This is a genomic window from Flavobacterium circumlabens (assembly GCF_004345565.1).
In the GTDB taxonomy this organism is placed as follows: domain Bacteria; phylum Bacteroidota; class Bacteroidia; order Flavobacteriales; family Flavobacteriaceae; genus Flavobacterium; species Flavobacterium circumlabens.
This window is the reverse complement of record NZ_SLWA01000006.1, coordinates 346,028-388,869: the sequence shown is the minus strand read 5'-3', so window position 1 is coordinate 388,869 and position 42,842 is coordinate 346,028. Positions and strand designations below refer to the sequence as shown.

Sequence of the window (42,842 nt, the reverse complement as noted above, 5' to 3'; positions counted from 1 at the left end):
CTGATCTCTTTTACAAGAATAGGGTGGTCACTTTAAACCGGAACAAATTGCTCTCTTTTACCGGAATGGGATGCTCACTTTTGCCAGAATTTGCAGCCAGGCCGTTATGGCAGCGCAGGGTAGCGTAGCGGCTTCTTCATAAGAAAGATAATCAGGAATTTTAATTACTGCATTCTCTTTTAAAACCACAAATTCCTGTAACATTCCGTCACTGGCACTTCCGCCAAGAGAATTTAATAATTTCTCAGCAGATAAATTTCCATCCATCCAGTTAGGAAAAAAGAGACCCGCAACACGATCATTTAAAGCTACTTCTGTTACCTGATTTCCAATTTCAACCACAATTCCTACACCATCAGAAACAGGTATCCTGCCCACCGGAGGTTTCCACTTATCTGTACCTTTAATAACAAGTAAATCCCTGTAATTTAAAGACACCGCTTTGATTTGGACTAAAATTTCGTTTGGCAACAGTTTAGTATAGCTTTTCTCAACTTGTTTTAAAGTTTCGATGCTATAATTTTCAGATATTTGATATGCTTTCATAGTACTACAAATGCATTGGGGAAAGACCAGGAGCAGTTATTTGACGCTCTTTTTTTAATAAAATTAAGACCAAGTGGCCCAATGACAGTACAAATGTATTACTTAATTATAGCAGTTAATGAGACGTGGTCCCATTGTGAGTTACTCATAAATTAAGGAGTATGTACCATTACAGTCTTTCCGGATGGCTATTTCATTTTTTTAGTGTAAGAAGTGGGCTGAATGCGAATTTCATAAGGAATATTTTCTTTACCCCAGTCACAGAGTTCGTGTAGTACTTTAACCAACGAAAGTCCGCTATCCGTAATCCGATATTCCACCCGAAGAGGCACTTCATTGAAAATTTCTTTCTCAATCAATTTGGCTGTTACCAATTCATTTAAAACATTAGAAAGTACATTGTCTGAAATACCGTTTAAAGATTCTTTTAAATTAGAAAACCTTGAAACGTCTAGTTTTACCAGTACTAAAATTTCCGATACCCATCTCTTTCCCACTATACGAAGCACCTTGTTTAGCGTACATCTTTCATCAAGATAATATTCATTTAGAGTATTAGTGGAGTTCAGTTTCTTTTTGCTCATATTTATTTAGTTAATAGCAGTCAAAATTTCTGCTGTCCGGGTAATGATTAAAGAGGCTAAAAATATAAACTAAATGTTGAGATGCCAAAAAAGCGACTGAATAAATCAATTACTTTTAGGCCTTACATTGATAGTTCAGTTTTTGAAACTACCTTGTTTTCCATTCACACAGCAGACCCGATTTTAAAAAGAATGCTACATAAAAAAAGGAAACAGAATAAACTTCTGTTTCCTTTTTTATTAATTTTTATGCGAAATACCCGGGATCTATTTACCGCTTGAGGCTGTAATTTTTCCTAATTGAAGTCTGTAATCCGGTCTTTTTACATTATTCAGGTCAACAAAAGTTTCTTTGTTCTCTGTGTGGGAATACACATTAAAAAACATGCTGTTACCGTACCAGTTTTCTAAATCTGTATTGTCAGCATTGTTTTCTGTAAAGATATTGCCGCTGCATTGATTGAAGAACATCTCTTCAAATTTGATCTTTTTCAGGTTAACCTCATTGATTTGAGTTTTGCTGTCTATTAGCACCGCAGGATTAAAACCGGAAACTACGCTTCTTTTTAATTCCAAAGAGGCATTTTCGGCAACATAAACAGCTTCTTTAACCAAACCTGCCTGAATGTCTGCTGTAATATTTTCACTGTCGTTTAGCATTGTCATGTTGGAAGCACTAACGAATGTGGCTTTTTTGGTGAAGTCAGTTTCGTTTTTCTTTTCATAACTTTTTACCTCCAGACATCTGGATCCATCTTTATTGCTCGATAAGTAAGAGGATCTCACCGCCAATGAATTAAATAATCGGCATTGGATTCCCTGTGTAAATTTAAAATCATCATTGATAGATTTGTAGGATACTAATTGAGCTGTGTTTACATCACCTCCGTAGAAAGCAAATGAATCACCGCCGGAGTAACTTACCATGATATTCTCTAAAACGGTTTTATTTCCCACTCCTGCAATAGTCAATCCATTAAAGGAATCCATTCCTTTAACTTTTTTACCGGCAAATTCAATTCGTACATATTTTAATACTCCTGAATTTGAAGCGGGGTTGTTCCCTCCATATACCGTAAGGGCAGGATCAAGATCCATACTGTAAGAACCGGCACTGCCGAATTTATTTATTGGAGCATCACCAAGAATTACTACGCCTCCCCAGTCACCTGCTTTTTTCATGCTTTGGTTTGAGGTAAAGATAATAGGGTCTGTTTCCATTCCTGCTGCCATAATTTGGGCTCCTTTTGTGATGACAAGAGTACCTTTTGTAACAGCGTCTCCAATAATTACGGTACCAGGCTCAATAGTGAGCACTGCATTATTGGTTACATATACATTTCCCTGAAGGATATATACATTTCTTTTCAGCAGTTTTGTGTTTTCAGTAATATTTCCGGCTAAAATTTGATTAGCATCTTTGGAATCGGACTTTTGAGGCTTAAATTCTGTCCAGTTATCCAGCCAGTTGCTGTATCCTATAATTCCTTTTTCCTGCTGTGCACTTGCGCCGGCAGCTGTAAGCAACAGGCAAATCATTAGAGTAATTTTTTTCATAGTTTGGGGCTATTAGGTATTATATGGTCTCTAGACATCCAGAAAACAAAGTATATAAATTAACAACATTTTTTTCAATCTTCAACAATAAATCTCAAAAATTATATAATTAAAAAAAGGATAGCACAAATTGCCCTGATGTCTGTTACAAATATAGATAAACAAGTTAGAGTCCGCAGTGGGTTTACTCCTATTTAACATCAGAAAGGGAAAACTTAACATTGCAGCTACTAATTACTTTCAACTTGTAATAAGTGCGGGTCCTGAAAACCTGCCAGCTTAAGGATGCGGAGTGTAATAAGTCCCTGCTATCGACATTAATATCTCGCTTTTACTGTACTAGATAACGGCTTATAATTCGAACTTTTGTAAGTGGCACCTCTAACAAAAACTTTAGAATTGAAAACCGAATTCGTATATTGCTTTGCTAAAATTAACTTGCCAGGGATATAGATTTTAAAATACCTGCTTTCAAACGTTTTTAAGTTCATTTGTATCGAAATCATTTAGATTATGAAAAACTCATTAGTACTCTTCATTACATTCTTAGCTTTTACAGCCTGTTCAAAACATCAGGAGAAAAAAAATATTGCTATCACTGGCATAGATTCCACATTGCGGCCTGGTGATGATTTTTTTAAATATGTAAATGGCAAATGGTATGATTCTGTATCAATACCTGCATCTCAGGCCGGAGTTGGTGCCTATATGTTTATGAATTACCCGCAACGAATGCGCCTGCAGGGAATATTGGACAGTCTTTCGCAAAGTACGAATTCAGCAGGGAGTATAGCACAAAAGGTAGGCGACTTTTATGCATCCGGTATGGATACGGTAACCATTGATAAACGCGGTTATGCACCTATTAAACCCTTACTTTCCAAAATTGAAGCCATTAGCGATTTACCGTCCTTAATGAACTTTGTAGTGAATGAAGTAAAAGTGAACAATTCTTCTATTATAGCTTTTGGAGTATCACCCGATGAAAAAAACAGCAGTATGAATATTGCCCAAATTTATCAAACAGGTATTGGTTTGCCGGACAGGGACTATTATTTCAAATCAGATTCATCAACGGTTGCTATACAGGAAGCGTACAAAAAATACCTTACTACTTTATTTCAACAAACAGGCAGCAATGCCATAGAGGCTAAAAAGAATGCTAATGTGGTTTACGATATTGACAAACAACTCGCCGTTTCGCATAAAACAAAAGTTGAACTTCGGGATGTACAGGCCAATTATAATAAAATGGCTGTGTCGGATCTTGCTAAAAGACATCCCAACATAGGCTGGACTACTTTTTTAAATAAGTTAGGTGCTCCAACCGATTCTATTAATACAGGCCAGACTGCCTATTATGATGCCCTGAATAAGCTTTTAAAAACCATTCCTATTCCTAATTGGAAAATTTACCTCAAGGCAAATTCTATAGAAAGATATGCAGATGATTTAAGTAAACCTTTTGGCGATGCCTTATTTGAGTATACTAAAGTGCTTTCCGGTCAGGCTGTTCAAAAATCACGTGGCGAAAAAATGGCTAATGTCGTTGACAATTATTTAGGCGAGGCGTTGGGTGAATTGTATGTAAAGAAATATTTTTCTGAAGATGCCAAAAAACGGATGTTAACCCTCGTGAATAATCTGCAAAAAGCGTATGCCACAAGAATTGACCAATTGGAATGGATGAGTCAAAGTACGAAACAAAAAGCGAAAGAAAAATTGGCAGCCATGACTAAGAAAATAGGATATCCGGATAAATGGAAAGACTATAGCAAGGTACAAATAGCCAGGAATACCTATTTTGAGAATATGGTATCGGCCGCTTCAGCTGCCTATCAATTTCAATTGGCAAAATTGGGCAAACCGGTCGATAAATCAGAATGGTATACAACAGTTCCAACAGTTACGGCATATAATAATCCTACTGCAAATGAAATTGTTTTTCCTGCAGGTATTTTACAACCCCCATATTTTGATAATAATGCCGATGATGCACTGAACTATGGAGGTATCGGAATGGTTATAGGTCACGAAATAACCCATACTTTTGATGATCAGGGGGCTCAGTATGACAAGGATGGCAACTTAAAAAACTGGTGGACCAAAGAGGATTATGCCAAGTTTAAGTCAAGAATACAACAGGTGATCAATTTGTACAGTACCTATACCGTTTTAGGCGATCTGCACATTAATGGCGCAATGACAGTTGGCGAAAATACGGCAGATATCGCCGGAATAGCAGTTGCTTATGATGCTTTTAAAATGACCCAGCAAGGACAAGGCAATACAAAAATTGGCGGTTTTACTCCGGACCAACGCTTTTTTATTTCTATAGCCAAAATATGGAGAGTAAAAATGAAAGACGAGTTCCTGCGTTTGTGGATTAACAATAATCCGCATTCTCCACCAAATTGGCGTGTTAATGGTCCTCTAATGAATACGACACCTTTTTACGAAGCTTTTAATATACAAGCTGGAGATAAAATGTTTTTGCCTAAGAAAGACAGGATAACAATTTGGTAATGTCGCTTTTCGAAGTGTGACCATGAAAAGCTGCGCAATCCCGAAAAGCCTTCGGGACTGACTTTGCGCAGTTTTTTTGTTCCTTAGAAATTATAAACCTGATAAAAGTCTCCCGACTTTTTACGTTTTAGCTTAAAACAAAAAAGCTTCAGATTTCTCTGAAGCTTTTTCTCTTAGCAGTGGGAACAGCACCCGAACCGGAATTAATCATTGCTATTTCCTATATACCTTTGATGGGGCTATTCCAAACTCTTTGCTAAATGAACGTGAAAAATGAGAGATATCTTCAAATCCCACCTCCAGGTAAACCTCAGATGGTTTTTGGCCCCTTTTAGTTATTAGATAGTAAGCTTCCTGCAACCTTTTTTGCAGAAGCCATCTTCCCGGTGCCATTTTAAAAATCTTTTTAAAATCACGTTTGAAAGTTGTTAAACTTCTGCCACTCATATATCCAAAACGTTCCATTGAGATATTAAATTGAAAATTCAGGTTCATAAAAGCTTCGAGATCTATTTTTCCGGGCTCGCTAAAATCAAACAGTACATTTTTGAGTTCAGGATTTGTTTTAAGCATCAGCAACACGGCTTCTTTTGTTTTGATAAGGAGCATCTGTTCGTTTTTACCATCCGTAGTAAGATCGAAGTAGGGAGTAAGCGACTGAATATAAGTAAGCAGAATTGGTTGAGATTGAATGTTTATAACGGCATCATTGGTAGCTGGCATGTCTGCAGTATACCCATATTCTTTACTGAAATTTTTTAAAAAGGTCTGATCAAGACGTACTGATATGGTTTTGTATTCTCCATTTTGTGGCGGAATTTTAATATACCTGGCGAGACGGTTTCTTCTGGCCAGACAGAATTCACCGGTCTGTACTGAATATTCTTTTTCAGCATCGTTGATAATCAGCGATCCTGAAAACTGATACAGAAAAATATGTTCGGGAATAAATTGCTCGTTTGATAAATTTCGTGTTACATAACAGGAATACAGAATGTTGGGACTTATCATTTTATAAATGTTTTTTTGTACAAAATAGAAGCAGAATTGAAAAATGCTAAAGTTTCAATTCTGCCCTGTTAAATTAAGCTCGATCTATTATTTATCGTTATTAAATAGATGAAATAATAGCTCTTCTTGTATTACAATGCAATCACTTTTGGTTCTACATATTCTTCAATACCGTATGCCCATGAAGTTCTGCCTATACCGGACTGTTTAAATCCTCCAAAGGGAGCTTTGGATTCCCTATTTACGGCCGTATTGATCAATACTCGTCCAGAGATAATTTGGCGTGCGATCTGTTTCGCTTTTTCAGCATTACCTGAGCTGATATAGGCTGAAAGACCATAAATTGTATCGTTGGCTATATTTATGGCTTCCTCTTCTGTTTTATAGGTAATAACACAAAGAACCGGGCCAAAAATTTCTTCTTTGGCAATGATCATATTGGACTCTACATTCACAAACACTGTTGGCTTAGCATAAAATCCTCCAAGACCTTCGGGATGACCCAGTCCTCCTACAAGAATTTCAGCACCCTGATCCCAGCCGGACTGAATATAGCGCTGTACAGTGTCATACTGTTTTTGACTTACCATCGGGCCAATGTAAGACTCCGCGCTCCATAAATCCCCAATCTTAATATTTTTCATATTTTCTACAATCAGCTTTTTGATTTCTTCCAATTTGCTTTCCGGAACAATAATCCGTGTTCCTGCATGGCAGGCCTGACCGCTGTTGCTGAAACCTATTGCTAATGCCAAAGGAATGGCTTTCTGAAGATCCGCATCCTCCAATATTATATTGGGTGATTTACCGCCCAGTTCCAGAGTAACTCTTTTCATAGTTTCTGCTGCCTTGCTGCCAATCAGCCTGCCAATTTGAGTAGATCCGGTAAAGGTTACAGCTGCAATGTCCGGGTGAGCAGTCATTACAGCTCCGACTACGGGACCGGTTCCGTTTACAATATTGATGACACCATTAGGAACACCAGCCTGATCAAAACACTCCGTAAGGATTTGCGTCTGAATGGCACTCAATTCACTGGGCTTAATCACAATCGTACATCCCGCTGCAATCGCCGGGGCAAGTTTTCCGCAGATGTGTGTATAATCTGCATTCCAGGGAGTGATTGCTGCTATTACACCCAAAGGTTCATTTACTATAGTGGCATATTCCAGTTGTTTTTCAAATTCAAATCCTTCCATGGCAGCTTTCGTATCGAGAAATATCTGCGCAGCATATCGTGTTCTTCCTTTGGTTGCTGAAATTGGAGATCCGTATTCTTCTACTGCCGCATTATTAAGGGCTTCTTCATTGGCAAGAATGGCATCGTGCAGACGCTGCAGTATTTCGCCACGTTCCTTCAGGGTTGATTTTGAAAAAGTCAGGAAAGCTGTTTTTGCGGACTCTATTGCCTGATCGGTATCAATTTGATCGCCTAAATGTACGATACCAATTTTCTCTCCTGTTGCAGGATTGTAAAGATCCTGAGTTTCTGTTCCGTGTGGTGCTGTAAATTGACCGTTAACGTAAATTTTATCTATTATTTTCATGTTGTATTATTTAATTTAACAATGCAAAATTAGAGTGAAAACAGAGGAGCGACTTGACTCAGAAGTTCAAATTTGTTGTCTCTAAAGCTCACTGTGATTTGATGTTTTGTAATTTATTTATTTGCAATTGGCATTGCTACTCCTGATTCTCGAACAAACGAAAGTAATTTTCTGGCGTGGCTGTAGGTCCACACATCAGTGCCTGAAAGTTTGTCTTTCCATTTTAATTCTACTTTTTCGGAAGTAAATTTTGCTACTGCATCAAAATAAGTTTCCATCAGCAGATTGATGTTGCCATGGTCTGTTTTTGCCACAGTACTTCCGAAATCTACTTTTGCAAAGGCTTCCTGCAGGCCGGAGATTATATCAGAGATGTAATTTTTATTATCCATAACATCTTGTCTGTTTCCAAGTTTTGACCAGTGACCGGCAACAAGCGTATCAAAATCAAGCTGCAGCAAATAATTGTGAAGATCCAGATATCCGTCAATATTTTGTGCGTATGCCACTTGTTCGAAAGGCACCCATCCGGGGAATACAATATCCACTGCCATAACTATCTTTTCCTTTGGGAGAAAGACAATCAGATCATCGGCACTGTGAGCCGTTTGCCCGGTATGAAGAATTTTAATAATTCGCTTGCCAACAGTCAGCGTCAGGCTTTCTTTAAATGTTTTAGTTGGTGCAGGGACCGGTTTTCCTCCAACAAAAACACCAAAAGGCAGCTGGTTTTTGGCTTCATTATGTTTTTTTAATTCATTGGCAGATTCTACGCTGGAAATATACTGGGCATCTGCCGGATAGAGACTTGCAGCTCCAATATGATCCGGATGGCTGTGAGAATATAGTACATATTTCACGGGCAGATCTGTGACTTCTTTAATGGCCCGAAGAATATTTGCGCCAATAGAAGGGGGAGCATCAACGGCGACAACGCCTTCACTGGTGACAATAAACATCATTTGGTAAATCCCATCGGTTACATAATACACTTTGTCTTTGATTTCTGAAACCAAATATCCCTTTGTTGGATCAATTGGTAAAGAGGAATTGGGTAGTGTGGGTAAAGCAGATTGGTTCGTTCTTACGTTGATCTGCGCTGCTGTGAAATTATAAATAAATAATACGGCAATAGTTAAAAATGGGAATACAGTACTACGTTTTGTTCTTAAAGGGAATATAGTTTTCATAGGAATTGGTTTTAGGAACTGAATGTTTTCCAGTCGGTTAATATTAAATGTAAAATTGCGACATGCCTTTACATTTAAGCTTAGCATCTTTTCCTGAATCGTTAACTATTCTTCCCATGGTGTAATAACCGGGTCCCTATCATTGAGATTTGTCAATTGATTTCTTATTATATGTCAATTTCGAAATCAATATCCCGGCCTAATTTTGTAACGCAATTAATGGTTAACTTTTTTACAGTTTAAAGTTAATTGCAAATAATAAAATAGAATTTTTAACCTATTTAAATTAGATAAAAATGAGTACTAAAACAGCTAAAGAACTGCTGGTCGGTTATCTTGAAAATATCAACAATCCAGATACAGTAATAGAATTATTTGCAGACGATGCCGCTATTGAACTTCCCTATCTTAAAAGTCTGGGGATGCCATGGCAAATGAAAGGTAAAGATGTCCTATTAGAATTTCTTCAAAATCTTCCCAATATGTTTCCTGGTTTTAAATTTGAAAATGTTCAAATTCTTATCGATACGCCAGACCAGGTATTCGGAGAATATGACGTTCATTGTATCAATGGAATAACGGGGCTTCCATATAATCAGTCTTATATGGGCAGGCTGGTGGCCGATAACGGAAAAATTAAACTGCTTCGCGAAGCTTTAAACATGGCTGAAGTTACGAAAAGCTTCTTCCCGGAAGCGGCAAATCATCTGCCTTTTCAATAATAGTGGCCTGTTACAGGATTGTAAATTTTCTGCTGTAAAATTAAATCGTAACACTTCTATAATATCTTAATTAAGGAGTTATGCTCTTTTTATAGTACCTCTCAAAACACAAATATTTTAACATACAAATACAGTACAATGGACAATAAATTATTTTCTGAATACAAATTGGGAGACCTTACTTTGAAAAATCGTATAGTGATGGCACCAATGACAAGAGGCCGTGCCACCAATCCCGAACTTATGGCGACTGACCTAATGGCTATCTATTATAAACAACGCGCATCAGCAGGTCTTATTATTACAGAAGGATGCTGGGTAAGCCCGGATGCTATTGGATATATAAATGTACCGGGTATCTACAGTGATAAACAAACCAAAGCCTGGAGTCATGTTGTTGATGCGGTACATGATGCAGGAGGTAAAATATTTCTTCAGATTTCGCATGTGGGTTCTGTTAGTCATCCGGATCATCTCAACGGGAAACTGCCTCTTGGACCATCTGCTATTAATCCGAATGAACAAACATTTACACCTGACGGGTTTAAAGATACTCTTGTACCGCGCGAAATGACCATTGAGGACATTAAAGGTATTATCGAAGATTTTCGCACCGCAAGCCTGAACGCAAAAAAGGCCGGTTTTGACGGAGTAGAAATTCACGGAGCTCATGTGTATCTTTTTCCTGAATTTTTGAGTTCAGAGACAAACAAGAGAACAGATTCTTATGGTGGTTCTGTAGCAAACAGAAGCCGTTTTGTAATCGAACTTCTGGAAGCCGTAACCAGCGTTTGGGGAAAAGGAAGAGTTGGATTGAAAATTAGCCCTGCGACAAGTTCAGGAACATTAAAACCTAATGTGGATACTGAGCCTACTTTCCGTTATTTAGCCCAGGCGCTAAATCAATTTGACCTGGCTTATCTTCATGTTTTGGGACTGGAATCGGTTGTGGGTACTCCGGCAGAAGCATTTCAGGATGTTGCTTCTTATTTTCGACCATTGTATAATGGTACTCTTATGATTGGCGGCGGACTTGATTCCGAAAAAGGAGAAGCACTTTTAAGCTCAAAAAATGCTGATCTTATTGCGTTTGGTTTGCCGTTTGTTGCTAACCCTGATTTGGTAGAAAGATATCGTACAGGAGCTGCATTGTCTCTTCCTAATACAGATCTTCTTTATACGGGTGGGGCTGAAGGTTATACTGATTACGAGACCTTCAGGGAAAATTAAGTAGTATTATATTTTTTAAAACGAAGTAAAACTCTTAAACTATTTAAGAGTTTTTTTATTTAGGAAAGTTAAGTAGCATTTATCATTGCCTGTTTCTACCAAAAGAAGATTAGGAAAAATGGTTAACATATCAGGAATATATGCCAAACATTTAATTGTGTAGGATTTGCAACTTTGTATCGTCAAAAATGACAATTAGAATTTAAAAAGTAAAAGATATGAAAATGTTTAAATTTAAATCGTTAAAAAGCTTAGCTGCGATTGCAGTTTTAGCTTTAAGTTTCCTTAGTGCTCAAACTACCTTTGCACAGGAACAAATCAGTAAAAATGTGGTTTTGGTACATGGCGCTTTTGCCGATGGATCAGGATACAAGCAGGTTTATGAAATACTGACCGCTAAAGGTTATAATGTACGCATAGTACAGCTTCCTTTAACGGGTCTTGCTGACGATGTTGCAGCGGTAAATAGAGTTTTAGACAAGTTAGAAGGGCCAACAGTATTAGTAGGACATTCCTGGGCGGGAGCAGTAATAGCTGAAGCTGGAACCGACCCAAAAGTAGCAAGTTTGGTTTTTATCGCCGCTTTTGTTCCGGACGCGGGAGAAACGGTAGCGCAATGGGCTTCGACTTATCCTGCAACTCCTGAAAATGGAATTACAGGCCCGGACCAATATGGCTACTTGTTTTACAGCAAAGCTAAATACCATATAGGTTTTGCAGCAGATATCAGTAAAAAAGAAAGTGATTTTATGGAGGCTTCGCAGGTTCCTATACTGGCAGCTTCATTCGGAACAAAACTTTCAAATGCAGCATGGAAAACTAAACCCAGTTTTGCTATTGTAACGCTGGAAGATAAAAATATTCATCCTGACCTGCAACGCAAAATGTATAAGCGTGCAAATGCGACAGTAATGGAGATTAAATCGAGTCATGTGGTTTATATATCGCATGCTGCAGAAGTAGCTGATTTAATTGTAAAAGCTTCAAATACAAAAAAATAAGATTGTGAATGATTTCAGGATTTACTGATGAGAAGCAGGATTTTTGTAATGATTTATTACTTAAAAACTAAGATTCATGTTATAAGTAATTCAAATTTTGACCCTATTTTTATCAGTAAATCCATTTGGTAATTGTTTTATCTTTACGCTTTAATTAACCTGTATTTTAATTAAGATTTATATGTTTGAGATTTTTGCTCAATACTTGCAAAGTAAAATAGAACTCAGCGATCAGGAACTAAAAATGATCGAGGAGGTTTGCGTGGTACGAAAACTCAGAAGAAATCAGTACCTGTTGCAAGAGGGGGATATTTGGCGTTATAACGCCTTTATAACCAAAGGATGTCTGAGGACTTATAGCGTAGACGATCGGTCAATGGAGCATGTTCTGAATTTTGCTATTGAAAATTATTGGATAGGTGACAGGGAAAGTCTTCTAAATGGCACGCCATCCCGCTTTAATATTGATGCCATAGAAGATAGTACTTTGTTATTAATCAGCAAGGAAAATTTTGCCGGACTTATGAAAAGCATACCTCAATTTCAGGATCTGGTTAATTTAATAATTGAGCGAAGTTTTGTGGCAATCCAGGATCGTATCAATAACAGTATCAGCCTTAATGCAGAAGAAAAGTATATTCGCTTTATTGAGAAACAGCCGCAGATTGCGTTAAGGGTCCCACAGCACATGATTGCTTCCTATTTAGGAATGACACCCGAAACGTTAAGCAGAATAAGAAAACAGAGTTCGAAAAAACAATAGGGAAATACAATTCCAACCATCAGGCACTTGATATATATCAAGTGCTTTTTTATTTTATATCAATTGTTTACGGCGTTATTGAAATTATTTTTGTGTACTGCTAATTTTAAAATTTCACTAATATAATAATTTGATGGAAGCGACAAAAATATCTGAAGGGAATATGGAAAGGAGCATTATTTATCAGGCATGGCTCTTACAGAACAGGAAGATTAGCGATCTTGTTCACAAACTTAATGATGAAGACTTAAAAAAGGATGTTGCTTTTGGCAGAAACAGCGGACTTTATCTTTTAGGACATTTAATTGCCAGTAATGATCTCTTGCTGCCTCTTTTTGGTTTTGGAGCAAAAATGTACCCCGAGTATGAGAAAATTTTCTTGTGCTGTCCTGACAAATGCGCTCAAAATTTTCCAGCTGTCAAAGCGGTAAAATCGCATTGGTTTGCCTTAAATGAACACCTGAATCTGAAATTTTCCTCGCTAAATGAAAAACAATGGAGTACAGAGGACGATAATTCTAATCACCAATTTAAAACCATGCTAAGTATTGTGAATCATCAGTGTTATCACCTGGGGCAGCTTGCTTTTCTCTTGTAGTACTATTGTTATACATAAATGATGAAGCCTTGATATTTTATCAGGGCTTTTTATTTTATACAATATTTAGATTTGATTTTTGCATTATTATGCAGTGGCATAATAGCTTAAAGCAGACTTTTTAATTCCATAACATTTTTGAGTACTATGTAAATAATAATGCTAAATTTATATCTTTAAATTATCCCTTTAAATCCTGCTAAATTTTAAGTTGATTAATAATTCTTAAATTTATAAAAATGAAGGTAACTTATTTTGGGCATTCCTGTTTTTTAGTGACTGCCGGTGGAAAGAACATTTTATTTGATCCTTTTATTACTCCAAATGAATTAGCTAAAGACATTGATGTAGACCAGATTCAGGCCGACTACATTTTTTTATCTCACGCGCATTACGATCATATTACCGATGTAGTCAGAATAGCCAAAAATACAGGCGCTATGGTACTTGGAAATTTTGAAATTTATAACTGGCTTCTGAAAAGCGGAATTGAAAATTCTTTCCCTATAAATCCAGGCGGTAAAAAAGAGTTGGAGTTTGGTTCTGTTAAGTGTGTTGTTGCACAGCATTCCAGCAGTTTCAGCGATGGAAGTTACGGAGGAATTGCCTGTGGTTTCGTCCTTACCACGCCAGATGGAAATTTTTATTACAGCGGCGATACAGCACTCACAAACGATATGGCAATTATTCCTAAATTCACTAAACTTGATTTTGCTGTTTTTCCTATTGGTGACGGACTCACCATGGGCATTGAAGAGGCTGTTGAAGCTTCTAAAATCGTTGGCGTTGCTAAAATATTAGGTGTTCATTACGATACCTTCGGTTTTATTGTAATGGATCATCAAAAAGCAACTCAAAGTTTTAATGAGGCAGGATTACAACTCTATTTGCCGGCTATTGGAAGCACCATAGCATTATAACTTTCTTTTATTTTATATTATTTCAAAATCTAATATCTGCAGACATGATTTATAGTGGAGACAGCAAAGAGTTACTAATTCTGGAGGAATTGGATAACATAAATAAAGATATACTGTATAAAAGCGGTGATACCGATATGACCTTACTTTGGAACAAAGGAGAGGAAATGAAAATTATGATCGATAAAGTTGAATATAATTTAAACAGGAACGATGTTGTTTTTCTGACTGAATATCACAAAATTGACAGCTTAGATTTAGATTCGGTTCGATTTCTCCGCTGGAATCAATCCTTCTTTTGTCCCATTAATCATGATAACGAAGTCGGCAGCAAAGGACTCCTGTTTTTTGGTGCGACAGGTGTACCGATTGTAAATATCATAGAAAATGAAATTAAATTTCTTGAAAATTATTGGGAAAACTTTTCAAATGAGATGTCTGCCAAAGACAACCTTCAGAAAGACATGCTGCAGTCTATACTGAAGCAGATTTTGATTTTTTGTGCCAGAAGCTTAAAGAAGTCTGCCAATTACGACCGCTTAGAAAAAAGCCAGGTAGATATTATTCGCGAATTTAACTTTTTAGTGGAGGGGCATTTCTCCAAGCATCACGATGTTGCTTTTTATGCTTCAAAGTTAAATAAGTCTCCTAAGACACTTTCCAATCTTTTTGCACTGGCTTCCAATCGTCCTCCCATAAGTATCATTCACGACAGGATTATGCTGCATGCCAGAAGACAAATCAATTATACCAATTTATCCATAAAGGAAATTGCCTATGATTTGGGTTATGAAGACATTCAGACTTTCAGTCGGTTTTTTAAAAACAAAGAAGGTGTTTCACCCATTCAGTATCGCGAAAAATTAAAGTTAAATTAGCCAACATCAAACTAATTATAAAAGTGCTCCACTCAGGGCACTTTTTTTTTGCCTCATTTTAAATTCAATTTTAAATCAATTATAATCTGCTCAATCTCTCAAATCTGCGAGAAATAACTTTTGCATAAAAAAGTCTCACGCAGATTTGGCAGATTGAGCAGGTTTTTTTGTAAAAGTTTAATCTCCTTACAATTACAAAACGCTGTTTTTGCGAATTTTCGAGGTTATTACCATCTATAAAAGTGCTCCACTCAGGGCACTTTTTTTGTGCCTCATTTAAAATCATTATAATCTGCTCAATCTGCCAAATCTGCGAGAAATAACTTTTGCGTAAAAAAGTCTCACGCAGATTGAGCAGATTTTTTTGTAAAAGTTTAATCTCCTTACAATTACAAAACGCTGTTTTTGCGAATTTTCGAGGTTATTATTATCCGTTAAGACCTTATTTCTCCCTATTTCTGCTATTTGGGAAAAAAGGTTAACTCATCGGGAAAATGTGACTAACTCCTGCCATTGTAAGTGTTGCAACTTTGTACTGTCAATAACGACAATCAAAACTATTATAAATTTAATATTTAATATCATGGCACGATTAACAGCTTTAGACCCGGATCAGACAAATGGGAAATCAAAAGAATTATTTACTGCAATAAAAGGTAAAATGGGCATGGTTCCCAATATGATGAGAACGATGGGAAATTCACCCGCGGTACTAAACGGGTATCTTGGATTGAGTACTGCACTTAACAGTTCTTCACTTACACCAAAAACAAGAGAACTAATTTCATTAATGGTCGCAAATGAAAATGGATGTGACTATTGTAATTCGGCACACAGTTTCATTGGAGGAAAAATTGGAATTGATGCTGATGCTCTGGCTCAGGCAAGAATTGGAGTTTCATCAGATGAAAAAACAAACGCAGCCTTAGAATTTGCAAAAGCAGTACTTGATACAAAAGGAAATGTATCTGATGATGCTATAGCAAAATTTAAAGGCACAGGTTATGAAGAAGAGCAGATTGCAGAAATAGTAGCTGCTGTTGCATTGAGCATTTTTACAAATTACTTTAACAATACCGCCAAAACAGATATTGATTTTCCGAAACTGGCACCAATTCACCAAAACTAATAGTAAACCAAAATAATAAAATTATGAAAACAACTTACCACACAAGAAAAATCAACGGAGTTGAAATTTTTTACCGCGAAGCAGGAGACAAAAACAAACCGACTCTGGTACTACTGCACGGTTACCCAACATCTTCTCATATGTTTAGAAATCTGATTGTAGATTTATCAGACAAATATCATCTTATTGCCCCGGATTATCCCGGATACGGAAGAAGCGAGCAGCCACCAATGAAAGACTTTGATTATACTTTCGAAAATATGGCCAGTATAGTAACTACGCTGTTGAGTGAGCTTGACATACAAAAATACAGCCTTTATCTAATGGACTACGGAGCGCCAATCGGGTTTAGAATTGCAAGTGCAAGTCCGGAGAAAATAGATACTTTAATAATTCAAAATGGCTGTGCTTACGATGAAGGTCTGGAAACATTTTGGGATCCTATTAAGGCCTACTGGAAAAACATCGATGATAAAGAGGCCGAGGCTACGCTTAAAACTTTTCATTCTCCTGACGGATTAAAATGGCAATATACGCATAGCGTACCTGATGAAAGTGCCATATCTCCTGATAACTGGGAGATCGATTTAAGACATTTGGAACGTCCTGAAAACGGAGCGATTCAGCTTGCTATGTTTTATGATTATCAGACCAATGTGGTATTGTATCCAAAATGGCAGCAGTATTTTAGAGATCATCAGCCTGAAACTCTGATCGTATATGGTAAAGATGATTATATCTTTCCCGGCGTAGGAGCAGAGGCTTTCAAAAAAGATTTAAAAAATCTGGAATTTCACTTATTCCCAACCGGTCACTTTGCTTTGGAGAGCTACGGAAAAGAAATCGGAGAACTGATCAGTGATTTCCTTGACAGAAAAGTAAACAAATAAGCATAAAATTCATTCTGCAATACTCATGAGAATATTGCAGAATGAAATTATCATAAGAAACCGGGAAATCATTAAATCAAGAATCATGGAAAAAAAATATCCTTTACCGCCTTTTACCCTTGAAACAGCAAAAGAAAAAATTCAGCTTGCAGAAGATGCCTGGAACAGTATGGATCCTAAACGAGTTTCAGAAGCTTACACCAAAGACAGTGAATGGCGTAACAGAACTGAGTTTGTAAATGGCACGGAAGAAATTATAGCACTTCTGACCCGAAAATGGCAAAAGGAAAAAAATTACAAATTAAAAAAAGAATACTGGGCACATCATGAAAACAGAATCGCGGTGCGTTTTGAATATGAATATGAGTCAGCAGATGGCAAATGGTTCAGAGCTTACGGCAATGAAAATTGGGAATATGATGACAACGGCCTGATGCAAAAAAGATATGCCAGTATCAACGATCTCGAAATTCAGGAAAAAGACAGAAAGTTTAGAAAATAAGAATAAATCTCAAATTGTAAACCCTTTAAAAGTATTTATCATGACAACAGCTATAAATTATAACCAGGAAGACATTGATTATAATGTTTACTACCAATATGTTACTGTAGAAGGAATCCAGATTGGATATAGAGAGGCAGGTTTGTCAAATCAAAATGTACTGTTTTTGCTTCATGGTTATCCAAGTTCGTCTGTCATGTTCAAAATGATTATTCCCGTTTTGGCGAAGCATTTCAGAGTTATTGCCTTAGACTTGCCGGCCTTTGGATTCAGCGATATTCCGAGTGAGGACGATTTTGATTATACTTTTAAAAATTATGGTGAATTAATCTCGGCCTTTATGCTACAAATGGAAATTAGCAAAGCAAGTTTTTATCTTTTTGATTATGGAGCTCCAATATTGATGCACAGCATAGTTGAAAATCCGGATAGGGTTGAGATGCTGATTTTTCAGAATAGAAACATTTACACAGAAGGAGTTGGAGACAAATTAAAGGAAATAAAAAAATTGTATGATGACAATACCAATGAAAGTGCTTTACAATTAAATAAATTTTTTGAATTGGATTATACCAAGTGGGAATATCTGAATGGTGTGACAAATAAAAACAGGATTATGCCCGAAACGTATCTTTTAGATCAATTTCTATTGGAGAGAGAAGGCGTAAAGAACATTCAAATCAATTTGAAAAGGGATTATAGAACCAATATTGAACTGTATCCACTTTGGCAGGAGACACTTAAAAAAATCCAGCCCCCTACTTTAATAGCATGGGGAGAAAATGATGAATTTTTCAAAAGAGAAGGCGCAGAACTGCTGCACAGGGATATACCTAATTCCAAGCTGATTTTTTATCCTACCGGACATTTTGCGCTTGAAGAATTTGGATTAGAAATAGCCAATGAAATCATCGCATTCTGGCAATTAAATTTTAAAGATTAAATCATGGAACAATATGCTTTTGAGATTCTGCTATTCTTTGCCGCATTGGCCGGAAGCGTGCTCAACGCCGTTGCAGGCGGAGGAGGGTTTATCGCTTTTCCGAGTCTTGTTTTTGCAGGGGCTTCTCCCGTAAATGCAAATGCAATTAGTACAGTAGCACTCTGGCCGGGCAATATCGCAAGTGCAAAAGCATTTCAGAACGATATAAAAGCTTCCAAAAGAACCTTGATCTACCTCCTTTCAATATCCGGATTGGGAGGCTTTTTGGGAGCTATGCTTTTAATTTTTGCTTCCTCTAAAGCTTTTGAATTTTTAGTACCTTACTTTCTTTTGTTTTCATGGCTGCTGTTTTCTTTCAGTTCGAAAATTTTGGCGTATTTTAATTCCAGGAAAGAGGCTCAGAAAAGTTTTAACTACGATCATAAAAAATTGGTTCCACTTTTAATATTGGGTATTTACGGAGGTTATTTTGGCGCAGGCCTGGGAATGATGGTTTTGACCGTATTTACTTTCTACGGAATGAAAAACCTAAATGAAATGAACGGATTAAAAGTACTAATGGTCGCAGTAAACAATGGTGTCGCAGCGTTTACACTTTTATTCTCGGGACTTATAGACTGGCATTTTACCCTAATTATGATTGCAGGAGCGCTTATCGGCGGCTATTATGGGGCTTCGGTAACACGAAAAATAAATCAGGACATATTAAAAAAAATAATAATCGTAATAGGGGGATTAATAACCCTTTATTTCTTTATCGTTAAATAATTTAAAAAATAAATAAGATGAAAAAAATTGCAATTAATGGTTTCGGCAGAATTGGGAGAGCGTCTTTAAAAGTAATATTGGAATCTCCGGATCTGGAACTGGTAGGAATTAACGATCTGATGAGTATTGAAAATGCTGTTTACCTTTTAAAATATGACAGTATCTACGGTAAGTACGATAAAAAAGTAACTTTTGAGGGTAATAATATTGTAATAGATGACCGCAAAATAAGATATACCTCGATAAAAGATCCTTTGGAACTGCCCTGGAAAGAACTGTGGGTGGATGCAGTTATTGAAAGTACAGGTTTGTTTACCAATAAAACGGATGCTGAAAAGCATATTACAGCGGGAGCTAAATTTGTTGTAATTTCAGGTCCTACTAAGGATACCCCGACAATAGTACATGGGGTCAATACAGCGGAAGGTAAAGTTTCCATTTTCTCCTGCGCCAGCTGTACCACTAACAATATTAGTCCACTAATAGAGATTTTAGGCCGCAGGATAGGAATAAAGAAAGCTATTTTAAATACCATACATGCCTATACTGCTTCTCAAACCTTAGTAGATGCTCCTTCTAAAAGAGAGCCAAGAATGGGAAGAACTGCAGGTATAAACCTTGCTCCGGCGGCTACAGGCGCTGCAATTGCTACAACCAAAGCGCTGCCCGAATATGCCGGCAAATTTGACGGTGTAGCGGTAAGGGTTCCGGTTCCGGTGGGATCTATCTCTGACATTACTTTTGTGACAGAAAGAAATACGACAGCCGAGGAGATCAACGCGATATTGTCGGAAGAAGCTTTAACAGAGCGCTATGTGAAAGTGGTAGCGGTTACAGATGAACCACTGGTATCAACTGATATTATTAAAAGCCCGTATGCAGCAACAGTTGATCTGGAAATGACAAGAGTGGTAGATGGGGATCTGGTAAAAGTTATGGCATGGTATGATAATGAGTGGGGATTTACCAACCAAATGATCAGACAGATTCAGGAATTATAAAATAAGTATTTGAATCCTAAAAAATGATGCCTCATCATCATTTTTTAGGATTTGCCATGCATTACAATTTGCCTGTACTATAAAATTCTAACAACTTAAATCTTTACTTATGAATTATGCACAATTAGCTTTTACAGATGCTGTTAAAGACCTGCAGGAAAAACAGGGAAGCAGAAATGGTTATGACAGAATGGAAAGAATGTCAGTGGTTGACGGACTTACCGATAATGAAATTTATTTTATAGAGGATCGTGACAGTTTTTATATGGCAAGTTTCGGAGAGAATGAATATCCCTATATACAACATCGCGGAGGACCTAAGGGCTTTGTAAAAGTCATTGATAATAAAACCATTGGAATTGTCGATTTTGTGGGAAATAAACAATATATATCTACTGGAAATATTGCGACCAATAATAATGTGGCTATTATTATGATCTCCTATCCGCACCGTGCCAGACTAAAACTTTATGCCAAGGCAAAGATTGTAGAATTGGAGGAGGATCAAAAATTATACGATATGCTGAAACCGGAAGACTATAAGTTCCGTCCCGAGAGAATGATGGTATTCGAAATTCAGGCCTATGACTGGAACTGTCCACAGCATATAACGCCACGTTATACAACCCAGGAGATCGATGAGGCACTGATGCCCCAAAAAGAATATATCGTAAGCCTGGAGAATAAAGTAAAAGCACTGGAAGAAAAACTGGGAATTAAAGAAGAGTAAGGATATGAGTATTGACATTTTAGCATTCGGTGCACATCCTGATGATGTGGAATGTGCGGCTGCAGGAGTTATTTTAAAAACCATAAGCAAGGCAGGAAAAGTGGTTATTGCGGATCTCACCAGAGGAGAGCTCGGCAGCTTTGGCGATGAGCACTCCAGAAATAGGGAAGCTGCAGCAGCCTCAAAAAAGCTTGGCCTATTTGCTAGGGAGCAATTAAACCTTATGGACGGCAATATAGAAAATACCCATGAGAACAGGCTGAAAGTAATTCAGCTTATTCGAAAATATCAGCCTAAAATTATTTTAGCCAACGCTATTTTTGACCGTCACAGTGATCATAAAAAAGCAGCCGATCTTATCAGTGAAGCTTCATTTTTATCCGGATTAAGGAAAATAGAAACTTATAATGACGGACAATTACAGCATAAATGGAGACCTGGTGCTGTTTATCATTATATACAGGACTATTTTATTAAGCCGGACGTTGTAGTTGATATCAGTGATTTTTTTAATCAAAAAACAGAAGTGATCAGGGCTTATGATACCCAGTTTGTTTCTGCAGCGGATGCAAGTGCCGCAGGTATACTCAATCTACTCAAACAAATTGAAAGCACCAATCAGATTTTCGGCCGTGCAATAGGGGTGAAATATGCAGAAGGATTTACATGCGAGCGTTATATCGGCACAAAAGATTTAATGGATCTTATATAATACATCTTTAGAAGATGTCTTATTTTAAAGAGTTTATCCTCGGTTGCAGTACAAAATTCCGATATTTTCAGTAGCTTGCGCCAGATCAATTTTCCCGAAGGCATAACTTTTTTCCTTAATTTGTACAAGCAAAAAAAAGGATCCACAGAATATTTTCCATAGATCCTTACTATTTTTTAGCTGTTGCCTGCTCCGGAAAGATTCAGTATTTCTCAGCGTGCGGTTATCAATTTTGTCTTTTTATTTTTAAGATAAAGGGCGGCCGACTCGCTCATCGTAATGATGGAAGCACCCATGATCACTACATCTTTTAAAACAAGACGTCCTCTGCCGGATAAAAACGGAAATCCATACTGCTGATCCGTTAAATGAGGAACCCAGCTCTCGGGAGTTGTAATCAGAAATGACAGTGTTCCAAGTGTAAGCAGGAATACAAGGATGCTTCCAAACATGCTCTCCAGCGGTGCCCAGCGGTGAATGCCTACCAGAATACCAAGAGCAATTAATAATATCCCTAATTCATTGGCAAAACCATAGGTATTGTTTTCGATATTCCACTGGCGGTTTTCAGGAATCAATTCACCTTCCTTATTTACATGATCTTTATATTCCTGCGGGTTATTGTATAAAGCGGACATAAAAGGGCTGTTGGCCACAAAGGGTACAATCCCGTCCGCTTCGTATGGAACAAATTTAAGAGCTCCGATCCAAAGGAAAACAATCACTATTCCGGCTCGAATGACTGATTTTCCAGCCTTGTCGAGATTTGCTATTGTAGTTAAAAAGGTATTTTTCATTGCTTTGTTTTTTAAATTATGTTTTGATAATTAACACTACAAAGCTACGGTGCGTGGGGTTCTGCTGAAATGGATAAATAATGCTTTTAGATAGACAAATCTGCCACTATAGAGATCCCTGTGGTATTCCTGAAGGTCTGCGGAGAAATTTTAGTCATCTTTTTAAATACTCTGCTGAAATAATATTCATCCTGAAACTTAAGTGCAAAGGCAATTTCCTTTATGCTTAGTCTTGTGAGATGCAGCTGTTTTTTTGCCTCAAGGATTAACCTTTCCTGAATCAGCTGAGAAGGAGTTTTATTAAAACGTCTGGTACATTGTTTAGTAAAATTATTTGGCGTCATTGCCAGCAGTGAAGCATAGTCGCTGGGTTTGTGAAGGGTAAGAAAGTTTTCTTCAAGAAGCTGTTTGAATAAATCCATTTTTTCATCCTTGAATACTTTTTGTTTTTCAATACTTTTTATTTTTATGCTGCTGGATTTGGCAAGGAAAAGCTGAAGGTAAGCCCTCAGTACGATATCTGATGGATCCGGCTGTTTGAACTCATCATTGATCTGACGGATTAACTGCAGATAGGAGTCAAGCTCTCCTTGCGATAGTTTCAGAGAAGGTTCTATATAAATGTTATTAAAAAGCAGTCCATTGCAGGCTACTTCATTTCTATGATATTCGATACAGTAAAAATCGCTGTGAAATTGCAGCATAACATATTTTACAGGTTTGGTTTCTTTAATGTAAATGGACTGCTGAGGTGTCGAAAAAAGTATAACAGGAGAAGTAAAAGGAAAAGAGGCAAAGTCTGCATGAAATATACCTTCACCTTCTGTAATGAGAATGACTGTGTACTCGGCAAATTGCGCAGGTGAAGCTAATGTATTATCTTCAGGGTGGTCGAGCCCTAAAAGTACATTTCCTGTATCTGAAAATACTTTGTTCATACGCTGGGAATTATTTTTATTACTGATGTAAAAATAAACAGTTTAATTTATGAATTTTAATTTTCAGTTCCTTTTTGCTGAAAGGTAACAGCAATTTTATCCATCCTGATATAAAAGGGATAAAATATCAAAGCTGCAGCATTTACTGCTACAGCTCTTAAAACATTAAGCTTAATAACTAATTTGTTTTTATTGACCAATAATAGTATCAGTCTGGAAAATATTTATCTTATTTCCATCTACATCCTGGATCATGGTACAAAGCATTTTATCGCCGGCGATATAAAGTTCACGCCAAACAAATGTCACTCCTTTTTCTTCAAGTTCTTGTGAAGCCACTGCAAGGTCATCTACCTGCAGCACAATAGATTTATTCCCGATTGGAGTAAGATGATGAGGTGCTTCTGCAAAAAGCTCTTCAATTCGTTTTGCATTTGGCACCTGCAAAAGTTCAAGACGAAGTTCTCCGGCTTTTATTATTGCAGTTTCTGCAGATCCGGCAGGAATAGTAAAAGTCACCCGGCTTACAAGCTCAAAACCGAAAATAGATTTGTACCACGCGATAGACTGATCTAAGTCGGCAACGGTAAAAGCAACATTGTAAAGAGAAAAAGAGGCCAGGCCATTTTTATTTAGTGAAGTAGTTTCCATGTTTAAAAAAATTAAAAGTTGATATTTAAGCACCTGTAAAGTGTATTATTTAAAGTGCAAATTTCCGGCAAAAGATCTTTTTACTGATTGACATTTGATAGGAAAAGAATTGATTTATATCAAGATTCATACACAAAAACAGCTTCATCACCTACAGCTGCCGGTCTATATTCTTCCTCTTTTTTGGATGCTACTGTATAGCGAGCTTGTATATTTTTGAGTTTTTATCGGGAAAAACATACTTTTCAGGCAAATTCAGTTTATCAGTCTGCTGAAAGCCGTTTTTCTCATAAAACCGGTGTGATGCAGCTGCAATTCCAGGGGTATCAAGCCAAATCACCTTCAGGTTAATATGTAGTGAAAAAGCAATCAATGCCTCAAAAAGCACCTGCGCAATCTTCAGTTCAGTACCTCTGTAATCTTGTCGTACAAACATTTTGCGCAGTACTCCGTTATGATTGTCGAGATTTTGAAGTCCTATTGTACCCACAATTTCCCCGTTGATCCTGGCTGTCCAAAAATTCCCTTTGTGATAAAATTTTGCTGTATCAATAAGGTCAGGCTGATCTGATTCTGTAAATCCCAGATTAAATTCACCGTTTTGTATATTGAGTACAAATTCGCGTACCAGACTCTGGTCAACCGCCTTAAATTCTATAATTTCAACCATCTATTTACTGTAATTTTTATGAGTTTTATAATTCTTTTGTATTGGTTCGAAATTACGAAGTTATAAAAAATTAAGAGGATATATCTTTATCGATTTCATTCGTATTTATAATTTGAACGCTGAAGACGTCCTTATTTCCGTGATACTTCTCAAGTGTTTAATTAAAGATATCCTATAAGCATATCTTTATTAAATTACAGTAAAAATCAATTGCATTTTAAAATATACTATTCCATCTGATCCCAAAGAAATTAACGCGAGAGCTTAACAGATGTTTTATTTATTAAGAGGTACACAGTTCCCAAAAGTACAGCTGCTGTTATTCCTGTGCTAAGTGCGAAATAAACATGAGAATAAGAAGGCAGAACCATCGGAAGCATTGCCATCGCATACACAGGAGGCATTTTCATTTTCAAATAATGCAGCATAATGGTTACCGCAATCAAATTTACAAAGGCAGCGAGCAGAAAATTGTCTAAAAAATAAAAGCTCTGCGCTCCAATAAAAGCGGCCAGCATCAAAGCGGCAACCTGTTTGTACAACATCGTAAAACTGTACATCTTCTTGTCGATCAATTCGTAACCCATTACAATTACAGGAGGAAGCGCAGCTATCTGCATAGTACCTAAGACAGAGCAGATTATTACCCATACTATCAAAACAGCCAGAAATACCAAAATTGCAAGAATCGATTTTGGTTCCTCCACTACAGCAGCCCCGGAAACTTCAGGCTTAAAAAATACAGCTGTAAGAATTGCGAGCAATCCCATAGCAAGAACTATGGAAATTAGAAAGATATAAGAATTACAATTTGTCACGATTGGAAGTAATCCCGTTGCGAGTGCAGGTGCCAGATTGCTTTTAATTGAGTACAGAACGGCCAGCATCACTATCATAATCACTACAATTTTGGCAGCCATATTAATCTCTAGCTGATTAATAAAAAAACCAATAAATGCCGTGATAGAGGGAAGCAGAAACAAGTGCAGGGGCTTGGCAGTCCATGTGTTTTTTTTGTATATGAAACATCCGATTGACAAGGCAGCCAGTTCCGGCAAAATAATTTCCTTATCCTTAAAGTGGAATGCCGCTGCAGTCATCAGCAATATAAGTCCGTATGCTATAGTATAAAATTTAATTTGATATTGTGAGGTAATCTGTAGGGTATCGTTATAAAAAGTTTTCATTTGATTATTTATTTAAATACAACACAAATTTCCAATATAAAAAAGATGTTTGAAATGGATTTTTCGGGTTATTTAATGGACTATTTATTCCTGTTTTTAATTTACTCTTTATCTGGAAACTAGGTAAAGAAATTGATCAATTATTAGTTTTTAACAACAGCCAGAATATTTTTTTCAAGAATTTACAACGGATTAATAAAGTTTCGAACCAAAAGTTCTTAGAGCCTTATTTTGCTGGTTTTCCATTTTTAAAAATACTACTGCGCCATGATTTTTCCAGAATTTATAAAGGAAAGATTTGAAATAAAATCAATGAAACCTAGCTCAACGGCAGCGGAAGATTTTCGTAATAATGAAATGATAAACCATTTTGTAAATGAGATTTCATTATTTGCCTTTGAACAGCAATTGAAACAATTTAGGATAATATAGAGACTTTATTTCTGTGGCATTCTAGGTGTTCGAATCCTGTTAGGTTATCACACACTAAATTTTAAATTGGTCTTATTTTTCATGAAAATACGTATTCTTTTGCAGTTTGCTTTTTTATTTTAGTGTGATTCTAAAAAAAGAAAATAAAAGCAAAAATCAGCAAACTTACTTATTTAATAGGGTATATGAAAAAAAGACGCCAATTGTCCTCAATTGGCGCCTTTTGGCTGTGGTGATCTCTGCGGGACAAATTTTAAACTATTTTCTCCAAGATTTAAAGAAATGACTTAATTTTAAGTGAATTTGTAAGATAATTATTTGTTTTTTAAGCACATTCTGTAATTTAGGAACTTAACTTTTTACTTTAAATTTATTTCACTTAAGCTAATTGAAACTAAAAGAGGCGCAGGTAAGAGCGGTGTATTATCTTCCAATCTAATATATACTTTTCTTTTGGTGGGAATTTTAATGCCTTGAACTTCTATGTAATCTGATAGATAATGAGCAGCTGAAGAATTTCCTAAAATCTCGGCATTGTAGTCGTGTCTTGCTATAAGTCCTTCGTTGTTAATATAAAAGGTTTGGATTTGATTATGGGTGGCTATCTCAGGCGGAAATTCGACTTGTAACCTTCTGAATATTTCTCCATTTTCTTCCCATGGCTCCAATTCTTTGACTTTATAATTTGAGTTTGTAAAAATGAAAGGTGCATTGAGATAGGTCCACATTGCATATCCTGCGAAATAGGCAAGTTGCAATTTTGACCATGGTGTTTCTCTCTCATGCCCTATAAATGATTCTCCAGGGTTAAACAGTTCCTCAATTATTTCCCCTTTATGATTTTCTATGGCAATACGTCCTGGATCAAAAGAAGTATGCCAGTCTTTCTCTATAAAAGGATAGTGCGTTGTGAATTCTTTTTTTGTATTGGAAGTAACATAGATATCATCAAGAATGCCTGCTTGCTGCTTCATTGGAAATAATACTCCACCAGTGATAAGTTTTGCGCTGATGGTTTCAAATTTGTTCCATGTTTTAATGCCTCCATGAGCATTGATTGTAAACTCTAATAAATCGTTCATTTTGTTGTAATTTTTAATTGATATTGTTTAATTATACTGTTGAATAGAAAGTTGTTACTTTAATCTTTATGTACTTTTTTGTCCAATGAAAGGTGACGTGCAGATTGTGTATTGGCAGCCGAATCGGTAACGTCCAAAATTACAAGTGTAGACCTATCAATGATCACTCACCTGTCGTTATTTGCCCATCGATAAGCAAGAAAGGACCTTCTTTTACTTTAATAGTTCCGTTGTGTGCTCCCGTTACTTTCTTCCAATCCAATCGATGCGACTAAGTGCGCTTTCGATTTCCATTTTTTTTACTTTCATTTTATTTGTTTTTAAATTGTGATGTTTGTAATTTTGATACAAAGGTGTGACTATGTTCCTTTTTTTTAAGCTTTTAAATAGTTCAAGCAGTCAAATTTGACATTCAAATGGACATCCCCAAACTTGAAAATTTAAATGCCGGACTTATCTTCATTGTTTTGCCTATATAAGAATTTGCCCTACTTATAAAGATGTGATCTTCTAATTAATATTTAGTTGATTTATCATTTTCAATTTTAAATGGAATAGTCCATGCATGCCCCTCTTCTAGTTATAAAAAGAAATACATAATACCAGTAATGTGTTGATTAATAGAGTGTATTTCGATTTTTGGAAGGTCTAACATCATTCAACATTCGAAATGCCGGTTTTAACTACCTTTTAGTCTGTTTCCCGATTTAGTGCTTTCCCGGAGTCAGATCGCGAAATACTTTTGTCTCATAATTTACAACCACATAAAAATGAAAACATTAAAAATGATTAAAAGTGACCTTCATTCAACAATAGTGTCCGGGGTATTTATTTTGCTAGCGGCTGGCAGCGGATTTGCCCAAAACGCGATTACAACTAATGTGAAACCATCAGAATCAATACGTCCATATACCGTTGCTGTTTCTGATGTTACATTAAAGGATCTTCGCCAGCGTGTGCTGTCAACAAAATGGCCGGAAAAAGAAACCGTTTTGGACCAGTCGCAAGGAGTACAACTTGCAAAATTGAAAGGTTTAGCGCAATATTGGAGTACCAATTATGACTGGAGAAAAGCAGAGGCTAAGCTAAATTCTTACCCACAATTTCTAACAAAGATAGACGGAGTCGATATTCACTTCATCCACGTTCGTTCTAAAGAACCTAATGCTATGCCGGTTATTTTAACACATGGATGGCCAGGTTCAGTATTTGAATTTATTAAAGTCATTGGTCCACTAACTGATCCAGTGGCGTATGGTGGAAAACCAGAGGATGCTTTTGATGTTATTATACCTTCATTGCCAGGTTTTGGTTTTTCAGGAAAACCAACCGAGGCAGGATGGGATATTGACCGAATAGGAAAAGCTTGGACAGTATTAGTAAATCGTCTTGGATATAAAAATTATGTAGCTCAAGGTGGAGATTGGGGAGCTGGAGTTGTTAACTCAATGGCTTTGCAGGCACCTGAAGGATTATTGGGTATTCACAGTAACTTTCCTGCAACATTACCTGCAGAAGGAGTAAAAGCAATTGGAAGCGGAATAGCACCAGAGGAATTTTCTGCTCAGGAAAAAGCCGCTTTCGATTACCGCATTAAATTGAACAAAGGAGGATATTTTACCTATAAGGCGACGATGACTGCACGTCCACAAGCGATTGGTTACGGATTGAACGACTCTCCAGTTGGTCTTGCCGCATGGCTTCTTTTGCACCCTGGTTTTTCAAATTGGTCTTACGGAACTGATCCGGAACAATCTCCGACAAAAGATGAGGTACTGGATGATATTACACTTTATTGGTTAACCAATTCCGGGACTTCTTCGGCACGAATTTACTGGGAAAACAGAAATAAAGACAATATTAATGCAGGTGCAATGAAAACCGATCAAATCAAATTACCGGTTGCTATTACCGTATTTCCTGATGATGTATTTACATCTTCGGAATCATGGGCACATCGTGCTTTTAAAAACCTGATTTATTTCCATCAAGTGGATAGAGGAGGGCATTTTGCAGCATGGGAGCAACCGCAATTATTTACACAGGAATTGCGGGCTGCATTTAAATCACTTCGATAATTAGGGTAAGCAGCTCTCAATTAAAGGTTCTTTTGTACTATCTGACGAATTTAAAATGCTCGATTTGTAGGATTTGAAAGCCAAGATCTACGTATAGATAAAATAGAAGGACAAGTATATACTCGGTTGTAATAAAATATCCGTTCAGGTAAAATAAAAATTTAAAATGGAAAATAGAGAAAAAAATAATATTCAAAGTGCTTTAAAAATGCATAAAGGATATTCACAAGTGTTTCAGCCCAACAAACTGACTTTTGGTTTTATTGCGCCGATAGCGGGATATCCAAATGGACCTATACCCAATATGAGCATTTTTGAAAAAGTAGTCCGTCAAGCTGATGAAAGTGGAATAGACGCAATATGGTTAAGAGATGTTCCTTTTTTAGATCCTGCATTTGGTGATGCAGGACAAGTATATGATCCGATGGTTTATGGAGGATTGTTAGCAGGAATGACAAAACGCATTGCAATTGGTACCGCCGGTATTGTATTGCCGTTGCGAGATCCAATAATTGTCGCCAAACAAGCAGCAACACTGGATCAATTATCAGGAGGGCGTTTTATTTTAGGGCTTTCATCGGGAGATCGCCAAGGTGAATATCCGGCTTTTGGAAGCAATTTTGAGAATCGTGCTGAGCGATATCGTGAGGCAAGGGGAATTATTCGAAGTTTGACCGAGGAAAGCTTCCCCAGCTATACTTCGGAATATTATGGTAATCTCAACGGTTCACTAGACCTTATTCCTAAGCCTCTTGTAAATCATATACCAACAATTGCCATAGGCAGGGCAGGGCAGACCGTGGAATGGATCGGAGAAAACATGGATGGATGGATATGGCATGGGGAACCCGCAAGGCATATTTCTTTACGAATGAAACATTGGAATGAGGCTAATAATGGTATTTATAAGCCTTATGGATATGCTCACTTCTTTGACCTTTCAGAGAATCCGGAAGATCCTTTAACCTTTGGTCCTAATTACCTGGGCGGAGGTCGAAAAGCTCTAATTGACTTTTGGAATCAACAGCAAAAGGGAGGTCTGTCCCATGCTGTACTTAATCCTAAACCCACACTTCGTCCCGCACATGAAATGATTCAGGAATTTGGTGAATATATAGTACCTCAGTTTAGATAGAGATCCTTGAGGATGCGGTTGTTATGATGACTGGAATTAATGGCAGTGGCACAGCAATGAAAATAGTTGCAAAGCTTTTGAAACAAGATTGTAGCTAAAGAGATATACTGTATTGAAAAGGAGAAAGTATTTTTTTAAAGACTGTTTGATCATTTTAAAAACAGAGAAAAACAGGGACTTCATCAAGGCGGTAGAATTTTTTTCTACTGAATACTATTTAAAATATTTCGCTTTCAGCATTGTCTATTTCACCCCTTATTTTGTCCTGTTCACCAATTTCTTGGTAGCATAAAATTTGGTATCGTACTAATTTTGATCCATAATAAAATTGATTATTAAAAAAAAAGACACAATGAAAAATAATAAAAATTCAGAAACAACTAAAGTCATAAAAGTTGCTGCTGTACAAATCAGCCCGGTTTTATATAGTCGTGAAGAGACTGTTCAAAAGGTAGTAAACAAGATCCTTGAGTTAGGGAAGAAAGGGGTTCAATTTGCCACTTTTCCAGAAACCATAGTGCCTTATTATCCTTATTTCTCCTTTGTACAGGCACCTTATATGATGGGGAAAGAACACCAACAACTATTAGAGCAATCGGTGACAGTTCCATCTGCCGCGACTGATGCGATAGGAGAAGCAGCCAGAGAAACTAACATGGTTGTATCTATTGGTGTCAATGAGCGCGATGGAGGTACTATTTATAATACGCAACTCCTTTTTGATGCTGACGGCACTTTGATTCAAAGACGCCGAAAGCTGACACCAACTTATCATGAGAAAATGCTTTGGGGACAGGGTGACGCTTCGGGATTACGTGCTACAGAAAGCGCTGTTGGGCGTATTGGTCAGCTGGCTTGTTGGGAGCATTATAATCCATTATTCCGTTATGCGCTGATTGCTGATGGGGAACAAATTCATTCGGCTATGTATCCAGGGTCTATTTTCGGTCCCTTGTTCAGTGAGCAAACTGAAGTTAATGTACGTCAACACGCATTAGAATCTGCCTGTTTTGTTGTTTGTGCCACCGGCTGGCTTGATGCTGAGCAGCAAGCTCAAATTGCAAAAGATACAGGAGCACCTATTGGACCAATTTCAGGAGGATGTTTTACTGCTATAGTAGGGCCTGACGGACAACTTATTGGTGAGCCAATTAAATCGGGAGAAGGCGAAGTGATTGCTGATATTGATTTTGCCCAAATAGATGCGCGCAAAAGATTAATGGATGCCAGTGGACACTACAGCAGACCTGAATTATTGAGTTTGTTGATTGACCGCACACCGACTGCCCATGTGCACGAACGTAAGGTATATAATCAATCAGGTCTAATTGCGGATCAATTTTCAGCAGAGTAATTTGGAATAAATAGTAAAGAGTAAAAACAAAGAACAAAGAACAAAGAACAAAGAACAAAGAGCAAAGAACAAAGAACAAAGAACAAAGAACAAAGAACAAAGAATAGAGAGTAAAAACAAAGAGTAAAAAGTTAAAAATAAAAACAATGAAAAATTCAACAACGATTATCACTCGTGCATTTTGGACAGGAGTGTTAGCTTTACAATTGACAGCTGCTTCAGCACAAGGAGGGTTAAAAAAAATGGATGTAAAAAATGATGAGGCTATCCGTCCTTATACAGTAGCAATCTCAAATGCCGATTTAAAAGATTTGCGTGAACGTGTATTGGCTACAAAATGGCCTAGTAAAGAAACTGTTGCAGACCAGTCACAAGGGGCGCAGCTTTCTAAATTGCAGGATTTGGTACACTACTGGGGTACCAAGTACGATTGGAGAAAAGCGGAAGCAAAACTAAATGCTTATCCACAATTTATTACTAAAATTGACGGGGTGGATATTCACTTCATCCATGTTAAGTCGAAAAATAAAAATGCCATGCCGCTTATCTTAAGCCATGGATGGCCCGGATCAGTATTTGAATTTATGAAAGTTATCGATCCGTTAACCAACCCAACTGCTTATGGAGGAAAAGCTGAAGATGCTTTTGATGTAATCATACCTTCTTTGCCAGGTTTTGGATTCTCAGGAAAGCCAGCTCAAGCAGGTTGGGATACACCACATATTGCAAAAGCATGGGACGTATTGATGAAGCGATTGGGTTACAAGCAATATGTAGCTCAAGGTGGTGATTGGGGAGCAGCTATAGTCCATTTTATGGCTCTGCAAGCACCGACAGGATTACAAGCTATTCATAGTAATTTACCTGCTACTTTGCCAAATGAAGCTGGGATGGCATTGGGAACAGGTGTAGTGCCTGAAACGTTTACTGCCAAGGAACGTGCTTCTTTTACGCAACTGAGAAATGCGATTGTAAGTGGTGGATTTATCTATAAATCTACTATGGAAGCCCGTCCACAAGGCGTGAGTTATGGCTTGACTGATTCACCTGCGGGTCTTGCTGCATGGCTTCTTTTGCATCCTGGTTTTGCTACTTGGGCATACGGAAACGATGCTAAACAATCGCTAAGCAAAGATGATGTACTTGACGACATTTCGCTATACTGGCTTACCAATTCAGCGGCATCTGCTTCAAGAATTTATTGGGAGAGTCAAAAAATAAACCTTATTAGTGCTGGATCAATGCAGTCTGATAAGATTACCATTCCGGTAGCTGTTACCACATTTCCAGAAGATGTTTATGCATCACCTGAAAGCTGGGCACGTAAAGCTTACAAAAATCTAATCTATTTTAATGAAGTTGACAGAGGTGGGCATTTTGCTGCCTGGGAACAACCGCAATTATTCACACAAGAATTGCGTGCTGCCTTTAAATCACTGCGTTAATCCTTACGAAGGGCAATGCACATTGGTTGCCCTTTTCAAATAAAAAATAAAAAATTATGGAAAAGAGAAAAAAAAATATACTTCTTGTAAGTATTATCATGGGGCTGGTAGTGCTCCTGTTCCCAGGCAATGCCTTAGTACAGCAGTCGGGAATACATCGTACAGACCTGCAACGTCATGATCTTAGTGTTTCAGGACACGAGTCTATTCAGGTACGCGTTGACTTTGAAGCTGGTTCCGCTTTCGGAATGCATTCACATCCGGGTGAAGAGATCATTTATGTGCTGGATGGTTCTCTGGAGTATGAAATCGAAGGTGAACAGCCGGTAATTCTCCATGCCGGAGACGTACTCTTTATTCCGGCAGGAAAGAACCATGCCGCTAAAAATGTGGGCAAGGTTAAAGGTTCCGAACTGGCTACTTATATTGTCGAAAAGGGCAGACCACTTTTGGTTATGAAAAAACAATAAAACGTATAAAATAAAAATTAATTTAAATAAATTTCAAAATGGAAACAAACAATGAAAAAGTGCTTTACACAGCATTTACAAAAACAACAGGCGGAAGAACAGGTACATCTAAAAGTTCTGATGGTGAATTAGACATCATTCTTTCATCGCCGGGAAGTAACAGACCAGGTACTAATCCTGAACAATTATTTGCAGCTGGATGGTCAGCTTGCTTTATTGGCGCAATGGGTAAAGCTGCCAGTAATTTAGAAATTAAATTACCTGCTGATCACTATGTAGACACTGAGATTGATTTAGTGTTAACCGATGACGGCTATGAATTGAAAGCCCGTTTGAATATCAGCTTACCGGGTATCGACCGCGAAGTAGCTCAAAAAGTTATAGAAGGGGCTAGTTTGACCTGTCCTTATTCTAAAGCTATCAAAGGTAACGTTAAGACGGAGTATAATCTTATCTAAGATTTTCGTATAAATTGGTTCCGGTGCCTGTTAAGGGTATTGGAATCAATTTTATTTAAAGCATTACAGTATTGAACTTTCTTGGCTGTTATATAAAGCCAGAGACTTCTTCTACTTGCTGCGGAAGAAGATCTTCAGAATTACCTGCCAAGAATCTCTGTGCCGACAACTGCCATTTGAGAAGTTTAAACGATTTTTATAAAAAGGCCGGATAGATAATATATGTGGTTGTGGTAGCTAAGACAGAAAGCAAGACCATTTTTTCTATCAATACATTAACAAATAATTAAACAAAAATGAAACAGAAAATAGCTGCCGCTTTTATTATGGGCTTTATTTCTACAGGTCTTATTTCATTTATAATAATCAGCACTAATGCAGGCTTTAGCGAAAATTTCTTTAGCAAATGGTGTAGATCATGGATGACTGCCTTTACGATCATTGTTCCGACGATTCTATTTTTTGGTCCGAAAGTGAAGAGATTTGTAGACTATTTGTTCCCAAAAAAGTAAGATTCTGGACTTGCCATTCTTGGTAAAACATTTGCCTATATTATTGATCTGCCGACAGAAACATTTTAAAGATTCCTCTTTATTATTCGTTTTTTTGTGGCAGCTTTTTGCGTATCACTGTTTTTTAAGCGGCTTTACAGGCCGTTACTTTGGTTAAAAAATTATATAGTACGTTAACCTTTTCCATTCTTCATCATCCATCGCTTTTTTATTGAATGAGGGCAGCTTTTCTGATTCAGAATATTTTTTACTATTAATTTTTTTATTAATTCTTACTTTTTGTTCAGAAGTTAGTTTACTGGCAATCTGCTTCCATACATCTGATATTGGATTTTTAATAACTAGTTGAGATAATATTTCAATTTCGTTATCACTTAAGTTTCTGGGAAATTCATCAGGATTAAAGTCTTTCATAAATAATTACTTCATTTTTTAACTTTGTTATCAAAATTGTTCTTCGTTTTTTCCGCCAATATTATGTTTCATTTTCTGTCCCATATTGCTTGTCACATAGCTGGCAACACTTTCTTCTTTCTTTTGTCCGTTGGATAAATAGTCAATGCCTATTGAACAATCACCGGTTATGTCAACCCAAACCGTTTCACTTTCTCCACTTTCTAATTTGTCAATGTGTCCGCCGCCGCAACCAACGACATTTATGTTTGTCAAAGTTGTTGGTGTCGGGTTTGTGAAAGTAATTCTCATTGTGCCCAGCAAAATTATAGCTGCCCAGCAGTAAAAAAACATTAGAGGAATATTGAGCAGCATAAGTCCGCAAGCCGTAAATAATTTTGTTCTATTGTCTTTGTCTTTACTGGCTTTAAATAAAATTGAAATTAAAACTCCAAGATTTATCAAACCTGCCAGTGCGATAAAACCATAGCCAAGAGAAAGCAGTTCAAAGGAAGAAGTAAAGAAGTAAAGTCCAAAAATAGCAGTCCCGAGCAGGAATGAAATGAGTGCGGTTTGTCGTCCGAGTTTTATGTGTTGTTCTGTCTTCATATGATTGGTGCCACTGTTGGCTGTTATTTACATTTTTACTTCAATATCTTTTGAAATTCCGTAAACTCGAGAAAATAAAATAAAATTATTTTTAAACGGGAAATCATTGACAATGGCATAATAAAAGCCATTCACTTTCATTTTTTGTAATTTCTCTAACGGTAATTCTTTTTTTAATTCCTCTTTTGTTATGTTTGAATTTTTATTATAGATATCATATATGTCTTTATAAATTGGATATTTTCCAGTGGATGGACTTTTTATAACGTTTTCCTTTTTATCCAAATTTATTGCAGTAATATCAAAATTTTCATCTATCGTAATCCCGTCAACAATTATAATATTGTTCGTTGCATTTATTAATGTAATCTTTTTATTATTTAATAAGAAAGATTTTCCAAAATCGGTTTTGCTAAGTTTTATACTTGGATAATCAGTTAAGATTTTTACATCGTAGACTACACTTCCAATTAACGGCCCTGTTTTACTGCCTATGCTGTTTTTGATTTCAATAGTTTTATATGTTTGTTCTTTTTCAACTTCATTTACTTTTGTGTAATCTCTTAAGGTTCCGAAATTTGCGATATGATTTTTATTAATTCTAACTTTACTTTTATTTTTATCTAAAAGTTTATTCTCTTTAATCGATATTGACACACTATTCACTCCATCTGCTTCTTCCATATATATTGACAAACTTGATTTTAGGACAATAAAATTTTGTAAGGAATCTTTTTCCAGTTCCAAAGTTGCATTTTGCTTAAAAGACATTAAACCTTTTTCAGTTATTGACCCAGAGAGTAGAGTTTTATTATAAATTTTATTTTCTTTTAATGATTCGGTTACATATTTTGTTTTGTTTATTGAATTAAATTCCAAGGTCATATCATAAATAGCATCATAAATATCACTTAAATTTTCTTTATTGATTTTTTCGCTTTCGGCTTTAAAAAATATAGACATTCTATCTTCAAAGCTAAGTTGAGCGTTCATTAAACAACTATACAATAATATTATAATTGTTATTTTCATTTTTTTCATTTCGTTTTTTTTTTTTAATATCTGCAGACGTTTTGGCGCTTGGTGAGGTTGGGGAATAAAAGATGCGAGATTATTCGGTTAAACACAAATTTCCCAAATGCACAACCAACTTTCCATTAAGCCTAAAATCCCAATCTTGCCAAACGGCTGTCACCAGCAGTTGTTTTTAGATTTTTCTTTTATTATAGTTTTTACCTTTATTCAAGGGATATAACTTCAATATTTATTTCTTGACCATCTTTTAAATATCCTGGGTAATACATTTCTGGTCCAAATGCCTTAAATCCTAAAACAAAGATTTTGTATAGTTTAGTAGTATCAATTTTAATTTTAACAGAACCCATAGAATCCATTATATATTTTTTTTCTACAGGAAAAGTTTTTGTTAAGTAACCAAATTTTTCCTTCCTAACTTCTACAGTGTCGAACAAATTAACTCTGCGTTGTTTAGACTTACTATCAATTGAGTTTATTTTTATAGTAATTTGGTTTTCTGAATCAGTTTTTCTGCTGCAATTTGAAATTAACAAAGCAAATATAGCAATACAAACTACTATTTTAGTTTTATGGATGTTTAATTGCATATTGATTAAAAATTGCGTTAGATTCTTGATTCTGCGTTACAATTGCTGGTAAGGTTCTGGTACTGCAGCGGGTTTGGTACTAAATTAAGCCCCATTTTCGGATTTGCTAAATCTTTCTGATACAAAACCAACTTCAAATCAAGCTAGTTGCCAAATCCGTTGTTATGCGTTCGGTTTTTTATTTATCAGCCATCGTTTCGTTATAATCCTTATATTTTTCATCAGTTCCCATGTATTTTGCTCTAATGAAATTTGTGCAATCTTTTTCAAATTCATTGCAGGAGTCAAATAAAATTACGCTCCCATTTTCCGTTCGGTTTTGTTTTAATATTTTAAAAATTTCAACGCCTCCAAACGGGTCAACACCAACTAAATCTATTATAATGTTTTTTGTAAATGTCAATGTTTTATACAATGATAGCAATCTTCTATATCTGCCCGCAATTGAATTAACTTTGATTTTAGGCTTAATCCATTCAATCTCGTATATTTTATTCTTGTAAATTGAATTTTCATTGCATCCTTTTAAATATCCACCAATTGTTACTGGAAACAATTTATTTAAAAATGAATTTTCTTTAAAATGTTCTGCATACTTGATCTCTGAACATAATTCGGTTATAATTTCAATTAATCTTAATGAGATTTTTTGAAATTCAACACCGTTAGGAATTTCAATAATAACAATTTCGCCCTCGTTTAAAGTAAATGAGGGAATTAGAAAATCTTCAATAATTTGCTCCTTAAACCTTAATAACATTTTTATTTAAAGTTTGTAAATTTCTATTTTTTTTGGTACTCTGTTGCAGTAAACTGACGCCTAACGTTCTCGTGCTACTGCTGGTTTGGACTAAATTAAGCCCCATGCTTATTATTTGCCAATCATTTAGAAAGCCAGCTTCCCATTAAGCCAATTGCACACATCCGTTGCTGTAGCTGTTACCAGATGTTTTATTATTTCATACTTGGTGGCCGACCAATTTTTGGTAAATAATTAGATTTTTTATGTTCAATCAGAACTCGCTTTTCTATTTCTTTAAGTCTGAATTTTGGATTATCAATTTCTGTATTTTCAGATTGTTTTAATATTATATCTTCTAATTGATTAAAAATAAGATTAAATGCTTTTGACATATATGGTTCTACAAAACACAATTGTTCATTGTCGAAAGCAATAAAATTATAACCTCCCGCATAATGTTTTCCAGGGGCCATTTTAGTTTTAACCAATTGTTTTTTTAAAGAATCTTTACCAATCATTAGTGAATTAATTTGGCTCATAAGTTCATTTGATAATTGGTACCGGTAAAATTTTAATCCATTGTTACCATTTAAATGAACAGTAACAATTCCGTATTCATTTATTTGTGCATAATCTGTAACGTTAATTTTTGATGGGTTTCCATTTACTTCATAATATGCTAGTTCAATTCTTTTAAAATTAAGTTTTACATTCTGTTGCGCATTTAAAATGTTAAATGATAAAATAGTTAAGAAAACGAAGATTAGTAATTTTAATGATTTCATATAAATCAGTTCTTGTTCGAATTAAGTTTTTTTCACAATAGCTGCGAACGTCTTGGTACTGCAGCGGGTTTGGTACTAAATTAAGCCCTATTTTCGGATTTGCCACCCGAGCAAAGCGAATAGACGAAGTAAATCATCCCAAATGCAAAACCAATTTTCTATTAAGCCTATTGCCCAAATCCGTGGTAGTGGCTGTTATGCGTCATGTTTTTATTTATTCCAATCTTACCAATAGTGTCTTCCAATTCCAAGTTCACTAAAAAAATGAAGATAAGTAAAAATAAGTATTGGAAAGATTAGTGCGGAAATAACTAAATTTAAAACACTTTCATTTCCATCTCGTAAAATTGATGTCAGTAAAATTCCAAATGTCGGAAACAATCCAATGAACAATAACATGTGAACCCATAATTGTCCTTCAATATCATGAGAACCTCCACCATATAATTTTATTCCAATATCATGTAATGCGACAAGTCCAAAAGTCAAAATGCTTTTCCATATAGGTTTAATTTTATAGGTCTGGAAAGCTATTAGAAATGAAACTATGATTAAAATTATAGGAGTCAATATCAATCCTATTGGAGCGAATAGATGGTCTATAATAATATTCAGAATTACAATTCCAAATGCAATTAATAGAGTATTTCCGTTAGTCATTTCTATTTTTATTTCTTTATTATAGTTAGTCCAACATGACGCATAACCTCTTGGTACTACAGCGGGTTTGGGAGCAATTAAGCCCTGTTTTCGGATTTGCCACCCGAGCAAAGCGAATAGACGAAGTAAATCTTCCCAAATACAAAACCATTTCCCATTAAGCCAATTGCCCAAATTGCTTGTAACGTTTGTTAGTAGCCTTTTTTTATATTGTCCACGCTGATGTTATATAATATTTATTCTTTATTTTTTCTAAAGAAAAGAAGTGTTGTCGACCTTCTGAAATTTTAGAAGGCTCTATTGAACCATATCCGAAATTTAAAATACATTTTTTTCCTGTAGCATCGCAAGTCTCTATCAAAATTGAAAATATATCTTGAGTATTATTTATTCGTTTAATTAATTTGGGGTCAAGAAAAATTTCAAAATACTTTTTCTCAAATTGGTTTTTTAAAATTTTTACATTAAGTTGTTTTGATCCAACCCCTTGGCAATAATCGCAAATTAGAGGGAACTTTATTAAAGAAGAAAGTGCGACTTTATCTTTTGTGTTTACAGCGTTTTTAAAATTAATCCAATACTCACTGAGGAGTTGCTTATCTTCATTCTTTAATTTCCCTATGTCAAAATTATCATTCTGCGCGCAAAGAAATTGTGCATTTAGGATGAAAGTAAATAATACAATTCTTGCTAAGTTGATTCTCATTTCTTGAGTTTAAAATGGCTACTAATTAATTTATAACAGCCATAAAATGGCACCAATAGGACTTTTTTTAGTTTGGCTTTATGCACTTCGCAAGATTTTTTAAGCGAATATAAGAATAATATGCCAAATCTCTTAATTGTGAAGCACTGTGAATCAGTTATTGTACTTGTCCTCCTGCGGTTTTTACTATATTTGAAAATCAGCTAATTGCCTGTAGCTTTTTAAAGTATTTTTCTGCAGAGCTAAGATGCAGCGGCCTTTAACTTGCAGGGCCATCTTTTGGAATTCATCCCCGGGGTTGCCTGTTTTTTCTTCCTGACTGCTGTTATCCACAGTATGTCAATTGCTTCCCTTTATCTTTTCTGATCAAAATCCCGTATGCTTTTGTCTTATTTCAGGAGCAAAGGTAACTCCGTGTTCTTAACGCCATAGCAAGGCTGTGGTCTTTCAGGTCCTGCCAAAAAATCTCCACCCGTCCGGGTTGTATTTTTAAGCAGAGCCTTGCTTTTGCCGGACACTCACTTTTTTATACTCATGAAACAAAACATAGCATACTGCGGCTCTTTAGACGAATAAAAAAATGTCAGAAATGAACCTTGAAATATTGAAAACGGCCCTAATGAAACAAAAAAGCACCTGCTCTCATTGCCGAATAAAATTTCAAAAAAAGAGTAAAAAATAAAAATGCGAATTTTCAATAGCCATCAACGACAGCAACAGAAATAGGGAAGGGGGAACGAATAAAGCAAATTACCTATTTCGAATCCGGATACTGGCACTAGCCTTACCAAATCTTTCGATTACAACAGATGATTGTTGTTTTACGGTAAAAAATGAAGACATAAAAATGAAGAATCCAAATACTAAATGGTGTTCATGGTGATATTAATTTAGATTTTATTAATTTTTAAAAATACGAATAATATAATGAGATTAAGTACTTATTAATTTCTCTACATGATTTTCTCTGTTAAATTTTATTCTACATTTGGCTTAAATTTTAATCCAAAACAAAATTTATGAAAAGAATACTACTTTGTCTTTCCTTATTTACTTCTACTTATTTGTCTGCGCAAACTGTTATTGTTGAGGAACAGTATGAAAAGAAAAATGAGCCTACGGGATTTAGATATCTTCCTAACTCAAAAAAGTTTGTAATTTTTAAAGGGGAAACATTGCCTATAGGTGTTGTGGATTATGAAACCATCTTTTTTATGACAAAATCTGCTTATAGTTTTGATGAAAACGGCACTAAATCTACTTTGTTTGAAAGTGAAAAATTAGCCAATTGTACATTTTCGGTAACTGAAAATTCTTTTAAAGCCTATGGAGGAGATAAAATATCAACTAAATCAGATCTAAAATATTATTTAGATAATGTTTATAATGGTAGTATTAAGAAGGATGACATTAAAAATAGTAACAGCAATTATTTTGGATTTATAAATAGTAATAATAATTTTACAGCTAGAGCTTGGGAGTCTTTTGATCGTCTTTTTTTTAATAGCCTTTTTTTTAGTTCTTTTAATGATTTTTATGATTTGGGTTTTACAAATCAGAAAGGTAAGGACAAGATTAATTTTGAGAAAGATGAACTTTATTTAGAGGTTTTTGATTTAAAATCCAACCAAAAAAACAGAGTAAAATTAGAAACTCCTAAATTAGATTTGTTAAAAGGAAATTCATTAATAGAATCAATGCATGGAGTGACTTTTAGTTGTCGGCTAAAAGCGAATGATACTTTTGATATGGTCACAAAATCACTTTCAACAGAACAAAATGAAACTACTATTTATAAAACTACTTATGATATTCAAGGTAAGAAGATAAAGGATGTAGCGCTGAAATTAAATTTAAAGGACAACTTTTTTGTTTTATCTTCCTGTGGTGCTGGTTATGTTGACAATTTTGTTTGGGATGTACAGGCAGTCAATAATTATTACGAAGATTCTAATAATGGTGATATGTATGTGTATGGAATCTATACCAACAAAAAATCTAAAATTCATAAAGGTTTTGACCCTGTTGGATTTTATATTTTTAAGTTTGATAAAGACGGAAATAAAATATGGGAATCTATTAATCCACTCAAAGATAAATATTTTGAAGATGTATGTTGTGGTTTGAGCTTCAAGCTTAATTTATTTGGATACAATGGAAAACTTCTTTTTACTAATTCTGTAAATGAAGCTACTGAGTTTTCTAATTATGCTGTCATTGATAAAACTTCTGGTAATGTATTAAAAATGAATAGAGTAAATTATAATAATACGACAAGTTTTGCTAGAACGAGGGCGTTTGTTAATAATACATATGACAAAGAAGGTTTGAAGAATAAAGCATTTTCACCTGTTTCATTTGTTGC

General features: G+C 35.9%; 45 protein-coding genes (1 of these 45 cut by a window edge). 25 read left to right on the top strand and 20 right to left on the bottom strand.

Annotation, left to right across the window (positions count from 1 at the left end):
- Positions 1 to 57: 57 nt before the first annotated feature.
- From EV142_RS16450 to EV142_RS16440, 3 genes are all read right to left on the bottom strand, one after another.
- The gene (locus tag EV142_RS16450) at positions 58 to 546 is read right to left on the bottom strand and encodes an alcohol dehydrogenase catalytic domain-containing protein (RefSeq protein WP_132036937.1); all 489 of its coding nucleotides are present in this window, start codon (positions 544 to 546) and stop codon (positions 58 to 60) included.
- Between the two features lie 188 nt (positions 547 to 734).
- The gene (locus EV142_RS16445) at positions 735 to 1,130 is read right to left on the bottom strand and encodes a winged helix-turn-helix transcriptional regulator (protein ID WP_132036936.1); all 396 of its coding nucleotides are present in this window, start codon (positions 1,128 to 1,130) and stop codon (positions 735 to 737) included.
- Between the two features lie 267 nt (positions 1,131 to 1,397).
- On the bottom strand, positions 1,398 to 2,687 hold the full coding sequence (locus tag EV142_RS16440; RefSeq protein ID WP_132036935.1) for a hypothetical protein: 1,290 nt from the start codon (positions 2,685 to 2,687) through the stop codon (positions 1,398 to 1,400).
- A gap of 513 nt (positions 2,688 to 3,200) precedes the next feature.
- Here EV142_RS16440 and EV142_RS16435 point away from each other — a divergent pair.
- Positions 3,201 to 5,213, top strand: coding sequence for a M13 family metallopeptidase (locus EV142_RS16435; protein WP_132036934.1), 2,013 nt, complete (start codon positions 3,201 to 3,203; stop codon positions 5,211 to 5,213).
- A 213-nt stretch (positions 5,214 to 5,426) separates the two neighbouring features.
- On the opposite strand, the gene EV142_RS16430 is transcribed toward EV142_RS16435, so the two are convergent.
- The 3 genes from EV142_RS16430 to EV142_RS16420 all read right to left on the bottom strand — a co-directional run bounded on the left by EV142_RS16430 (position 5,427) and on the right by EV142_RS16420 (position 8,961).
- Positions 5,427 to 6,224, bottom strand: a complete 798-nt coding sequence (locus EV142_RS16430; RefSeq protein WP_132036933.1) for a helix-turn-helix domain-containing protein — start codon at positions 6,222 to 6,224, stop codon at positions 5,427 to 5,429.
- 131 nt (positions 6,225 to 6,355) lie between these two features.
- Complete coding sequence (locus EV142_RS16425) at positions 6,356 to 7,771, bottom strand: aldehyde dehydrogenase family protein (protein ID WP_132036932.1); 1,416 nt, start codon at positions 7,769 to 7,771, stop codon at positions 6,356 to 6,358.
- A 113-nt stretch (positions 7,772 to 7,884) separates the two neighbouring features.
- A complete protein-coding gene (locus tag EV142_RS16420) occupies positions 7,885 to 8,961 on the bottom strand; it encodes an MBL fold metallo-hydrolase (RefSeq protein WP_158286337.1) in 1,077 nt (358 codons plus the stop codon).
- 296 nt (positions 8,962 to 9,257) lie between these two features.
- Between EV142_RS16420 and EV142_RS16415 the strand changes: the two genes are divergently transcribed.
- From EV142_RS16415 to bshB1, 15 genes are all read left to right on the top strand, one after another.
- Positions 9,258 to 9,683, top strand: a complete 426-nt coding sequence (locus EV142_RS16415; protein ID WP_132036930.1) for a nuclear transport factor 2 family protein — start codon at positions 9,258 to 9,260, stop codon at positions 9,681 to 9,683.
- A gap of 138 nt (positions 9,684 to 9,821) precedes the next feature.
- Positions 9,822 to 10,913 (top strand): alkene reductase, encoded by a 1,092-nt coding sequence (locus EV142_RS16410; RefSeq protein WP_132036929.1) that lies wholly within the window; start codon positions 9,822 to 9,824, stop codon positions 10,911 to 10,913.
- A gap of 218 nt (positions 10,914 to 11,131) precedes the next feature.
- The gene (locus EV142_RS16405) at positions 11,132 to 11,914 is read left to right on the top strand and encodes an alpha/beta hydrolase (RefSeq protein ID WP_132036928.1); all 783 of its coding nucleotides are present in this window, start codon (positions 11,132 to 11,134) and stop codon (positions 11,912 to 11,914) included.
- A 181-nt stretch (positions 11,915 to 12,095) separates the two neighbouring features.
- Positions 12,096 to 12,677 (top strand): Crp/Fnr family transcriptional regulator, encoded by a 582-nt coding sequence (locus EV142_RS16400; RefSeq protein ID WP_132036927.1) that lies wholly within the window; start codon positions 12,096 to 12,098, stop codon positions 12,675 to 12,677.
- Positions 12,678 to 12,810: 133 nt separating this feature from the next.
- Positions 12,811 to 13,275 carry a DinB family protein gene (locus EV142_RS16395; protein ID WP_132036926.1) on the top strand — a complete coding sequence of 155 codons (465 nt, stop codon included), beginning with the start codon at positions 12,811 to 12,813 and terminating at the stop codon, positions 13,273 to 13,275.
- Between the two features lie 239 nt (positions 13,276 to 13,514).
- Positions 13,515 to 14,195, top strand: a complete 681-nt coding sequence (locus tag EV142_RS16390; RefSeq protein ID WP_132036925.1) for a metal-dependent hydrolase — start codon at positions 13,515 to 13,517, stop codon at positions 14,193 to 14,195.
- Positions 14,196 to 14,239: 44 nt separating this feature from the next.
- Entirely contained in the window at positions 14,240 to 15,073 is an 834-nt protein-coding gene (locus tag EV142_RS16385) for an AraC family transcriptional regulator (RefSeq protein WP_132036924.1), read from the top strand.
- A 583-nt stretch (positions 15,074 to 15,656) separates the two neighbouring features.
- Positions 15,657 to 16,202, top strand: a complete 546-nt coding sequence (locus tag EV142_RS16380) for a carboxymuconolactone decarboxylase family protein (protein ID WP_132036923.1) — start codon at positions 15,657 to 15,659, stop codon at positions 16,200 to 16,202.
- Positions 16,203 to 16,225: 23 nt separating this feature from the next.
- Positions 16,226 to 17,092 (top strand): alpha/beta fold hydrolase, encoded by an 867-nt coding sequence (locus EV142_RS16375; RefSeq protein ID WP_132036922.1) that lies wholly within the window; start codon positions 16,226 to 16,228, stop codon positions 17,090 to 17,092.
- 85 nt (positions 17,093 to 17,177) lie between these two features.
- Positions 17,178 to 17,594, top strand: a complete 417-nt coding sequence (locus EV142_RS16370) for a nuclear transport factor 2 family protein (protein ID WP_132036921.1) — start codon at positions 17,178 to 17,180, stop codon at positions 17,592 to 17,594.
- A 40-nt stretch (positions 17,595 to 17,634) separates the two neighbouring features.
- Entirely contained in the window at positions 17,635 to 18,537 is a 903-nt protein-coding gene (locus EV142_RS16365) for an alpha/beta fold hydrolase (RefSeq protein WP_158286336.1), read from the top strand.
- Between the two features lie 3 nt (positions 18,538 to 18,540).
- Entirely contained in the window at positions 18,541 to 19,305 is a 765-nt protein-coding gene (locus EV142_RS16360) for a sulfite exporter TauE/SafE family protein (RefSeq protein WP_132036919.1), read from the top strand.
- 17 nt (positions 19,306 to 19,322) lie between these two features.
- A complete protein-coding gene (locus EV142_RS16355; protein ID WP_132036918.1) occupies positions 19,323 to 20,306 on the top strand; it encodes a type I glyceraldehyde-3-phosphate dehydrogenase in 984 nt (327 codons plus the stop codon).
- A 109-nt stretch (positions 20,307 to 20,415) separates the two neighbouring features.
- Positions 20,416 to 21,036: a pyridoxamine 5'-phosphate oxidase family protein gene (locus EV142_RS16350; protein WP_132036917.1), complete on the top strand. Its 621-nt coding sequence runs from the start codon at positions 20,416 to 20,418 to the stop codon at positions 21,034 to 21,036.
- 4 nt (positions 21,037 to 21,040) lie between these two features.
- Positions 21,041 to 21,748 (top strand): bacillithiol biosynthesis deacetylase BshB1, encoded by a 708-nt coding sequence (gene bshB1 / locus EV142_RS16345; RefSeq protein ID WP_132036916.1) that lies wholly within the window; start codon positions 21,041 to 21,043, stop codon positions 21,746 to 21,748.
- A gap of 212 nt (positions 21,749 to 21,960) precedes the next feature.
- Here bshB1 and EV142_RS16340 read toward each other — a convergent pair whose 3' ends face one another.
- The 5 genes from EV142_RS16340 to EV142_RS16320 form a co-directional block, all read right to left on the bottom strand.
- Entirely contained in the window at positions 21,961 to 22,545 is a 585-nt protein-coding gene (locus EV142_RS16340; protein WP_132036915.1) for a DUF417 family protein, read from the bottom strand.
- Positions 22,546 to 22,631: 86 nt separating this feature from the next.
- Entirely contained in the window at positions 22,632 to 23,483 is an 852-nt protein-coding gene (locus EV142_RS16335; protein WP_132036914.1) for a helix-turn-helix domain-containing protein, read from the bottom strand.
- Between the two features lie 189 nt (positions 23,484 to 23,672).
- On the bottom strand, positions 23,673 to 24,134 hold the full coding sequence (locus EV142_RS16330) for a VOC family protein (protein WP_132036913.1): 462 nt from the start codon (positions 24,132 to 24,134) through the stop codon (positions 23,673 to 23,675).
- A 190-nt stretch (positions 24,135 to 24,324) separates the two neighbouring features.
- The gene (locus EV142_RS16325; RefSeq protein WP_132036912.1) at positions 24,325 to 24,804 is read right to left on the bottom strand and encodes a GNAT family N-acetyltransferase; all 480 of its coding nucleotides are present in this window, start codon (positions 24,802 to 24,804) and stop codon (positions 24,325 to 24,327) included.
- Positions 24,805 to 25,055: 251 nt separating this feature from the next.
- Positions 25,056 to 25,991, bottom strand: a complete 936-nt coding sequence (locus EV142_RS16320; RefSeq protein WP_132036911.1) for a hypothetical protein — start codon at positions 25,989 to 25,991, stop codon at positions 25,056 to 25,058.
- Between the two features lie 267 nt (positions 25,992 to 26,258).
- Between EV142_RS16320 and EV142_RS24075 the strand changes: the two genes are divergently transcribed.
- On the top strand, positions 26,259 to 26,423 hold the full coding sequence (locus EV142_RS24075) for a hypothetical protein (protein ID WP_158286335.1): 165 nt from the start codon (positions 26,259 to 26,261) through the stop codon (positions 26,421 to 26,423).
- 359 nt (positions 26,424 to 26,782) lie between these two features.
- Here EV142_RS24075 and EV142_RS16315 read toward each other — a convergent pair whose 3' ends face one another.
- Positions 26,783 to 27,505, bottom strand: a complete 723-nt coding sequence (locus tag EV142_RS16315) for a hypothetical protein (protein ID WP_132036910.1) — start codon at positions 27,503 to 27,505, stop codon at positions 26,783 to 26,785.
- A 770-nt stretch (positions 27,506 to 28,275) separates the two neighbouring features.
- Between EV142_RS16315 and EV142_RS16310 the strand changes: the two genes are divergently transcribed.
- From EV142_RS16310 to EV142_RS16280, 7 genes are all read left to right on the top strand, one after another.
- Positions 28,276 to 29,583: an epoxide hydrolase family protein gene (locus tag EV142_RS16310; RefSeq protein WP_132036909.1), complete on the top strand. Its 1,308-nt coding sequence runs from the start codon at positions 28,276 to 28,278 to the stop codon at positions 29,581 to 29,583.
- Positions 29,584 to 29,749: 166 nt separating this feature from the next.
- The gene (locus EV142_RS16305; protein ID WP_132036908.1) at positions 29,750 to 30,718 is read left to right on the top strand and encodes an LLM class oxidoreductase; all 969 of its coding nucleotides are present in this window, start codon (positions 29,750 to 29,752) and stop codon (positions 30,716 to 30,718) included.
- A 352-nt stretch (positions 30,719 to 31,070) separates the two neighbouring features.
- Positions 31,071 to 32,072: a nitrilase-related carbon-nitrogen hydrolase gene (locus tag EV142_RS16300; RefSeq protein ID WP_132036907.1), complete on the top strand. Its 1,002-nt coding sequence runs from the start codon at positions 31,071 to 31,073 to the stop codon at positions 32,070 to 32,072.
- 146 nt (positions 32,073 to 32,218) lie between these two features.
- Complete coding sequence (locus tag EV142_RS16295) at positions 32,219 to 33,517, top strand: epoxide hydrolase family protein (RefSeq protein WP_132036906.1); 1,299 nt, start codon at positions 32,219 to 32,221, stop codon at positions 33,515 to 33,517.
- A gap of 110 nt (positions 33,518 to 33,627) precedes the next feature.
- On the top strand, positions 33,628 to 33,987 hold the full coding sequence (locus EV142_RS16290) for a cupin domain-containing protein (protein WP_238698730.1): 360 nt from the start codon (positions 33,628 to 33,630) through the stop codon (positions 33,985 to 33,987).
- Positions 33,988 to 34,025: 38 nt separating this feature from the next.
- The gene (locus tag EV142_RS16285) at positions 34,026 to 34,445 is read left to right on the top strand and encodes an Ohr family peroxiredoxin (RefSeq protein ID WP_132036904.1); all 420 of its coding nucleotides are present in this window, start codon (positions 34,026 to 34,028) and stop codon (positions 34,443 to 34,445) included.
- Between the two features lie 296 nt (positions 34,446 to 34,741).
- Positions 34,742 to 34,957, top strand: coding sequence for a DUF2798 domain-containing protein (locus EV142_RS16280; RefSeq protein WP_132036903.1), 216 nt, complete (start codon positions 34,742 to 34,744; stop codon positions 34,955 to 34,957).
- A 153-nt stretch (positions 34,958 to 35,110) separates the two neighbouring features.
- Here EV142_RS16280 and EV142_RS16275 read toward each other — a convergent pair whose 3' ends face one another.
- The 8 genes from EV142_RS16275 to EV142_RS16240 form a co-directional block, all read right to left on the bottom strand.
- Positions 35,111 to 35,371, bottom strand: coding sequence for a hypothetical protein (locus tag EV142_RS16275; RefSeq protein WP_132036902.1), 261 nt, complete (start codon positions 35,369 to 35,371; stop codon positions 35,111 to 35,113).
- A gap of 30 nt (positions 35,372 to 35,401) precedes the next feature.
- Positions 35,402 to 35,959, bottom strand: a complete 558-nt coding sequence (locus EV142_RS16270; protein WP_132036901.1) for a hypothetical protein — start codon at positions 35,957 to 35,959, stop codon at positions 35,402 to 35,404.
- A gap of 27 nt (positions 35,960 to 35,986) precedes the next feature.
- Positions 35,987 to 37,000: a hypothetical protein gene (locus EV142_RS16265; RefSeq protein WP_132036900.1), complete on the bottom strand. Its 1,014-nt coding sequence runs from the start codon at positions 36,998 to 37,000 to the stop codon at positions 35,987 to 35,989.
- 197 nt (positions 37,001 to 37,197) lie between these two features.
- Complete coding sequence (locus tag EV142_RS16260) at positions 37,198 to 37,584, bottom strand: hypothetical protein (RefSeq protein WP_132036899.1); 387 nt, start codon at positions 37,582 to 37,584, stop codon at positions 37,198 to 37,200.
- 178 nt (positions 37,585 to 37,762) lie between these two features.
- A complete protein-coding gene (locus EV142_RS16255; RefSeq protein ID WP_132036898.1) occupies positions 37,763 to 38,344 on the bottom strand; it encodes a hypothetical protein in 582 nt (193 codons plus the stop codon).
- 194 nt (positions 38,345 to 38,538) lie between these two features.
- The gene (locus EV142_RS16250; RefSeq protein ID WP_132036897.1) at positions 38,539 to 39,111 is read right to left on the bottom strand and encodes a hypothetical protein; all 573 of its coding nucleotides are present in this window, start codon (positions 39,109 to 39,111) and stop codon (positions 38,539 to 38,541) included.
- 225 nt (positions 39,112 to 39,336) lie between these two features.
- Positions 39,337 to 39,945 carry a hypothetical protein gene (locus EV142_RS16245; protein WP_132036896.1) on the bottom strand — a complete coding sequence of 203 codons (609 nt, stop codon included), beginning with the start codon at positions 39,943 to 39,945 and terminating at the stop codon, positions 39,337 to 39,339.
- 31 nt (positions 39,946 to 39,976) lie between these two features.
- The gene (locus tag EV142_RS16240; RefSeq protein ID WP_132036895.1) at positions 39,977 to 40,477 is read right to left on the bottom strand and encodes a hypothetical protein; all 501 of its coding nucleotides are present in this window, start codon (positions 40,475 to 40,477) and stop codon (positions 39,977 to 39,979) included.
- Between the two features lie 1,019 nt (positions 40,478 to 41,496).
- Between EV142_RS16240 and EV142_RS16235 the strand changes: the two genes are divergently transcribed.
- A protein-coding gene (locus tag EV142_RS16235) for a hypothetical protein (RefSeq protein WP_132036894.1) crosses the window boundary here: on the top strand, positions 41,497 to 42,842 show its 5' portion. 154 nt of this gene lie beyond the right edge of the window; 1,346 of the gene's 1,500 nt are visible here — the first part of the coding sequence; the start codon lies at positions 41,497 to 41,499; its stop codon lies off the right edge, out of view.

What these genes read in the sequence shown, in the direction of transcription:
- EV142_RS16420 (WP_158286337.1), bottom strand. Translation starts at nt 8,961, where the DNA reads ATGAAAACTATATTCCCTTTAAGAACAAAACGTAGTACTGTATTCCCA.
- EV142_RS16315 (WP_132036910.1), bottom strand. Translation starts at nt 27,505, where the DNA reads ATGAACGATTTATTAGAGTTTACAATCAATGCTCATGGAGGCATTAAA.
- EV142_RS16450 (WP_132036937.1), bottom strand. Translation starts at nt 546, where the DNA reads ATGAAAGCATATCAAATATCTGAAAATTATAGCATCGAAACTTTAAAA.
- EV142_RS16255 (WP_132036898.1), bottom strand. Translation starts at nt 38,344, where the DNA reads ATGTTATTAAGGTTTAAGGAGCAAATTATTGAAGATTTTCTAATTCCC.
- EV142_RS16330 (WP_132036913.1), bottom strand. Translation starts at nt 24,134, where the DNA reads ATGGAAACTACTTCACTAAATAAAAATGGCCTGGCCTCTTTTTCTCTT.
- EV142_RS16380 (WP_132036923.1), top strand. Translation starts at nt 15,657, where the DNA reads ATGGCACGATTAACAGCTTTAGACCCGGATCAGACAAATGGGAAATCA.
- EV142_RS16350 (WP_132036917.1), top strand. Translation starts at nt 20,416, where the DNA reads ATGAATTATGCACAATTAGCTTTTACAGATGCTGTTAAAGACCTGCAG.
- EV142_RS16250 (WP_132036897.1), bottom strand. Translation starts at nt 39,111, where the DNA reads ATGAAATCATTAAAATTACTAATCTTCGTTTTCTTAACTATTTTATCA.
- EV142_RS16440 (WP_132036935.1), bottom strand. Translation starts at nt 2,687, where the DNA reads ATGAAAAAAATTACTCTAATGATTTGCCTGTTGCTTACAGCTGCCGGC.
- EV142_RS16265 (WP_132036900.1), bottom strand. Translation starts at nt 37,000, where the DNA reads ATGAAAAAAATGAAAATAACAATTATAATATTATTGTATAGTTGTTTA.
- EV142_RS16405 (WP_132036928.1), top strand. Translation starts at nt 11,132, where the DNA reads ATGAAAATGTTTAAATTTAAATCGTTAAAAAGCTTAGCTGCGATTGCA.
- EV142_RS16335 (WP_132036914.1), bottom strand. Translation starts at nt 23,483, where the DNA reads ATGAACAAAGTATTTTCAGATACAGGAAATGTACTTTTAGGGCTCGAC.
- EV142_RS16275 (WP_132036902.1), bottom strand. Translation starts at nt 35,371, where the DNA reads ATGAAAGACTTTAATCCTGATGAATTTCCCAGAAACTTAAGTGATAAC.
- EV142_RS16415 (WP_132036930.1), top strand. Translation starts at nt 9,258, where the DNA reads ATGAGTACTAAAACAGCTAAAGAACTGCTGGTCGGTTATCTTGAAAAT.
- EV142_RS16285 (WP_132036904.1), top strand. Translation starts at nt 34,026, where the DNA reads ATGGAAACAAACAATGAAAAAGTGCTTTACACAGCATTTACAAAAACA.
- bshB1 (WP_132036916.1), top strand. Translation starts at nt 21,041, where the DNA reads ATGAGTATTGACATTTTAGCATTCGGTGCACATCCTGATGATGTGGAA.
- EV142_RS16310 (WP_132036909.1), top strand. Translation starts at nt 28,276, where the DNA reads ATGAAAACATTAAAAATGATTAAAAGTGACCTTCATTCAACAATAGTG.
- EV142_RS16435 (WP_132036934.1), top strand. Translation starts at nt 3,201, where the DNA reads ATGAAAAACTCATTAGTACTCTTCATTACATTCTTAGCTTTTACAGCC.
- EV142_RS16340 (WP_132036915.1), bottom strand. Translation starts at nt 22,545, where the DNA reads ATGAAAAATACCTTTTTAACTACAATAGCAAATCTCGACAAGGCTGGA.
- EV142_RS16410 (WP_132036929.1), top strand. Translation starts at nt 9,822, where the DNA reads ATGGACAATAAATTATTTTCTGAATACAAATTGGGAGACCTTACTTTG.
- EV142_RS16325 (WP_132036912.1), bottom strand. Translation starts at nt 24,804, where the DNA reads ATGGTTGAAATTATAGAATTTAAGGCGGTTGACCAGAGTCTGGTACGC.
- EV142_RS16400 (WP_132036927.1), top strand. Translation starts at nt 12,096, where the DNA reads ATGTTTGAGATTTTTGCTCAATACTTGCAAAGTAAAATAGAACTCAGC.
- EV142_RS16320 (WP_132036911.1), bottom strand. Translation starts at nt 25,991, where the DNA reads ATGAAAACTTTTTATAACGATACCCTACAGATTACCTCACAATATCAA.
- EV142_RS16280 (WP_132036903.1), top strand. Translation starts at nt 34,742, where the DNA reads ATGAAACAGAAAATAGCTGCCGCTTTTATTATGGGCTTTATTTCTACA.
- EV142_RS16355 (WP_132036918.1), top strand. Translation starts at nt 19,323, where the DNA reads ATGAAAAAAATTGCAATTAATGGTTTCGGCAGAATTGGGAGAGCGTCT.
- EV142_RS24075 (WP_158286335.1), top strand. Translation starts at nt 26,259, where the DNA reads ATGATTTTTCCAGAATTTATAAAGGAAAGATTTGAAATAAAATCAATG.
- EV142_RS16365 (WP_158286336.1), top strand. Translation starts at nt 17,635, where the DNA reads ATGACAACAGCTATAAATTATAACCAGGAAGACATTGATTATAATGTT.
- EV142_RS16375 (WP_132036922.1), top strand. Translation starts at nt 16,226, where the DNA reads ATGAAAACAACTTACCACACAAGAAAAATCAACGGAGTTGAAATTTTT.
- EV142_RS16430 (WP_132036933.1), bottom strand. Translation starts at nt 6,224, where the DNA reads ATGATAAGTCCCAACATTCTGTATTCCTGTTATGTAACACGAAATTTA.
- EV142_RS16385 (WP_132036924.1), top strand. Translation starts at nt 14,240, where the DNA reads ATGATTTATAGTGGAGACAGCAAAGAGTTACTAATTCTGGAGGAATTG.
- EV142_RS16395 (WP_132036926.1), top strand. Translation starts at nt 12,811, where the DNA reads ATGGAAGCGACAAAAATATCTGAAGGGAATATGGAAAGGAGCATTATT.
- EV142_RS16390 (WP_132036925.1), top strand. Translation starts at nt 13,515, where the DNA reads ATGAAGGTAACTTATTTTGGGCATTCCTGTTTTTTAGTGACTGCCGGT.
- EV142_RS16360 (WP_132036919.1), top strand. Translation starts at nt 18,541, where the DNA reads ATGGAACAATATGCTTTTGAGATTCTGCTATTCTTTGCCGCATTGGCC.
- EV142_RS16425 (WP_132036932.1), bottom strand. Translation starts at nt 7,771, where the DNA reads ATGAAAATAATAGATAAAATTTACGTTAACGGTCAATTTACAGCACCA.
- EV142_RS16270 (WP_132036901.1), bottom strand. Translation starts at nt 35,959, where the DNA reads ATGAAGACAGAACAACACATAAAACTCGGACGACAAACCGCACTCATT.
- EV142_RS16295 (WP_132036906.1), top strand. Translation starts at nt 32,219, where the DNA reads ATGAAAAATTCAACAACGATTATCACTCGTGCATTTTGGACAGGAGTG.
- EV142_RS16445 (WP_132036936.1), bottom strand. Translation starts at nt 1,130, where the DNA reads ATGAGCAAAAAGAAACTGAACTCCACTAATACTCTAAATGAATATTAT.
- EV142_RS16260 (WP_132036899.1), bottom strand. Translation starts at nt 37,584, where the DNA reads ATGCAATTAAACATCCATAAAACTAAAATAGTAGTTTGTATTGCTATA.
- EV142_RS16305 (WP_132036908.1), top strand. Translation starts at nt 29,750, where the DNA reads ATGGAAAATAGAGAAAAAAATAATATTCAAAGTGCTTTAAAAATGCAT.
- EV142_RS16370 (WP_132036921.1), top strand. Translation starts at nt 17,178, where the DNA reads ATGGAAAAAAAATATCCTTTACCGCCTTTTACCCTTGAAACAGCAAAA.
- EV142_RS16300 (WP_132036907.1), top strand. Translation starts at nt 31,071, where the DNA reads ATGAAAAATAATAAAAATTCAGAAACAACTAAAGTCATAAAAGTTGCT.
- EV142_RS16240 (WP_132036895.1), bottom strand. Translation starts at nt 40,477, where the DNA reads ATGAGAATCAACTTAGCAAGAATTGTATTATTTACTTTCATCCTAAAT.